The 56,507-nt window shown below is 59.3% G+C and carries 49 protein-coding genes, 3 tRNA genes and 2 pseudogenes (1 of these 54 running past the window's edge); 30 read left to right on the top strand and 24 right to left on the bottom strand.

The genetic code is table 11. From position 1 onward, the window contains the following. Positions 1-270: 270 nt before the first annotated feature. The 3 genes and pseudogenes from AC0L8G_RS05390 (at position 271) to AC0L8G_RS05380 (ending at position 3,784) form a co-directional block, all read left to right on the top strand. Positions 271-1,473: a type III PLP-dependent enzyme gene (locus tag AC0L8G_RS05390; protein ID WP_473387441.1), complete on the top strand. Its 1,203-nt coding sequence runs from the start codon at positions 271-273 to the stop codon at positions 1,471-1,473. Between the two features lie 140 nt (positions 1,474-1,613). After that, positions 1,614-2,665, top strand: a pseudogene (locus AC0L8G_RS05385) (1,9-bis(guanidino)-5-aza-nonane synthase). Positions 2,666-2,845: 180 nt separating this feature from the next. Further along, positions 2,846-3,784, top strand: coding sequence for an alpha/beta hydrolase fold domain-containing protein (locus AC0L8G_RS05380; protein ID WP_473387439.1), 939 nt, complete (start codon positions 2,846-2,848; stop codon positions 3,782-3,784). On the opposite strand, the gene AC0L8G_RS05375 is transcribed toward AC0L8G_RS05380, so the two are convergent. From AC0L8G_RS05375 to AC0L8G_RS05365, 3 genes are all read right to left on the bottom strand, one after another. Further along, the gene (locus AC0L8G_RS05375; protein WP_473387437.1) at positions 3,768-4,091 is read right to left on the bottom strand and encodes a hypothetical protein; all 324 of its coding nucleotides are present in this window, start codon (positions 4,089-4,091) and stop codon (positions 3,768-3,770) included. The genes AC0L8G_RS05380 and AC0L8G_RS05375 overlap by 17 nt on opposite strands. Before the next feature lie 89 nt (positions 4,092-4,180). Then, positions 4,181-4,495, bottom strand: a complete 315-nt coding sequence (locus tag AC0L8G_RS05370) for a hypothetical protein (RefSeq protein ID WP_473387436.1) — start codon at positions 4,493-4,495, stop codon at positions 4,181-4,183. Positions 4,496-4,716: 221 nt separating this feature from the next. Beyond that, positions 4,717-5,262 (bottom strand): helix-turn-helix domain-containing protein, encoded by a 546-nt coding sequence (locus tag AC0L8G_RS05365; protein WP_473387434.1) that lies wholly within the window; start codon positions 5,260-5,262, stop codon positions 4,717-4,719. Between the two features lie 151 nt (positions 5,263-5,413). On the opposite strand from AC0L8G_RS05365, the gene AC0L8G_RS05360 reads away from it, so the two are divergent. Continuing rightward, the gene (locus AC0L8G_RS05360; RefSeq protein WP_473387433.1) at positions 5,414-7,225 is read left to right on the top strand and encodes an ABC-F family ATP-binding cassette domain-containing protein; all 1,812 of its coding nucleotides are present in this window, start codon (positions 5,414-5,416) and stop codon (positions 7,223-7,225) included. A gap of 9 nt (positions 7,226-7,234) precedes the next feature. Here AC0L8G_RS05360 and AC0L8G_RS05355 read toward each other — a convergent pair whose 3' ends face one another. After that, positions 7,235-7,615 (bottom strand): VOC family protein, encoded by a 381-nt coding sequence (locus tag AC0L8G_RS05355; RefSeq protein ID WP_473387431.1) that lies wholly within the window; start codon positions 7,613-7,615, stop codon positions 7,235-7,237. 8 nt (positions 7,616-7,623) lie between these two features. Further along, complete coding sequence (locus tag AC0L8G_RS05350; RefSeq protein WP_473387429.1) at positions 7,624-8,406, bottom strand: acyl-CoA thioesterase; 783 nt, start codon at positions 8,404-8,406, stop codon at positions 7,624-7,626. A gap of 356 nt (positions 8,407-8,762) precedes the next feature. On the opposite strand from AC0L8G_RS05350, the gene AC0L8G_RS05345 reads away from it, so the two are divergent. Both AC0L8G_RS05345 and AC0L8G_RS05340 read left to right on the top strand, forming a co-directional pair. Further along, complete coding sequence (locus AC0L8G_RS05345) at positions 8,763-9,971, top strand: hypothetical protein (protein ID WP_473387427.1); 1,209 nt, start codon at positions 8,763-8,765, stop codon at positions 9,969-9,971. 311 nt (positions 9,972-10,282) lie between these two features. Beyond that, entirely contained in the window at positions 10,283-12,244 is a 1,962-nt protein-coding gene (locus AC0L8G_RS05340) for a ribonucleoside-diphosphate reductase subunit alpha (protein WP_473387426.1), read from the top strand. A 208-nt stretch (positions 12,245-12,452) separates the two neighbouring features. On the opposite strand, the gene AC0L8G_RS05335 is transcribed toward AC0L8G_RS05340, so the two are convergent. After that, a complete protein-coding gene (locus AC0L8G_RS05335; protein ID WP_473387425.1) occupies positions 12,453-12,893 on the bottom strand; it encodes a hypothetical protein in 441 nt (146 codons plus the stop codon). Positions 12,894-13,590: 697 nt separating this feature from the next. On the opposite strand from AC0L8G_RS05335, the gene AC0L8G_RS05330 reads away from it, so the two are divergent. Both AC0L8G_RS05330 and AC0L8G_RS05325 read left to right on the top strand, forming a co-directional pair. Further along, positions 13,591-14,025, top strand: a complete 435-nt coding sequence (locus AC0L8G_RS05330) for a hypothetical protein (protein WP_473387424.1) — start codon at positions 13,591-13,593, stop codon at positions 14,023-14,025. 408 nt (positions 14,026-14,433) lie between these two features. Continuing rightward, positions 14,434-14,808: a hypothetical protein gene (locus AC0L8G_RS05325; RefSeq protein ID WP_473387423.1), complete on the top strand. Its 375-nt coding sequence runs from the start codon at positions 14,434-14,436 to the stop codon at positions 14,806-14,808. A 22-nt stretch (positions 14,809-14,830) separates the two neighbouring features. Here the strand turns inward: AC0L8G_RS05325 and AC0L8G_RS05320 are convergent, their stop codons facing one another. From AC0L8G_RS05320 to AC0L8G_RS05305, 4 genes are all read right to left on the bottom strand, one after another. Next, positions 14,831-16,132 (bottom strand): phosphoribosylglycinamide synthetase C domain-containing protein, encoded by a 1,302-nt coding sequence (locus AC0L8G_RS05320; RefSeq protein WP_473387422.1) that lies wholly within the window; start codon positions 16,130-16,132, stop codon positions 14,831-14,833. A gap of 285 nt (positions 16,133-16,417) precedes the next feature. Then, complete coding sequence (locus AC0L8G_RS05315) at positions 16,418-16,855, bottom strand: FKBP-type peptidyl-prolyl cis-trans isomerase (protein ID WP_473387420.1); 438 nt, start codon at positions 16,853-16,855, stop codon at positions 16,418-16,420. Positions 16,856-17,112: 257 nt separating this feature from the next. Next, the gene (locus tag AC0L8G_RS05310; RefSeq protein WP_473387418.1) at positions 17,113-17,580 is read right to left on the bottom strand and encodes a hypothetical protein; all 468 of its coding nucleotides are present in this window, start codon (positions 17,578-17,580) and stop codon (positions 17,113-17,115) included. Positions 17,581-17,698: 118 nt separating this feature from the next. Beyond that, positions 17,699-18,562 (bottom strand): glycosyltransferase family A protein, encoded by an 864-nt coding sequence (locus tag AC0L8G_RS05305; protein WP_473387416.1) that lies wholly within the window; start codon positions 18,560-18,562, stop codon positions 17,699-17,701. Between the two features lie 114 nt (positions 18,563-18,676). Between AC0L8G_RS05305 and AC0L8G_RS05300 the strand changes: the two genes are divergently transcribed. Next, entirely contained in the window at positions 18,677-19,630 is a 954-nt protein-coding gene (locus AC0L8G_RS05300; RefSeq protein WP_473387414.1) for a DUF2199 domain-containing protein, read from the top strand. Positions 19,631-19,864: 234 nt separating this feature from the next. Here AC0L8G_RS05300 and AC0L8G_RS05295 read toward each other — a convergent pair whose 3' ends face one another. The 4 genes from AC0L8G_RS05295 to AC0L8G_RS05280 form a co-directional block, all read right to left on the bottom strand. Beyond that, complete coding sequence (locus AC0L8G_RS05295; protein ID WP_473387413.1) at positions 19,865-20,257, bottom strand: hypothetical protein; 393 nt, start codon at positions 20,255-20,257, stop codon at positions 19,865-19,867. 161 nt (positions 20,258-20,418) lie between these two features. Continuing rightward, complete coding sequence (locus AC0L8G_RS05290; RefSeq protein WP_473387411.1) at positions 20,419-23,157, bottom strand: TonB-dependent receptor; 2,739 nt, start codon at positions 23,155-23,157, stop codon at positions 20,419-20,421. Positions 23,158-23,569: 412 nt separating this feature from the next. Continuing rightward, positions 23,570-23,644 (bottom strand) — tRNA-Val (locus AC0L8G_RS05285). 67 nt (positions 23,645-23,711) lie between these two features. Then, positions 23,712-24,935: an ATP-binding response regulator gene (locus tag AC0L8G_RS05280; protein ID WP_473387410.1), complete on the bottom strand. Its 1,224-nt coding sequence runs from the start codon at positions 24,933-24,935 to the stop codon at positions 23,712-23,714. A 180-nt stretch (positions 24,936-25,115) separates the two neighbouring features. On the opposite strand from AC0L8G_RS05280, the gene AC0L8G_RS05275 reads away from it, so the two are divergent. Next, on the top strand, positions 25,116-27,872 hold the full coding sequence (locus AC0L8G_RS05275) for an ATP-binding protein (protein ID WP_473387409.1): 2,757 nt from the start codon (positions 25,116-25,118) through the stop codon (positions 27,870-27,872). Between the two features lie 4 nt (positions 27,873-27,876). Here AC0L8G_RS05275 and AC0L8G_RS05270 read toward each other — a convergent pair whose 3' ends face one another. The 3 genes from AC0L8G_RS05270 to AC0L8G_RS05260 all read right to left on the bottom strand — a co-directional run bounded on the left by AC0L8G_RS05270 (position 27,877) and on the right by AC0L8G_RS05260 (position 29,670). Further along, positions 27,877-28,551 carry a helix-turn-helix domain-containing protein gene (locus AC0L8G_RS05270; protein ID WP_473387407.1) on the bottom strand — a complete coding sequence of 225 codons (675 nt, stop codon included), beginning with the start codon at positions 28,549-28,551 and terminating at the stop codon, positions 27,877-27,879. 144 nt (positions 28,552-28,695) lie between these two features. Next, positions 28,696-28,932, bottom strand: a complete 237-nt coding sequence (locus AC0L8G_RS05265; RefSeq protein ID WP_473387406.1) for a hypothetical protein — start codon at positions 28,930-28,932, stop codon at positions 28,696-28,698. A 42-nt stretch (positions 28,933-28,974) separates the two neighbouring features. Further along, positions 28,975-29,670 carry an HAD-IA family hydrolase gene (locus AC0L8G_RS05260; protein WP_473387405.1) on the bottom strand — a complete coding sequence of 232 codons (696 nt, stop codon included), beginning with the start codon at positions 29,668-29,670 and terminating at the stop codon, positions 28,975-28,977. Positions 29,671-29,790: 120 nt separating this feature from the next. Between AC0L8G_RS05260 and glmU the strand changes: the two genes are divergently transcribed. The 4 genes from glmU to gor all read left to right on the top strand — a co-directional run bounded on the left by glmU (position 29,791) and on the right by gor (position 33,835). Beyond that, complete coding sequence (gene glmU / locus AC0L8G_RS05255) at positions 29,791-31,140, top strand: bifunctional UDP-N-acetylglucosamine diphosphorylase/glucosamine-1-phosphate N-acetyltransferase GlmU (RefSeq protein ID WP_473387404.1); 1,350 nt, start codon at positions 29,791-29,793, stop codon at positions 31,138-31,140. Positions 31,141-31,150: 10 nt separating this feature from the next. Next, positions 31,151-31,846, top strand: a complete 696-nt coding sequence (rpiA, locus tag AC0L8G_RS05250) for a ribose-5-phosphate isomerase RpiA (protein ID WP_473387403.1) — start codon at positions 31,151-31,153, stop codon at positions 31,844-31,846. Between the two features lie 79 nt (positions 31,847-31,925). Next, on the top strand, positions 31,926-32,441 hold the full coding sequence (locus AC0L8G_RS05245; RefSeq protein WP_473387401.1) for a hypothetical protein: 516 nt from the start codon (positions 31,926-31,928) through the stop codon (positions 32,439-32,441). 8 nt (positions 32,442-32,449) lie between these two features. Continuing rightward, complete coding sequence (gene gor / locus AC0L8G_RS05240; RefSeq protein ID WP_473387399.1) at positions 32,450-33,835, top strand: glutathione-disulfide reductase; 1,386 nt, start codon at positions 32,450-32,452, stop codon at positions 33,833-33,835. Between the two features lie 14 nt (positions 33,836-33,849). Here gor and AC0L8G_RS05235 read toward each other — a convergent pair whose 3' ends face one another. After that, a complete protein-coding gene (locus tag AC0L8G_RS05235) occupies positions 33,850-34,371 on the bottom strand; it encodes an invasion associated locus B family protein (RefSeq protein WP_473387396.1) in 522 nt (173 codons plus the stop codon). Positions 34,372-34,556: 185 nt separating this feature from the next. Between AC0L8G_RS05235 and acnA the strand changes: the two genes are divergently transcribed. After that, complete coding sequence (acnA, locus tag AC0L8G_RS05230; protein ID WP_473387394.1) at positions 34,557-37,232, top strand: aconitate hydratase AcnA; 2,676 nt, start codon at positions 34,557-34,559, stop codon at positions 37,230-37,232. Positions 37,233-37,286: 54 nt separating this feature from the next. Here the strand turns inward: acnA and AC0L8G_RS05225 are convergent, their stop codons facing one another. Further along, positions 37,287-37,982: a hypothetical protein gene (locus AC0L8G_RS05225; protein WP_473387393.1), complete on the bottom strand. Its 696-nt coding sequence runs from the start codon at positions 37,980-37,982 to the stop codon at positions 37,287-37,289. A 284-nt stretch (positions 37,983-38,266) separates the two neighbouring features. On the opposite strand from AC0L8G_RS05225, the gene AC0L8G_RS05220 reads away from it, so the two are divergent. From AC0L8G_RS05220 to AC0L8G_RS05205, 4 genes are read left to right on the top strand one after another with little or no spacing between them, the layout of a single operon-like run. Beyond that, a complete protein-coding gene (locus AC0L8G_RS05220) occupies positions 38,267-39,085 on the top strand; it encodes a hypothetical protein (protein WP_473387390.1) in 819 nt (272 codons plus the stop codon). Then, a complete protein-coding gene (locus AC0L8G_RS05215) occupies positions 39,082-40,665 on the top strand; it encodes a glycosyltransferase family 2 protein (protein ID WP_473387388.1) in 1,584 nt (527 codons plus the stop codon). The genes AC0L8G_RS05220 and AC0L8G_RS05215 overlap by 4 nt, the downstream gene beginning before the upstream one ends. 25 nt (positions 40,666-40,690) lie before the next feature. Further along, a complete protein-coding gene (gene dapF / locus AC0L8G_RS05210) occupies positions 40,691-41,587 on the top strand; it encodes a diaminopimelate epimerase (protein WP_473387387.1) in 897 nt (298 codons plus the stop codon). A 2-nt stretch (positions 41,588-41,589) separates the two neighbouring features. Beyond that, entirely contained in the window at positions 41,590-42,168 is a 579-nt protein-coding gene (locus tag AC0L8G_RS05205) for a thymidine kinase (RefSeq protein ID WP_473387385.1), read from the top strand. On the opposite strand, the gene AC0L8G_RS05200 is transcribed toward AC0L8G_RS05205, so the two are convergent. Further along, positions 42,165-44,966, bottom strand: a complete 2,802-nt coding sequence (locus tag AC0L8G_RS05200) for a phosphoenolpyruvate carboxylase (RefSeq protein WP_473387383.1) — start codon at positions 44,964-44,966, stop codon at positions 42,165-42,167. The two genes, AC0L8G_RS05205 and AC0L8G_RS05200, sit on opposite strands and share 4 nt — an antisense overlap. Positions 44,967-45,154: 188 nt before the next feature. Here AC0L8G_RS05200 and AC0L8G_RS05195 point away from each other — a divergent pair. After that, positions 45,155-45,244: transfer RNA gene (locus tag AC0L8G_RS05195), tRNA-Ser, on the top strand. A 93-nt stretch (positions 45,245-45,337) separates the two neighbouring features. On the opposite strand, the gene AC0L8G_RS05190 is transcribed toward AC0L8G_RS05195, so the two are convergent. Further along, the gene (locus AC0L8G_RS05190; protein ID WP_473387381.1) at positions 45,338-45,709 is read right to left on the bottom strand and encodes a winged helix-turn-helix transcriptional regulator; all 372 of its coding nucleotides are present in this window, start codon (positions 45,707-45,709) and stop codon (positions 45,338-45,340) included. Positions 45,710-45,793: 84 nt separating this feature from the next. Here AC0L8G_RS05190 and AC0L8G_RS05185 point away from each other — a divergent pair. The 6 genes and pseudogenes from AC0L8G_RS05185 to AC0L8G_RS05160 all read left to right on the top strand — a co-directional run bounded on the left by AC0L8G_RS05185 (position 45,794) and on the right by AC0L8G_RS05160 (position 50,980). Beyond that, a pseudogene (locus AC0L8G_RS05185) lies at positions 45,794-46,544 on the top strand (SDR family NAD(P)-dependent oxidoreductase). 276 nt (positions 46,545-46,820) lie between these two features. Continuing rightward, positions 46,821-47,408: a 50S ribosomal protein L21 gene (rplU, locus tag AC0L8G_RS05180; protein ID WP_473387379.1), complete on the top strand. Its 588-nt coding sequence runs from the start codon at positions 46,821-46,823 to the stop codon at positions 47,406-47,408. 9 nt (positions 47,409-47,417) lie between these two features. Continuing rightward, entirely contained in the window at positions 47,418-47,684 is a 267-nt protein-coding gene (gene rpmA / locus AC0L8G_RS05175) for a 50S ribosomal protein L27 (protein WP_473387377.1), read from the top strand. Positions 47,685-47,781: 97 nt separating this feature from the next. After that, the gene (locus AC0L8G_RS05170; protein WP_473387375.1) at positions 47,782-48,333 is read left to right on the top strand and encodes a GNAT family N-acetyltransferase; all 552 of its coding nucleotides are present in this window, start codon (positions 47,782-47,784) and stop codon (positions 48,331-48,333) included. A 369-nt stretch (positions 48,334-48,702) separates the two neighbouring features. Continuing rightward, complete coding sequence (locus tag AC0L8G_RS05165) at positions 48,703-49,785, top strand: DUF2855 family protein (RefSeq protein ID WP_473387374.1); 1,083 nt, start codon at positions 48,703-48,705, stop codon at positions 49,783-49,785. A 154-nt stretch (positions 49,786-49,939) separates the two neighbouring features. Next, complete coding sequence (locus tag AC0L8G_RS05160) at positions 49,940-50,980, top strand: patatin-like phospholipase family protein (protein WP_473387373.1); 1,041 nt, start codon at positions 49,940-49,942, stop codon at positions 50,978-50,980. A 21-nt stretch (positions 50,981-51,001) separates the two neighbouring features. On the opposite strand, the gene AC0L8G_RS05155 is transcribed toward AC0L8G_RS05160, so the two are convergent. Further along, on the bottom strand, positions 51,002-52,567 hold the full coding sequence (locus AC0L8G_RS05155; protein WP_473387371.1) for a bifunctional GNAT family N-acetyltransferase/carbon-nitrogen hydrolase family protein: 1,566 nt from the start codon (positions 52,565-52,567) through the stop codon (positions 51,002-51,004). 183 nt (positions 52,568-52,750) lie between these two features. Between AC0L8G_RS05155 and AC0L8G_RS05150 the strand changes: the two genes are divergently transcribed. From AC0L8G_RS05150 to AC0L8G_RS05140, 3 genes are all read left to right on the top strand, one after another. Next, positions 52,751-53,416 carry a DsbA family oxidoreductase gene (locus AC0L8G_RS05150; protein ID WP_473387369.1) on the top strand — a complete coding sequence of 222 codons (666 nt, stop codon included), beginning with the start codon at positions 52,751-52,753 and terminating at the stop codon, positions 53,414-53,416. Between the two features lie 27 nt (positions 53,417-53,443). After that, the gene (locus tag AC0L8G_RS05145) at positions 53,444-54,349 is read left to right on the top strand and encodes a right-handed parallel beta-helix repeat-containing protein (protein ID WP_473387368.1); all 906 of its coding nucleotides are present in this window, start codon (positions 53,444-53,446) and stop codon (positions 54,347-54,349) included. Positions 54,350-54,596: 247 nt separating this feature from the next. Continuing rightward, on the top strand, positions 54,597-54,800 hold the full coding sequence (locus AC0L8G_RS05140; protein ID WP_473387367.1) for a cold-shock protein: 204 nt from the start codon (positions 54,597-54,599) through the stop codon (positions 54,798-54,800). Positions 54,801-55,048: 248 nt separating this feature from the next. Here the strand turns inward: AC0L8G_RS05140 and AC0L8G_RS05135 are convergent. Continuing rightward, positions 55,049-55,125: transfer RNA gene (locus AC0L8G_RS05135), tRNA-Arg, on the bottom strand. Between the two features lie 208 nt (positions 55,126-55,333). On the opposite strand from AC0L8G_RS05135, the gene AC0L8G_RS05130 reads away from it, so the two are divergent. Continuing rightward, on the top strand, positions 55,334-56,299 hold the full coding sequence (locus AC0L8G_RS05130) for a TraB/GumN family protein (protein WP_473388802.1): 966 nt from the start codon (positions 55,334-55,336) through the stop codon (positions 56,297-56,299). A gap of 24 nt (positions 56,300-56,323) precedes the next feature. On the opposite strand, the gene gyrB is transcribed toward AC0L8G_RS05130, so the two are convergent. Then, positions 56,324-56,507, bottom strand: partial view of a DNA topoisomerase (ATP-hydrolyzing) subunit B gene (gene gyrB / locus AC0L8G_RS05125; RefSeq protein ID WP_473387364.1) — the final stretch only. It continues 2,228 nt past the right edge of the window; 184 of the gene's 2,412 nt are visible here — the last part of the coding sequence; its start codon lies off the right edge, out of view; its stop codon occupies positions 56,324-56,326.

The following is a 56,507-nucleotide window of genomic DNA, read 5'->3' as shown; positions in this document are numbered from 1 at the left end:
AACATTGCAACAGCGCCATAGTCGGCCTTGGAAATTACAGTTTTACAAGCTTGACAGGCCCGTCTGAATCAAAAATTTTTACGTATTTTCAATATGTTAGCAGCCAGATCCCGGCAGTGCTGACAGGCCCGGCCAAATAATCGACCCCATGCGCATTTTTTATCTTTACATGACCCGCCGCGGTTCTTATTTGGCGCTTTCGTCATTCCCATGGGACCTCTCCGCAAGAATGGCGCTTTGGTTGTAGCTGCCGTTGCGAGGTTCCATGAGATGGAAAGACACAAATCTGCGCTTGCGCTGGTCCTAGCGGACCGTCCGGACCTTCCTGTCCATTGCATTCGGCCTGATGCGGCGAGTAAAGCCGCCGACTGGTTCGTGCGCCGTTTTCCCGGCGACGTTCTGTATGCGGTGAAAGCCAACCCACATCCGGCTGTGCTCGACGCGGTTTACGCCGCCGGCGTGCGCTGGTTCGATGTCGCCTCCCTGCCGGAAATCGAACTGGTTGCGAAGCGGTTTGACGATGTCACGCTGGCTTACATGCATCCGGTGAAGGCCCGTTCTGCGATCCGTCGCGCCTATTTCGATTATGGCGTGCGGATTTTCGTGCTCGATTCCCGCGAAGAACTAACCAAGATCGTCGAAGAAACCGGCGGCGCAAAAGACCTGCATCTGATCGTGCGTCTCGCCGTGTGCTCCGACTACGCCCAACACAAGCTCGGCGGCAAATTCGGCGCAACCGGCATGGAAGCCGTGTCGCTTTTGCGCGAGACCCGCGCGATTGCGGCGGAGCTTGGCGTTTCTTTCCATGTAGGCTCGCAATGCATGCGCCCGGAAGCCTGGCGCGTCGCCATGGAAGCGGTCAGCGAAATCATACGCGACGCCACCGTGACGATCGACATTGTCGATGTGGGCGGCGGCTTTCCGGTCGCCTATCCGGGCCTCACCCCGCCGCCGCTGGAAGACTATATGACGGAGATCGAGGCGGCGTTTGAAAAGATGCCGGTGCTCGAAAACGCTGATCTATGGTGCGAACCCGGCCGCGCGCTTTGCGCCGAGGCAGGCAGCCATGTGGTCCGCGTGGAGCTTCGCAAAGGCGATGCGCTGTACCTCAATGACGGTTCTTATGGGGCGCTGTTCGACGCGGCCCATGACGGGCTGGTCTATCCGGTCAAGCTGTTGCGCGAAAAGGGCGGTCCGCGCCGGCCCTTGCGGCCGTTCAAATTTTACGGCCCGACCTGCGATTCCATCGACGCGATGGAAGGCCCGTTCCTGTTGCCCGCCGATATCAGCGAAGGCGATTATATCGAAGTCGGCATGACCGGCGCCTATGGCGCCGCGCTGGCGACAAAATTCAACGGCTTTGGCGAATATGTCGAAGCCATCGCGGAGGACGCGCCGATGATGAGCGTCTTCACCGAGACGAGCTCCGTCGTCAAAATGCCGAAACCAGTCGCGGTTGTCGGCGAGTTTTAAGATTTCAGCCTTGCCGCTGGATATTGCAGCGCTCATCGGTTAGATGAGCGCTGCACATAACGGCCCTCCGCGCGTCGCCACGACCAGACGCGGTCCGGATCCGGATTCTTCAATCCCGGTTACCAGAAAGGACCGACTTCATGACCCAACCACAAGACAACCGTAAAGCCGAATTGCTCGCCACGCCGGTCGAACATATCGACATCACCAAATTCGACGCGCGCCCGATCATCGACGCCTGGGGCAAGATGAGCTTCACCAGCCGCGATTCCGCGCGCGCTGCACAGATCCTCAACATGGCGTTGGAAGACGAGAAATGCTCGACCTGGCTGATCATGGCTGGCTCGACCGGCGCTGGCGGCTGCCTGCATGTCTGGCGCGACATGGTTGAGTACAATATGGCCGATGCGATCGTCGCCACCGGCGCCTGCATCATCGATATGGATTTCCTCGAAGCCCTCGGCTTCAAGCACTATCAGGCCAATGAAATCCCTGACGACAACACGCTGCGTTCGCTTTATATCGACCGCATTTACGACACCTATATCGACGAAGAAGAACTGCAGAATGTGGATCACACGATCTATGCAATCTGCGAACAACTGGAGCCGCGCCCCTACACCTCGCGCGAATTCATATATGAAATCGGCAAATGGCTCGCCGCCGGCAACGCCAAGAAAAAGACTCGCTGATCCAGCGCGCCTACGAAAAAAATGTGCCGATTTTCGTGCCGGCCTTTTCCGACTGCTCTGCAGGGTTCGGCATCGTCAAGCATCAGGTCGAGCGCCGCAAGGCCGGCAAACCATTCGTCACTATCGACTCTGCGGGCGACTTCCGCGAACTCACCGAGATCAAGCTCGCAGCCGGCACAACGGCTCTGTTTATGATCGGCGGCGGCGTGCCGAAGAACTTCGCGCAGGACACCGTCGTTTGCGCCGAAATTCTCGGCCATGACGACGTTCAAGTGCATAAATACGCCGTGCAGATCACCGTCGCCGATGTGCGTGACGGCGCCTGCTCGTCCTCCACACTGCAGGAAGCGGCAAGCTGGGGCAAAGTCTCCACGGTGCACGAACAGATGGTCTTCGCCGAAGCGACATCCGTTGCGCCCTTGATTGTCTCCGACGCCTGGCATCGCGGCGGCTGGAAAAAGCGCCAGCCCCGCGAATGGTCGAAACTTTTTGGCGGTTAGGCCACGAACCCTAAAATTCGTTCATGATTGTTACCAAAATGACGCCGGCGCACGGAAATGCGCCGGCGTTTTTGGTTTTACACGCATACTTATGGTTGCAATTAACCTGATGTTTTCCGCGCATTGTGAAAATCAGGTTTCCCGCGCGACTTGCGCATTTATTTAGATATAGGTCTTGGAATGGCGTTGACGTCGCGGCGACTTGGCAAAGCGATGAGCGAACATGCGCGCAAGCGCATTCCGAATTTGCGCGCCTATCCCGCAATCGAAACCTGGATGAATCCGCTCACGCGCGGCGTCGCCCGCCACTTCGCCCATCAGGACTGGGCGAAAGCGCAGGAGGAACTCGATTTCACTTACCGCATGAGCGATGTGGATATCGCCGGGGTCAACTGCGTTCAATATGAAACAGAAAAGACCCGAACCAGCGACCGGCTTATTTTGTATATTCATGGCGGCGGCGGGGTCAGCGGCTCGCCGCGCGTCAACGCGTCGATGATTTTGCCGGTTTGTCAGCTAACCGGCATTGAGGCGTTGGGAGCGGACTACACGCTAGTGCCGGAAGCGCGGTTTCCTGTACAGATCGAAGAGATCGACCGGGTCTACAAAACCCTGCTTGCTGAACAACCGGAAAAGCGCGTTGTGCTGTTTTCAGACTCCATGGGCTGCGCATTCGCCCTTGCTGCAGCACTGAAATGGCGTGACGAAGGCGCAAAACTTCCTGAAGGCATGGTGTTTGTATCGCCGGCCCTTGATGGCGACGGCGCATCGGACACACACACGACGCTGGACGGTCACGATCCATTGATCCGGTCTTATGGCGGCCGCAATGCGCGCCGGCTTTTCGCGTATTACGCCCCGGGAGAAAAACTAAAAGACCCGCGCGTGTCGCCGATTTACGGCGACTTTCGAGGCTTGCCGCCTATCCTTGTGCATGTCGCCAGCCGGGAAGTCCTGCTCGGCGACGCCGCGCGATTCGCGGAAGGCGCGCGCCGCGCCGGCGTCAACTCAACCTTGCGACTGTTTGACGGCCTTTATCACTTGTTTCATATGAATTGGGGTCTGCCAGAATCGAAAGCCGCGCATAGTGATATCGCAGACTTTATTCTGGGGCTTTAACGCCGGGCCGCCGCATCGCTGTGATCCGGTATAATCCGCAACCGGCGACATAGAATATTTCAATCTCGAAAATCCGGTTCAACGCCAACACGATCCAATAATTGTTGGGGTCCAGAAACGCCGTATACAGATTGTAAAGAGCCAGAAACGCATGCAGAAAAACCAGCGGCGCCGGGAACCACTGACGCTGCGACATCCGATAAAGCGCCAGTGCGGTGGCTGCATCCACTGATGCATAGGAGACCGCAAGCACCACGCCATCGGCAACCATCCATAACTGTAGCGTATAGGCCCAATTGAGCGACACAAGTCGCGAAGCCGCCGCGATTTGCGGCGACCTCGCTTGAAATCCGATAAAAAGCATGACGCCGATAAGACCGGCGTAAAGACTGATAGTTATCCAATCCCCAGAATTAATTTCACACTCTCGTCGACATCGTGCTTGGGCCGTCCGCCGCCAGCGGCTTCAAGCAGATGCGCGCCAACTTCCATCGCCTTTAGGCCCAGCGCGTCATGCGCTTGTCCGGTGACGGCTGCGAGATTGACCAGCGCTGATTGTATCTGCGCATAGGCTTCCGCCCCCTGGGTTGCATGAAACTTGCCATCCACGCCCTTAGCGATCACCGCCCCCGCGGCAAGAGTCGCTGCGAGGCCCGTAATTTGCTTCTCAAAACGCAACAACGCTAACTGTTCTTTTCGGAGATCCTTCATTTCTTATCCTCGTAAGTAAAAAATGTGGTACTCAGACAACTGCACAACCTTAGCGCGAATAAAGGTGAAATCCAGACAAAAATACAACCTATGAGAGATTTCTGACTTGAGCACGGATGAGGATAATTACGCCGCCCGCATCGGCCGCACGATGTGGCGGGTTGCGAAAAGGCGGGCCGAAGAGGTCAAGCGCTATGGAGCGGGGCTGGAACGCGCCAGCCTCAGCTATGCTGAAGCGCGCGGTCCTGAAAATACAGATCAGCCGCCATTTCCGCCCCTCGATCCAGCGCAGACGCCGCAGGAACGGTCCCTGACTCTTTCAGAATTTCTTCGAGAACTGGCCGCAGAGCTTGGGCGAGACGAGCCGGACCCTGACGGGTCGTTAGACGGCTGAGCGCCGCATAGGTGCTGGCCGCAGCCTCCGCCGCAATGTCCAGCAACGCCGCCGCCGCCGGCGGCGCATGCGCCGGACGCAGATGATTAATCACCACCGCCATGGCGAGTTTCAACCGGGCCGCATCCAATTGCGCTTCGTCATTTGCGACGGGCAGGGCGATAATCTCAGCGCCGCCCTTTACCCCGCCATAAAGCATGGCGAGGGTGACCGCGCCGCCGGTCGCTTCAACAATCCTTCGCGCAAGGAGCGGTTTGGGCGCCTGGGCGCCGGAAATGATCCGATACAGCGTTTGACGCGAGACGCCGACCCGCTGGGCGAAATCCTGCACGCGTTCGTCAACGTCGTGGAGATATCGTTTTAGCGGGTGCATAAGCGGCAAACCGTGTCTCGCAACCCTTGCGGGAAGAAAAGCATTGTCACGAGACTCGCAACAATCAGTTAAGAATTGCTGCGGCGCAGAAGACTCCCTATGAGACGCCCTGCCCTGCTGCTAACCGATAGAAAAGTTTCCCGCATTCATCATGAGCACCCTTCTGTTAACCCTTTCGGGACTGAACCTGTCGATTGGCGGCGAGCCACTGTTCGAAAATGCGTCACTCAATGTTTGTGAGCGCGCGCGTATCGCACTGGTGGGCCGTAACGGCTCCGGCAAATCGACCCTGATGAAAATCGCGGCCGGACTGGTTGAGGCTGATAGCGGCGAACGCTTTCTCCATCCCGGCGCCACTGTGCGCTATTTGCAGCAAGAGCCAGATGCATCCGGTTTCGCCACGATCGGCGACTACGCCAATGCGGGCCTTGATGAAACCGGCAAGACCCATGAGGTGGAAATGCTGCTGGCGGAGTTGGGTCTTGATCCGTCGCTGCCGCCCGCCAATCTTTCCGGCGGCGAATTGCGGCGCGCAGCGATTGCGCAGGCGCTCGCGGCCGCCCCGGATATTCTTCTTCTCGACGAGCCGACCAACCATCTCGACCTGCCCGCCATTGCCTGGCTTGAGGAAAAGCTGCGCGCCCTGCCCTCCGCCATCATGTTGATCAGCCATGACCGGCGTTTTCTCGAAGCGGTCACCAACGACACGGTTTGGATCGATCGCGGCGCCACGCGCGCGACGGGACAAGGTTTCAAAACGTTCGAGGCCTGGCGCGACAAATTTCTGGAGGAAGAAGAGGCCGCCCTGCACAAGCTCGGGCGCAAGATCGCGGCGGAAGAACACTGGATGCGCTACGGGGTTACGGCCCGGCGCAAACGCAATATGCGCCGGGTGGGCGAACTCAAGGATATGCGCAAGGATTTGCGCGAAGCGCGCCGGGTTGAGGGCGGCCCCGCCTTTACCTTGCAGGCGGGCGCGAAATCCGGCAAACGCGCCATCGTCGCCGAACATATCTCCAAATCCTTCAGTGAACGGAAGATCATCGACGATTTTTCCATTGAAATCGCCCGCGGCGACCGCATCGGCCTTGTCGGCCCGAATGGCGCGGGCAAAACCACGCTGGTCAACATGCTGACCGGCATTCTTGCACCCGACGACGGCAAGGTGACGCTCGGGACCAATCTGGAAATCGTCTCCCTCGACCAGCGCCGGGCCCGGCTGGAACCCCATATGCGCGTCGCCGACGCGATCAATGACGGCACTGGTGACTGGGTGACCATCAATGGCGAAAAGCGCCATGTGGCGACCTATCTTAAAGACTTCCTGTTCGGGCCGGAACAATGGCGCCAACCCGTCAACGCGCTTTCCGGCGGGGAAAGAGGCCGACTTGCGCTCGCCGCAGCGCTGGCCCGTCCGTCAAACCTGTTGCTGCTCGACGAGCCGACCAACGACCTCGATCTTGAAACGCTGGAGATGCTCGAAGAACAGCTCTCCGCCTATCAGGGCACTTTGCTGCTGATCAGCCATGACCGGGCGTTTCTCGACAATCTCGTTTCCAGCGTCGTCACTACCGATCCGGAAAAGCCGGGCCGCTGGATTCGTTATGCGGGCGGTTATGACGATATGGTTGCGCAGCGCGGATCCCCGCCCGGTCTTGAAGGCGCCGCGCCGAAACAAAAAGCAAAGACATCCGCCCCCGCCGGGAAATCGAAACCGGCGGCAAAGGCCAAACTATCCTACAAAGAACAATTCGCGCTTGAAAAACTGCCGGGCGAGATCGACGCCTTGCAAAAAGACATCGCGGCGCTGAAAGCAAAACTGGAAGACCCGAACCTGTTCGCGCGCGACGCGGCGTTGTTCGACAAGACGGCAAAAGCGCTCTCGGCGGCGGAAGAAACCCTCGCGACTAAAGAAGAAGAGTGGCTGACGCTGGAGATGAAGCGGGAAGAAATCGAAGGCTGACCGCGTCTGTTAGCGCGGCCCGATCAAGTCCCATTTATTGCCGTACTGGTCGCGAAACACGACAACACGGCCATAGGCTTCATCTCTTGGCGATTCGAGAAACTCAACGCCGGCGTTTTTCAGACGCTGATAGTCGCCGTCGAAATCATCCGTATGCAGAAACAGGAAGACGCGCCCGCCGGTTTGGTTGCCGATAGCACCGACCTGCTTTTCGTCCGCCGCCTTTGCCAGCAATAAATCAGCGCCGCCCTCACCCGGCGACACGACCACCCAGCGCTTTTGAGCAGAAAGCCTTACATCTTCCTTCAGTGTAAAGCCCAGCACGCCGCAATAATAGGCGATCGCCTCCTCATAATCGCGAACCACCAATGTCAGTTGCGCAAGCCGCATCGTGTCCCCTAGGCGAATATCGCGACGGACTGACGGCCCGCAATGACCAGATCGCCATCACGATTCCACACCAGCATATCCTGACTGGAATAGCCGTCGCTCGCATGCTCGGCGCGCGATTCGAGCAGCCACCAGCCATCGCGCGTTTGCGGCGCGTCACACAACATATTCACCATCCATGTCATGGAGCTGATCGGTGCGAATTCTGTGAACATCGGCATCAGCGCCGGCGGCGGCATATCGGCGAGCGCCAGCAGCGCGACAATGCCGCTCGCGCTTTCATCGCGATGACGCACCCAAATGAAGTGATCATGGTCTTTCGATCCAGTGCCGGGCCGTCCGCCTTTGGCGAGGCGGGAATCAAAGTGGCGGGAGAAAGGCGGACCGAACCCTTCCGGAATAAACGGATCGCATTCCTCCGGCGCGGGCATGTGGGGCGTCGGCGTGAAGGTGCGATTCCAGACCGACTCGCGCGCGCCGCCAAATGCAAAAGCGCAGCGCGTTGCAATGCCTTTCTCGCCGGAGACATCCGCCTCGACAAAAGTTACGGATTTGCCCTGACGCAAGAGCTTGGCGCGTCCCTCAATCGGACCGCCAGCCGGACCAATGAAAGACACCAGCGCCGAGCGCAATGGCGGCGCATCGGGAAAAGCGCGCCGCGCGGTTTCGAGACACAATGCTGCTGACAACCCGCCATAGGTCGTGCGCCCCTGCATCCATTCATCGGGGATGGTTTGCGACAGCGTTCCATCGCGGTAATCCGCATTCGCCATCAAATCGGTGAAAGACATGCTCATCGGCTCGTCATGGCCGAGATCATCACCAGGACGCAAGCGCCAGCGACAGCAATCGGAGCCTGCGATTCGCCCCGGCGTAATCCCAATCCACCGCTCAAAGGATTAACGCGGCGGGGTTTTTCCTTTACCATAAGCTTTCGTGGGAAAATCCGCCGTTTTCAGCGGATTTCAGAGGGGATGGACGCCAATGAGCGCTATTGGCAAGGGATTTGGGGGCAAGGCGTCCGACATGCTGAGCGCGATGCGCGCCAGCGCTGACAGCGCCCTGCGGCGGCTATCCGGGGCGCCGCAAAAACAAGACGCGCCCGCCCGACAACACTTTACGCCGCTCGATCCGAACTCACGCCTTTTTGCCCGGGGACAATGCGGCGGAGGAGCGTGAGACTTCTGTTCCGCTGGCCACCCTGCTGGAAGACTCCGCCCATGCCATGGTCCGCCGCAATGATGAGTTGCGCGGTCTCGCATATGGCCTCGCCGCCCGGATTGAAGACCGCCGCAATGGCGAGATCACCATGGCCGCGCAGGCGGTGCGCGTGGTGATCGGGCTCGGCTGGCTCGGCGTGGCGATCTGGCTTTACAACGCGGTCCTGACCGCCCGCGCCGATGGGCTGATGACAATTCCCGGCGGCGCGCCGCTCGCTGACGCCTCCGTGTTGATGCAGACATTTCTGATTGTCGCCGGCGCCGGGCTTGGCGTCGCCTTTGGCGTTGCGGCGCTCGCCCGGGCGCTAGGCAATGCGGACAATGCCAGAGTCTGCCGCGAGGCGGAGAAGCTGGGCGGCGCCTTCGCCGACGCGGCGGGCGAATTCGATAAAACGCTGTCCGCCCTGCGCGGCGCCATGGACCGGCGCGGTCATCCGGCCGATGCGGTGAACGATCTTTCCCGGGCGCATCTGACCGCGCTTGAAGCCCATGCTTTCTTTCGTGAAATCAGCTTCCTGACCGGTGCGGAAGACGCGCAGGCGCTGCGCCAGTTCCGCGGTTTCCTCGGGCGCGCGGGCGGCGGCGGGGCCGGCGGCGACCTGCTGGCGACCGTTATCGCATTCCTCACCGGCGGCGCGCTGGGCGGGCTTGGCGTCTACATCGCCGCCGTGCCGCGCCCGGAAGTGATCGAGGCCGCGCCGCAGGCGGCGCTCGCCATCATGCAATATCCATGGGCGGCGCAAATGCTGATTTTCGGCGGCGCGCTCTATGCCTGTATCGGCGCATTCCTGTCGATCTTCACCGGGCCGCTGACCGAAGGCGTGGCGGCGAAAGCCCGCGCCGATGCGTTGACCGCGCTGCGCAGCGGATTCGCCGCCGAGAGCGCCTTGCATCCCGCCGACATCACCCGGCGCATCAAGGATGCGGTCGACGTCTTCCGCGCGCGGATCGGCGGCGGCGGAGCCGTCGGGGGCGGGCGCAATCAGCGCGCAGAAACGAGATCACGCAGGCTCATTTTCCACCGAAGAAGAGATTCCCGAATGGCGCCGGCGCGATTCGTCGGTGAAATTCGTCGATGCAGGCTTCTCTGCGGCGCCGACAAGCTGGCGCACGGATGCTTTTGCGAAAAAATTTGACGCCTCCAAGGGCCGGGATACGGGGTCGAAACGAGGCGGCGAAGACCTCAAAAACCGCTCTGGCGATTAACCCTTTAGGCGCACTCAGAGCGCCGCGTTAAGACCTCCTTAACCAAAAACTTTTGCCCATCGACTAACTTCATATTGACGATCGGGCGGGCCTCCATCACTATATCTTGTGTCAGCGGATGATGCTGGCGATTCACAGCAGATTTGGAAAGCCGCTCCGGATGCGGTCCCTTTTGGGCAATCCGGAGCATAGGTTTTTGCGCGCCTTTTCGGGGGCGAAAAGATTTAAGGACGGGGCAAGCATGTCGTTTTCAGAAGCCGCCAAGGACATGGAAAACACTCGGGAAAGCACACAGGACAACGCGGAAGCGGCGATTGCCGCGCCGCAGAAAAAGCCTGCGCCGGACGCTCCGAAGGATGCCAAGAAGCCCGCCCTGAAAGTGGTCCGCGACATCGTCGTCGATCGCTCCCGCGACGCCCTGCTCACCGATTTCGGCAAGACCACCATGGAGGACCGCTATCTCCTCCCCGGCGAGTCCTTTCAGGACATGTTCGCGCGGGTCGCGCGCACCTATGGCGACGACGCCGACCACGCCCAGCGCATCTATGACTATATCTCCAAGCTCTGGTTCATGCCGGCGACGCCGATCCTGTCCAATGGCGGCGCCAATCGCGGCCTGCCGATTTCCTGCTTCCTCAACGGCGTCAACGACTCGCTCGACGACATCGTCTCCACCTGGAACGAGAATGTGGCGCTGGCCTCCAATGGCGGCGGCATCGGCACCTATTGGGGCGGCGTGCGCTCCATCGGCGAGAAGGTGAAACATGCGGGCGCGACGTCGGGCATCATCCCGTTCATCCGCGTCATGGATTCGCTGACCCTCGCGATCTCCCAGGGCTCCCTGCGCCGCGGCTCGGCCGCCTGCTATCTCGACGTGCATCACCCGGAAATCGAGGAGTTCCTCGAAATCCGCAAACCGTCGGGCGATTTCAACCGCAAGTCGCTGAACCTGCATCACGGCGTCAACATCACCGACGCCTTCATGGAGGCGGTGGCCAATGACGAAGAGTTCGGCCTGAAATCGCCGAAGACCGGCGAAGTGCTGCGCACCGTCTCCGCGCGCAAGCTGTGGCAGAAGATCCTCGATGTGCGCCTCGCGACCGGCGAGCCCTATCTCTTGTTCTCCGACACGGTGAACCAGCAGATGGCCAAGCATCAGCGCGATCTCGGCCTTAAAGTCTCAACCTCCAATCTCTGCTCGGAGATCATGCTCCACACCGGCAAGGACCATCTTGGCGAAGAGCGCACCGCCGTGTGCTGCCTCTCCTCGATCAACGCCGAGAAATACACCGAGTGGAAGGACGAGCCGCAATTCATCGAAGACGTCATGCGCTTCCTCGACAATGTGCTGCAGGACTTTATCGACCGCGCCCCGCCGGCGATGGCGAAGGCGGTTTACTCCGCCCAGCGCGAACGCTCGGTCGGTCTTGGCCTGATGGGCTTCCACTCCTTCCTGCAGTCGATGAACATTCCGTTTGAAAGCGCCATGGCGAAGTCATGGAACACACGCCTGTTCAAACATATCCGCATGGGTGCGGATGCCGCCTCGGTGGCGCTGGCTGAAGAACGCGGCGCCTGCCCCGATGCGGAAGAGCGCGGTGTGAAGCAGCGTTTCAGCCACAAAATGGCGATCGCGCCGACCGCATCGATCTCGATCATTTGCGGCGGCTGTAGCCCTTGCATCGAGCCGATCCCGGCCAACGTCTTCACCCACAAAACCCTGTCGGGCTCCTTCACGGTGAAAAACGTGGCGCTGAAAGCCCTGCTCGAAGCCAAAGGTCAGGACACGGATGAAGTCTGGAACTCGATCCTCGAACATGAAGGCTCGGTCCAGCATCTTGATTGCCTGACCTCGGACGAGAAGGACGTGTTCAAGACCGCCTTCGAACTCGACCAGCGCTGGGTCATCGAGCTTGCCGCCGACCGCACGCCCTATATTTGCCAGGGCCAGTCGGTGAATGTCTTCCTGCCCGGCGATATCGACAAATGGGACCTCCACATGCTGCATTGGATGGCGTGGGAGAAGGGCTGCAAGTCGCTTTACTATTGCCGCTCGAAATCAATCCAGCGCGCCGGCTTCGCCAATGGCGAAAAAGCCGCCAATGATGCGGCCGCCGCTGACGCCGCCGCCGCCGACCCGATGGCCGCGATGATGAACGCCGCCGCGAAGACCGATTATGATGAGTGTTTGGCTTGTCAGTGAGGTAGAATGCAATCGACGCTTGATATGCTGGCTTCTATCTTGAACTTTGTCACGGCAATTATTGCCGTGAGCACCATTACGATTTTAAAAAAATCAAAATTTAGTCGACTAGGAATAACTCGCAATTGCAAAGTATTCAGCCTGAGTGTCGATGAGCGATAATTATCGCTCCTCTAAAGATTGAACTTATATTCAATAAAATACCGACTTAAATTCGCGCCATTGGGCGGAAATATGCCGACACAGCCCTATCCTTAAGGCGCAAAAAATTTGGATCAGGCGTTTTTATATCCGGATGGGTTCGTCCAAACATTCGATACTCTTTTTCACCCCCATAACGTGACTTATCTTTGCTAAAAGAACCCTGAGTATTCAAACTCTCCAAGTCGCTGAACCTATCAACATATGTAACGTAATCAGCCTGAATTAAAAATTTTACGTTATCACTGGCCAAAAGCTGCTTTCTCGCACGCTTAAGCATCTCTTTTTTAATCGACTTTCGAAGTTGCTTTAAAAAACCCTCAACATCCTCAACCATAAGGCAAAGATCATAGCCATCATCATTTTTCCATTTCTCATGAGCAGCCTCATTGTATTCGGTAGAAAGAGAAAATATAAATCCGTCAGGTTGCCTGAGTTCAAACTTCACCCCCTAGCCATCTTGAACTCCGCCCCTGGACAATTAACAAACCCAGCAGACAGCAAATTAGCTTGCAAAAAAGGGTTTTCCCAAAATTCGTGATGGGTGAGCTCTCTACGAGCAGAAAAAGTCTTCATGCCTTCGTAATCATCACCAAACCCATTCCCCTCCTCGTATGCCCGCCGGTAATACGACGCCCTTCCTAATTGCAAGCGCCCTTTTGAAACGTACTTCTCATAGATATCAAAACTACAGTATTTATAGAGGCGAGTTGGAAGGGTTTCTCGGCGAATGATTAATCTCTCTGTCATATTGTGATTATAGCAAGTAGGGCGGGTTGAGCGAAGCGATGCCCGCCATATTTTGTCGCCAGACGAAGCGGCGGGTTACGCTGCGCTAACCCGCCCCACAGGGTACCTCACCTAAAAATACTCTCCGCGATTGGCGCCGTCATAACGGCCAGAGCGCAAACAACACTTCTTGAAATCTGCGCCCGGCGCCTAAACTATCAAACACTATCTCCTCACCGCCTCCCCACGCTTTACGCGTGGGGCCCAGCTCCTGCTCTTTCACCATATTGCAACGGCGCGCAGGCTGACGGGCCTGGTGATAGACCCCACGGGCAAGCCGTGGGGAGGCGCATGTGGATCGGCACCGACATCCCCTCCCCGTTCTTCCCCGCGAAGGCGGGGACCCAGCTAAAGACATGACGCCGGGCGAAGCCCGGCTTTATTTGGGTTACTGGATCCCGGATCAAGTCCGGGATGAGGGGATGGAGACGCCGCATATACCCCCAAGCAATCAGGAGGATAAGCGTATATCGCCCAACGGCAAAAATCCTGCGCAGGCCTTCAACAGCCCACCGCCGATAGCCGCGCCCCCGGCGGAAAGAACAAGCCCGATGACAAGAAACAAGGGGACCGCCGCCAGCGCTTCCGCAGTACTGGTCGCTTCCTCGCCATTCACCGAAATGGTGTTTGGCGCAACAATCGCGGCCAGCAGCGTTAAAATACATATTGCGCACCACATGCATACGCCCGCCCAAAAGATGATTTTAAAAGTCGTACCGAAACTGAGTTTCGACACCGGTATTATCTGCTGTTCACTCACGTCGCCCTCCCGAATGCTGATGAAGGTCTAACGTAAGTGACGCACCCGTTGCTGACAATACTGCCCCCGCTTGACAACCATCCTTGCACGCCCTATCCCGCGCACCCTTGAAACCATCAGGAGACTGAACATGAGAGAACAGATGTTCTTTGCACCTCCGCCCTTCCGGCAGGAGCTCTGCCGATAGGCGGAGCGACCGGAAGGAAAGCCCGCAATGGCGGGCAATCCTTTCATCACCATCAAGATCAATCACGACGGATGAATTGCGTCCGGCGGCGGGATCGCCGTGCGCGTTTCTCGTCCCGCTCACCCCGGCGCAAGCCGGGGCCCAACTAAAAAAATTTATGTCGGGCAAAGCCCGGCTCTTTGTTTGACTGGATCCCGGCTTTCGCCGGGATGAGCGGCGGGGTTTATCCGTCATCGGATGAAAGCATGAGCCATGTATATCCGTTTCGTCACGCCACAGCGCGCGGACGATGCGCGGGGCGTTCCGGCCGGCCTCTTCCGTGCGGACTACCCCCGCGCGCCGTGGTGGATCGACCGCGCCATCCGCGCGGAATATCGCTGGTTCAACGACAATCTTCGCGTTCCGAACCGCTTCGGCGTCGTCACGCGGAAGTCGAACCGGCGCTATGACGGCGTTTGCTGGTTCCGCGACGATGCGCGGGACTGCATCCGCCACGCCTATGCCTTGTCGGCCTTGCTGAACGAGGCGGGCGTTCCGGTGACGCGGCTCATCACCGACGCGCCGGGTGATATCGTCTATCGCGACGCGCATCAGATCGTCGCCATGCCGTCTCGCCGCCTGCATTGACCGCAGGCGGCGGGCGGCGCCCTCAACTCTCGCGCAGATAGCCCCATGTGTGGAGCCGGTCGGAATCCTCATACCAGCGGTCGCCAATATCGTCGCGGAAATACATATTGGGGATGAGGATGCTCTGGATGCGGCCATAAGCCTGTTTTTGCGCCTCGCGCATGGTCGAACCGATCCCGGAGACCACAAGCGCGAGACCGGCGCCGCCGGTCACCAGCCATTCATCATTGACGCGCTTGACGTCATGAATATGCACGCCCTCGCTCAACGGTTTTTTGAACACGATCGCCGCGTTTTTCGAATAGCTCTCAAAGGTTTCCTTGTCCTTGAACGGATAAGGCGGCACGACAAGGCGCACCCCGACCTGAAAGCCTTTCTTCGCCTTGAATTTCGGATCGCCGCCGGAGGCCATCTGGTAGAAAAAATCCGCCAGCGGGATGCCGAGCCCGTCGGACTGGATCTGAATTGTCGGATAGCCGAAACGCGACGTGAATTCGAGCGGGTAAATCCCCTGCCCGTTCACGATGCAGTTAATGTCGATATAACCCACATAACCTTCCTCGGCGAGGCGCGGCGCCATCTTGGCCAGGGTCTCGCGATAGAGCCGGTTGGGGCCGCTCCAGAACATGAAAGTGCCCATCTCGCCGGTGGCAGGGCCGACATTGCCGGGCAGGAGTTTCTTGTGTTCGAAATTGATGTTGATCGGGTCCATGAATTCGCGGCCGTTGAAAAAGCCGCCAACCGCGACCTCAACCCCGGTCACCCGGTTCTGAAGCTGGAAAATCTTGATCGTGTCCGCCCAGACGCGCTTATAGGCTTCGAGCACGCGGACCACGTCCGATCCGTCCTCCTCCACGCCGACAAACAACAGGCGCTTGATGTTCTGCGCCTCGCCGGAAGGCTTGATCACATAGCGGCGCGGATTCGATTTCACATGGGAGATCGCTTCGTCGAAATCGTTAAACTCCTTATAAGGAAGAATGCCGATGCCGGCTTTCTTCATCTCGTCCTGACCGAAGGAGCGGTCATCCTCGAGCCGGTCTGAATAGGCCGTGCCGCCGATCACCAGCTTGCCCTTGGCGCGCAGCGCGGCGGCCTTTTCGCCCTGGCCCAGCACATCGTCAAAAACGATGACGTCGGCCCAATCCACATGGGGCTCCCACGCATCGACCTTGGCCACGAAGCCGTCGCCAATATCGGCCTCGGCCTTGTTCTCGATGTAATAGCGCACCTCGTGACCTTCACGCGAGATGCGCCAGGCGCAATCCACATGCAAACCATCAAGGGAGATGAAGAGAAATTTATGTCGGACTGGAGTGTTCATGCGCGCCTTGTAAGGGGAGTTGGGGGGAATGTGTACGCTCCGCATGGCGCCTTCGGCGAAACCACAGCGGATGCGTCGCCCGGGCGGATCGCCAGCGAGCGGGTTCGATTATACACCCAAATCACCGGGCGAGAATGAAATTTTATGTGAGAATTTTATTCCGGTCCCGCTTGTCCGTCATTTTGTCGAAAGCGGTCCGAACAAGGAGGAACGGCGCGACGGTCGCGCACCAACCTCAGCGCGCGCGGCCCGCCGGGCCGCGGCGCAAAGGCGTATGAACGAGGGCTATGCGGCCTCTTTGATCTCGACGAGGGTCAGGCCGAAATGCAGGTCTTCGCCGGCGAGCGGATGATTGCCGTCAGCGGTGACCGCCGCCTCGCCCACTTCAACGATGACCAGATTGACGGTCGAGCCGTCCTGGGCGCGCGCGGACAAAGACATGCCCGGCTGCGGCGCCTGCTCTGCGGGGAGTTGCTCAAGCGGGATCTGCACCACCATTTCCTGGCGGCGCGGGCCGAAGGCCTTGTCGGAAGGAATGGTGATCGCCTGCTCGGCGCCGACTTCCATGCCGTCAAGCGCGGCTTCGATTTCCGGGAAAATTTCCGCCTTGCCGATAGTCAGGGTCTGCGGGCCGGCTTGCTCGGTGCCGCCGACAACCCGGCCGTCGCCGGTGCGAACTGTGTATGCGATGGCGACGAGGTCGCCTTTCTTTGCGGTCGCCATGGTGTGTTCCTTTTATCTTGCCGGGCCTTATCGCCGGAATTGGGCGCCCGTTCATCGCGCCGCCGTCACGCCGCGCGCCGCCAGTAATGGCGGCAAGGGCACGAGGTGAAAAGCGCGTCCATAACCGGCGCATCTCGCCGGTCCAACCGCTGACAGACCTCGCAAACCCGGCCCGCCCCGTCAACCGCTGGGGGCCGCCCGGCGTAAAAACCGCCGCTGCGTCGGGCGCAGCGGCGACGATGGCTCAACTGGCAGACTTAGTATGAGGTTCCCTCCTCGGTCTTCCATGTCGCTTCCCGTCCGGCGATCTTGCCGCGCTTGGGCTGGGCGCAGTCGCTGCCGGTTTCGCCGCTGCGCAGATTTGTCCAGTCCTTGCAGCGATAGGACACCTCGACCCGGCGATCCTCACCGGTTGGCCGGATCTGCGCGTCATAAAGGGTGTAGCGCACGCCGCCATCCTCGATCTCGAAAGCTTCGAAGGACCGGCCCCGCGCGGGTTTTGTGGACCGGGCGGCTTCCCGCGCCGCTTGCACCGCAGGCAGCAACAGGCCCACAGCCTCCGGCTCGTCCTCGGTGGTGAGATAAAGCGTCCGGTCACCGCTCCATTCGGCGGATTTCGCCTCGCCATCGACGCCGTCGAATTTGATATAGGCGGCGGCGTTGGCGGATGCAGCGAAGCTTATGGCGACAGCGATGGCGCCCAGGCAGATGGTTAGTTTCTTCATTGGGTCTCTCCCCTTTTTCTCGGCGCCCCCAGCGCCTCGTGTGGGAGAGATAACCCGGCCAGCGCCCCGCGCCCTATGACGTGCGTCACAGGGAGGCGGCTTTTCCGGGCCGCACAATCTAGGCTTTCTTCAGCACATAGGTCTTGAGGAAATGCTTGGCCCAATAGGCGGGGAGTTCCGTTACGGCAGCGGTCATCCATTTCACTGAATTCATCTCTACCGGCAGCCCAAAGTCTTCTATCTCAGCGTCCGAGACGATCCGGGGCAAGCGATTGAACTTGATGGTGGAGTGACTTTCCCCGCTATCCGTCAACCAGACGGCCGCGCGAAATGGCAAGGGCGCCAAGGGCTGGCCGCGCTTTTCGAAGAACTCGACAACAGGCCGGTGCGACCCAAGGATAAACGTCAGAAACTCCTCATCGGTCTTGTCGAAAATTTCCGACTCCGAAGAGCGGGGCGTAAGCGACGGATCGATAAAAGGTTCGATCAGCTTCATATTGAGGATGACACTGGTGCCGCAAAAAGAGTTGAAGTCGTCGAGATCGCCGATGACCGCCCCCCCATCGCGATACATCAACCCCTTATCCACATACCAGCCATTGCAGCCGCTGTTTTCGCTGCAAAAAGCGACAAGGTCACGATGCACAAAATCATCAGCATCGGCGATCATGATATACTCAGCGCCATATTCGCGGGCCTTCATGATGCCCGCGAGAATCTTCACGCCCTTGTCGCGCCGCACGGCTTCGATTGACACGCTTCCAGCCCGTCCCTCGCCGGGCGGCGGGAAGTCGACGACGTGATACTCTACATTTGGATGGCTTTCGCAATTTTGCGGCGCCTGGCAGCACACGACAATATAACGGTATTGATCGCTCGTCGAATTCGTAACGGACGCCGCCGTATGCTTCAGCAACTCCTCGACTCGCGAATAAGAATGAGCGTTGTTGGGGTGTCTTACCGGCGAAACAAAGACGAACATTGTTGCTAGAACCCATCTGGCTATTGCCTGTGCGCGGCGAACCTGTTTCATTTTTCTAGCCCGGTCAAGGAACTGGCGGAATCAGCGCAGCGTTAACAATACTCAGGAGCTCCCATGAATCGTTTGACCCTCGCCGCTGGCCTTGCCGGATTTCTCGCCGTCGCACTCGGCGCCTTTGGCGCGCACGGACTGGAAGCGATACTAACTGGCGAAGCAAAAGCATGGTGGGAGACCGCCACCCTTTACGCGCTGACCCATGCGGTCGCCGCGCTGGCCCTGTCAGTGTCGGGGCAGACCCGATTCATCCGTGGAGGTTGGGCGTTCATTGTCGGCGCTGCGTTGTTCTCTGGGTCGCTATACGCCATGGCGCTCGGCGCGCCGCGCATGCTCGGCATGGTAACCCCGCTTGGCGGACTTGGGTTTCTGTGCGGCTGGGCGTTGATCATCATCGCTGCAATCAAGAGTCCGCAAAAGGAAGCTGAGATGGCGCGTCTGTTCGGATTGGGCCGCAACCCAAGAACCTTTGAGTTCAAATGCGACTGCTGCGGCGAGATTCATCGCGGCAGTCCGTCTTTCGCTTATCACAAGCCAGTCTATTATTTTGACGTGCCGGAAGAGGAACACGGCGCACAGATCACCATTACTGATGATTTATTCCGCTTTCAGCCCGCCGAAGCCGAAAGCGAGCCAATCTACGCCATCCGGTGCATTCTGGAGATTCCGATTCATGGCGCGACAGAACCATTCTTGTGGGGCGTGTGGGCGACCCAGTCACAAGAAAATTTTGAGCGTTACCGCGAGACCTTTCATGAAGATCAATCCGGCATGGGCAGCTTCGGCTGGCTGGCGGTCACCATGCCTGCCTACTCGCGCACTCCGCCTGGCGAGCCCTTTGAACATCTGAAATGCGACGTCCGCTGGCAGGGCCTAAAGAACGGCAAGACCCAGCGGCCGCTGCTCGTTCTTCATAAGAGTGATCATGCGCTCTATGCTGATCAACAGAACGGTATTTCATGGGACCGTGCGATAAAAATCGCCCGGGATTTTATGCACCCGGACCAGCCCTAACGGCGCGATTTCAGGAACAGGCTCGACGCGCCCAAAATGGACGTCAGGGCAATAAACCCGAACAAGATAATCTCAATAATTCCCATCGTTCTCTCTCCCCAGACAAATCGATGCCTGTCTAGTGGGGTCCCGTATTGCGGTGGAAATAGGGCGTCGGGGCGCCAAGACAAGGGAGTTTCGCCTCACAAGCGATCACACGACCGTGCGATGCGGCAAGCCGCCTGTCCGGCGGCGCTATTTTGTGCCGGGCTCCATGGCCTTGATGATCACGCGGCCGAGATCTGCAAAGATGAGGACAATGCCGCAAGCCGCGCCGCGATGGATGGTTGCGGTCATTTCGTAGCCGCTCCAGATGAACAGCCCCAGCCCGGCCATGATGGCGAACCGGGCGATTATCGTGGCGGTGAAATTGATGGTTTTCACCGTCAGGCGCTTTTTGCGCTGATCCGGCGTTTCCTCGATGCCGCGCGGCCGGATGCGGGAAAGATCGGGCGCCACCATTCGGCGCGGCTCTGAAGCGACCGTGTCTTCAACAGCCTCAACGGCGCCGACCCCGCCGCCGGCGATGGCGGCAAGACGCTCCGCGCTTATTCTCGGCGCCGGCGCTTGTTTCTTTGCGAAGGCCATCGGTCTCTCCCCGGCAGGGCGGCAAGCGATGAGTGTCGCCGCGCACGGTTGAGAGCCCCTAAAAGCGGGACGGACAATTTTACGAACTTGCAGGACGCCTCCAAAAGAAAACGGGCGGCCCGAAGGCCGCCCGCTTCCATGTCGTTTCAACGCGTCCGGCGTTAGAAAGATTTTTTGACCGAAACGCCATAGGTGCGCGGCGCCACAACGTAACCAGAAAAGCTGCCCGTTTGCGCAACAGTCGGAAACGCCGTGATCAGCGCATCATCATCATTGAGGTTACGGCCCCAAATATTGACGCTAAAGCCGCTTTCAAGTTCGAAAATAAGGTTTGCATTGAGGGTGCTGACCTTGCGTACCGGCGAAAGGTCGTTGCCGAAATCGAAGAGCTTGGTTTCGCTTTCGTAGAGATATTCTACCCGTCCTGTCAGCGTGTTACCGTTGCCCATTTCATGGGTGTAGGACGCGGCCGTGGTCACGCTGACCGGATGAATGCCCGAAGGCCGGGACCCGGAAGCGTCAAAGCTGTTCACACCCGCAGGGGCGCAGGCAGCGATAATGTCTGCCTCGATAAGCGGTGCCACGCCTGCAGAGGGGCAAGGGGCGCCGATATAGGATTTATATTCCGGGTCCAGATAGGTTAGACCAAGAGTAATATTGAGCGGATCGACAGGTGAGAAAGACGCATCGACCTCAAAGCCGCGGACCGTCTGTTCACCCGCATTCGCCAGAACAAAACCCGTGCCGACAAATGTGTTGGACTGGAAACCTTGAACCGACTGATCAAACAGCGCGAGGTTGATGAAGCCGCGGTCAAAATTGGCCTTCAGGCCGACTTCAAAAAGCCGAACGCTCTCTGGGCCGGCAAAACGACCGCCATATTGCCCATTCGTGCCGAGAACCGGCGGTTGTCCATCCTGCGAAAGATTGATGGCGCTGGCTTTGAAGCCAGTGCTGTAGCTGAAATACGTGTTCAGCGTATCATTCAGCTCATATGCGAGCCGCGCTGTGAAGTTGAAGTCATCATCGACCGAGAACCCGTCATCGCTTCCAGTGATGCCTGAATCACGAATCGCGCCCATTTGCGGGAACGGCGTTTGCACAGGGACGAACTGAAGCGGCGCGAGAGCTAGGAACCCCAGCAAGGGGTTCAGCGTTGGGTCCCCTGCCAGCGCGCCCTGGGCGCCAGCCACTGCGCCAGAGCGAAGAGCCGCGAAAGTCATCGGGTCTGACCCTGCAAGTGTCGCCGCTGCAGTCAAAAACGGCGTCGGATTCGCGGGATCAAACGGCGTCCCAATCAGCCCGCCGAAAATATTCGCCGCAACAAAGGCGCCGCCGGAGGTCTGGAATTGCGTGAGATCGAAATTCTCAAACGGCTCTGTCAGCACTGTATTGCCAACACCGATTTTACGGTCGTTTACGTAGGACACGCCGCCAGTCAGGGTCAGGCGGTCCGTAATTTCCCAATCCGTCTGGAAAAACAGCGAATAGGAGCGGTTGTCGAGTGAGTAATCGCCCGTGAACCCGGTGCCCTCAGCGAAGGAACTGCCGAAGGCGAGCGCATCCGCGCCGCCAACCGGCATGAATTCAGGAAACAGCGCCGTCGGCCCTGTCGTTAACCCCTGAGCGAGTTGCGACGTACCTTCAACAGTAAGAAAGTTTATGCCCGCAAGACCGCCCAGCAATGCGTCGCCAAAATCGCGGAACTCAGAATTGAATGTGGTCTGCTGGAAAAACGACACATCCTCTTGAAAGAGGAATCCGCCGGCCAGCCAGTTAAATCGGCCGATCCCGGTTTCCGTCGATCCGGCAAGACGCAATTCCTGCGTGAAGGTCTGCAAGCTCAATGTCTGCGGCTGCTGCGCGATATCGGCTGTCGTAAAATCAACGTCAGTCTGGTTAGCATCATCTTGTTCGCGGTAGCTGGTGATTGACGTCAGGACGCCAAAGCCCAAATCCCAGTCGCCCTGAAGCGAAATGCCCTTGCCTTCCAGTTCGTTGTAAGGATCGGTATTGACGGCGACGAGGCGCGCATCCGGATCGCCGGCAGGGGCGATTGTTCTCCCTAGACCACCCAGCGACACCGGCGCGAAAATCGCAGCGGATCCGGAGTTATCAAGCTGAACGGCACCGCAGCAGACTTCGTCGATCCGGTTGAAGTCAGCAATAGCGCGGAAAGAGAGATTCTCGGCCGGCTCCCACAGGAGTTGGCCGCGAATCGCCCAGCGGTCGCGCTCGTTCAGATTGTCATTGCCGTTTGCGAGGTTGGTGTATGAGCCGTCGCGATTGTTTGTGCTGCCGGAAATTCGAAAAGCCAGCGTTTCGGAAAGCGGGCCTGAAAGAGTGCCCCTGAAGCGAACAGCGCCTAGATTGCCAGCGGTCGCCTCGACGGAGCCTTCCCAATCATAGCTCGGCGCTTTCGTAGTCAGGCTAATGGCGCCGACGGACACGTTTTTGCCAAACAGAGTCGATTGCGGGCCACGCAGAACTTCAACGCGCTCAAGCGTCGGCAAATCCAAAAGCGCAGATGCCGAACGAGAGCGAAAAACGCCATCGACGAAAACGCCAACAGAAGATTCAATACCGGGGTTGTTAGCGCCGTTGCCGAAACCGCGAATAACAAAATTCGTTTGCGACGCATTTTGCTGCTGCGTAACGCGCAACGATGAAACAGAAGACTGAAGGTCAATCAAGTCCTGTATCTGTGCATCTTCGATGATCTTCGCATCGACAACAGTTACAGCTAACGGCACTTCCTGAAGCGTTTGCGGTCTTTTGGTCGCGGTCACGACAATTTGGTCAGACTGCGCCGCGGCGCCGCCTACGGCGACGGCGGCAAGTGCGACACCCGTCAAGAGGCGCGCAGCATACACTTGTAGCGTGGAATCTTTATTCATCATCCTAACCCCTAATCATGCCCCTCCCTGTAAAAGGGGCGTTTTTTGGTCCCGGCTGTTTACGCCCGCCGAGCCTGAAGTTATTTGTCACTCACCGTCATGACGGCGTCCAGTAGCCGATGTAGCGCCCAACTGCGCTACGTTCGATGGCGTTACAAATTTACAACAAACACTTGCAGCGCCATGTTGCATCGCAACACAGATATCTGTCCGAGAATAAAGGTGCCCCCAAACTCTCAACAAAGCCTTAAGTATGTTTGCGCGCGCAATGCGTCCGCCGCCGGGCAAAACAAAACCAGCTTGTGGTCAGTTCCAAATGCCGGGTTTTTTCACAACGAACGGCGGCGGCCGGCGCGGCCGCTCCGTTTGCAGGCGCCTTTACGGGCGCCTCGACAACGCCGAAATCAAGAAAGAATGGTGGGCGCGACTGGGATTGAACCAGTGACCCCTACGGTGTGAACGTAGTGCTCTCCCGCTGAGCTACGCGCCCTTACGCCACGATCCGAAAGCTCCGGATGCGACGGGGAGCGCCGTTCATAGCCAATCGCGCGGCGCCGTCAAGCGACCCGTTTGCGGGTTTTCGGGGCGGGCGCCGATTTTTCCTCGCCAGCGGGCTGGTCTTCAATCGGCGTCTGGCCCTGCGCCTTTGGCGCGGGCGCTGTCTGGAGGCGGGCGGCGGGAAGCACAAAGATCGCGCGCGTGCCCTCGCCCAGCCTGGAATCGATCCGGAAAGAGCCGCCATGGGCGTCAGCGATAACTTTTACCAATGGCAGGCCGAGACCAAGCCCTTCGCGCGAGCGCCGCATGGACATGTCCAGCAGCGCGAAGGGCGCGGTAAGGTCGTTCAGGCTTTCCGCCTTCACGCCGGGCCCATTGTCTTTAACCATGATGGCGAGATCGCCTTTGCCGGTGACCGCCGCGCCAATCGTGATTTCAACGCCGCGCGGCGAGAACTTCACCGCATTGTCAATCAGTTTGCGGATGGCGCGAGAGACCAGCGCGCGGTCGCAACAAATTTCGAAATCCCGTGAACAGATTTTCAGGACGGTTCTCGCCTCGGCGAGCTGCAGCGGCTTTTCCACGCCGGTAATCGCATCATCCACCAGCACGCCCAGCGTCACATCGGCCTCATTGAGGGTGATTGGCCCCGAGCGGGCGTCTGAGGCCAGCAACATGTCTGATACGGAGTTCAGGAGACGCCTTCCGCCATCGACAATATAATCGGCGTATTCACGATGGAGATTGTCGTTCTCTTTGGAAAACTGGTCGGCGATAATCTGTCCGAAGCCGATAATCGCATTTAACGGCGTTCTCAGCTCATGACTCATCACGGACATCAGGCTGTCCTTGAACTTCGCGCCGGCTTCCGCCTGGTCGCGCGCAATGCGCAGCTCCCTGCGGTCATCATGGGCGCGCAGGACGAATTTCACCGCATGATGAAATAACGACCAGTTCATCGGCTTTGCGAGGAATGATGTGGCGCCCGCCGCAAAGGCGCGGTCCACCGCATCGCCGCGATCGCTCGCGGTGATCACCATGACCGGCGTGTCGCCGAGCTTGGCGTCCCGGCGGATCGCCTCGGTGAGTTCGAAACCGCTCATCACCGGCATGTCGAGATCGGAGATGACAAGGTCAGCGCCGCTCTTTTTCAGGATGGTCAGCGCCTCAGCGCCATTGCCGGCCGTATAGACGCGATAGCCCGCCTCAAGCAGCTTTGCGCTTGCGAGCTCGCGCATGATCGCGTCATCATCTGCGAGTATGACTGTCCTAACGGCGTCCACGACTGTCCGGCTCTCCCTATGCCGATTTTACCGCCCGGCCCATAGGGCGCGGTCGGCGCGGCAATTTACGCAAAATTATCTTAACAGGCGATTGCCGGACAAAATCTCCGGCAGAAATTAATTTTCAAACAATTGAGCGGAAGATCGCCCTTCCCGCATGCCGCGGGACGCAGGCTGGGCATGTCAAAACGCACGCAAACCTTACGAGGACGGTTAACATCGCTGGTCATCGTCGCCATTTTCGGCGCGGTGGTGATCGCCACCGCGTCCTCCGTCTGGCGCGAGACGGCGCAGTTCGGCGCGGGCAAGCGCACCGAACTTTACGCTTCGGCGCATGTGCTCGCCAGCGCGGTCTCTGAACCTGTTTCCTTGAAGGACAAAGCCGCGACGCTGAATGCGCTGCGTGCTGTTTCCTATCTGCCAAGCATCGAACATGTTCGCATCGATGCGGAAAACGGCGCGATGTTCGTCGAGCTCGGCAGCACCGACGAATTCAACTCGCCCGCCACCAGCCTGTTTCAGGAGAATTCGCCGCTTTCCATGCTGGCGTCCGGCAGCGTGTCTGCAAGCGTCCCGATCTTGCATGATGGCGAGCCGATCGCATCGCTGACCTTGCACGCCAGTACCGGCTCGCTTTGGGAGCGCATCGGCACCCTCGTCTATGACGCCCTGGTCGCTGCAGTTTTCGCCGGCGGCATCGGCATGCTGATCGCGATGAAAATGCAGCGCGCGATCACCGACCCAATTCAAAGCCTCGGCCGCGCCATGGGCCGGGTGCGTGAATCCGGTGACTTCAGCGTGCGCGCCGAACCGGTGGAAGATGAAGAGATCAATCAACTTGTCGACACGTTCAATACAATGCTGGACCATATTCAGGAGCGTGACAGCAAGCTGAAAACTCATCAGCGTAATCTTGAAAAAACCGTCGAGCTCAGGACCCGCGAAATGCGCGCCGCCAAGGACGCCGCGGAAGCTGCAAATATTGCGAAAACAGATTTCCTCGCCACGATGAGCCATGAAATCCGCACGCCGATGAACGGCATGCTGGCGATGGCGGATCTATTAAGCAAAGCGCGACTGGCGCCGCGCCACAAGCGCTACGCAGAGGTGATCGCCAAATCCGGACAAAGCCTGCTCGCCATTATCAACGACATTCTCGACTTTTCAAAAATCGAAGCCGGCAAGCTGGAGCTTGAAAAAATACCGGTGCGGCCGGCTGATATTATCGACGACGTGGTCAGCCTGTTCTGGGAACGCGCGGCGTCAAAGCATATCGACCTCGCGGCCTATGTCGCGGCGAACACGCCGGAAGAAATTGAAGGCGATCCCGTGCGGATCAGCCAGATCCTGTCCAACTTGGTCAACAACGCGTTGAAATTCACCGACCACGGCCATGTGGTTGTCGGCGTGTCTTTAAAATCCGGCGGCGAGGAAGGTGAAGACTGCACGCTCGAATTTTCGGTTTCCGACACCGGCGTCGGCATTGAAAAAGACAAGCAGGCGGCGATCTTCGAAGCGTTCTCACAAGCAGACCAGACCACCACACGCAGATATGGCGGCACCGGGCTTGGCCTTGCGATTTCCCGCAGGCTGGTCGAGGCGATGCATGGGGAAATCGGCCTGAAAAGCCGCCCCGGCAAAGGGTCACGGTTTTTCTTCAATACAAAATCGAAACTGCTCGCGCGCACAAAACCCATTCTACAGGTCAAGGAAGAAAAGCGCGCGGTCATCGCGATCGAAGGCGATGCAACGCCGAAAATGCTGGCGCTGTATTTGCGCGAAACCGGCATCATCCCGCATATTGTGGAACAGGGCGGGTCGCTTGGCGCGCATATCGCCTATGCGGACATGATCTTCGCCTCGCCCGCCTTTTATCAGGTCTATCAGAAAACAATCAGCGCAGATCAGTCACAATGGGTGCCTGCGCGCATTTGCATTTGCGAACTTGGCGATGCGGCGCCGGACGCCCTGGTCGAAAGCGGCGTTGTCGAAGATATTCTTCTCGCGCCGCTTTCCCGCCGCGAAGTCGTGGACCAGGTCAGCCGCATTCTCGACGGCAAACTCCGCGGCAAGGCGGCGTTGGTGACGACAGAATCCGCAACAGCCAATCGGGTTTTCTTCCGCGGCCAGCGCGTCCTCGCCGCCGATGACAGCGCCGTTAATCGCGAAGTGGTGAAAGAAGCACTGGCGCGCCTCGACTTGACCGCGACGCTCGCCAATGACGGCCGCGAGGCCTTGGCGCTGGTGAAGAGCGAGCAATTCGACCTGATCTTGATGGATTGCTCCATGCCGGAAATGGACGGCTTTGAAGCGACGCAGGCTATCCGCGCGCTGGAGGCTCGGACCGGTCGCCCGCGGGTTCCCGTCATCGCGCTGACCGCGCATGTGGCCGGCGACGAAGAAACCTGGCGCAGCGCCGGCATGGATGACTATCTGACCAAACCCTACACATTGGACAGCCTGTCTGCGGTCATCGCCAAATATCTTCCGGCGGAGAAAGGCCCGCGCGCGCAATCCGGTGTCACGGCGGACAACCTGGCGGAACAGGTCACAAGCGACGCCGACGAAAACAGCGTATTCGACCGCCAGGTGCTCGAGCAAATTGCGGCCATGCAAAGCGGCGACGGGAACCTTCCCCTGCGCGCGCTTTCAATGTTTGAAGAGCACTCGCGCACCGCCATACGAACGCTTGCCGGCACATTGAAGAAAGGCGATCAAAAAGAAATCGCCAGCGCCGCCCACGCGCTAAAATCCATGAGCGTCAATGTCGGCGCCCGCCGCCTTGGCGCGGCGTGTTCCGCTATTGAGGCGGAAGCCCGCTCGGGCGCAAGCAAAGCGACGCTCAGCGCTCTATGCAAACAGGCGGCGACCGAATTCCGCGAAGCGCATGCAGCGCTTCCCGCCATCATGCAGGATTTCCGTAGAACGGCGGCGTGATTTGTTAATGCACGCGGATCGACACCCGCACGCAGCCAATAACCGTCACCGCCGGCGTGACAGCGTAAGATGGGTGGCCGCTTTCACTTGAATAAGGTTCCAGACGCACGGCGCCGCTGTCGCGCGCCGGGTTGGCGCGCCAGCGCCGCAGCAACAGGGAATCATCCACCAAAGCAAGACAGAAATCGCCATCGTCTGGCGCGCGGTCCTCGTAATCGACGATGACAAGCGTGTCCGGCAGGAAAGCGAGATTCACTGCCGGATCGCTGATGAAGACCGCGAATAATTTCGCAGGACCGAGCGTCACCGGAATATAATCTTCCGCCATGACATGCGGGTCAGCGCGCGCGTCACGAGAGAACAGGGCCGCTGCGCGAAGAGAGATCACCGGCACATGGCGCACCGGGCGGCGGATATAGGCGGCGGCGGCGTGCTTGTCGCTTTCCGCCGATGAGCGGTCGCCAGCAGCCAGCCAGTCAAGCGGCGCCTCCAGCGCGTCAGCGAGCTTGGCGAGGGTGAGCCGCCTCGGATCATGAACGCCGCTTTCCCAATTGGCGATCGCCGGCTGACTGACGCCAATGCGCCTGGCGAGGTCAGTCTGACTGAGGCCGCGAGTTTTTCGTGCTTGCTTGATGCGCTCGCCGATGGAGCGAGCGGCCGCTGTTTGCGTGACTTCCATATGCCCTCGGTGTTTATAAGTTACCCTTATATTATTTGTCCTATTTGCGCCATATAATTTCGCAGCTCAGGCAGAAAACGCATAAAATTCGCCTTAAGTCGTGAAAAACTCACATTTTCTTGAAAATCAGAGCGGGTACAAAAATTACCACGAAGGCTTGAAAAAATCAGCTTCTCTTATATATTTCGCTTGTGGAAACGTCCCAGCATAGATCGGGGTAAAATAATGAATGAAATGTGCGATCGCGACGGCGCTGGCCGTCTCGCAGCGAAAATTCAAGATTTCTGGAACAAGCGCGGCTTCGATGTCGTGGTTGAAATGAAGGACGAAGGATTCTGTTTCAACCATGCGTTCCGCGCGCACCGATGTTCGTTCGAACATGGTCAACGGCATGCCGACAAAGATGGCAGGCGCCGAAGCCAGCTAATCAATCAGCGTTTTTTCGATCAGCGGCGCAACTTCACGGTAGCTTGAAAAGACCGCCGCCTGATCGGAAAGCGTTATTGGCCCATAGCCAAAATCAGCAATAAAGCAGGGAAGATTCGCGGCCCGCGCCGCGCGTATGTCCGTGTCGCTGTCGCCGAAAAACACCGCGCGCGCAGCGCCGGTTTTTTCCAGGCATAGTCTTACGGGCGCAGGATCAGGCTTGGCCGCAATGGTCGTGTCAGCGCCGACAATCACATCAAACAGCTCAGAATACCCCAGCGTCTCAATCAGCAGGCGGGCCATGGCCTCGCGCTTGTTGGTGCAGATCGCCGCCCGTGCGCCGCGCGCCAAAAACCCTTCTATCATCTCAATCACATGATCGAAGGGCCGCGAATGCGCCGCAATGTTGTCCGCATAATAATCGAGGAAAGCGACCATCGCTTCATCCAGCTCGGCCTCATTCGCCTCACGGCCCGCGCTGAGAAGGAAGCCGCGCATCAGCATGCGCCGCGCGCCGTGCCCGACCAGATGGCGCACCTCACTGACGGGCACAGCCTCAAGCCCAGCGGCGGCGAGGGCGTGATTCATGGATGCGGCAAGGTCGTCGACCGTGTCCACCAATGTCCCGTCAAGATCGAAAATCAGCGCCGATCCGCGCAAATCCTCCGCCATAACCCTGCCTGTTTTGCTCACTACGCCATTCCGGCGCAGAATCGCGCCAATTCCTTAAGCTCGGGGCATAGGCCGCTTCGCCCTCAATGTGATAGACGAACCGCGCAGATAAGCCCGCTTTTGGAAATTGAAAGCCCGATCATGACAGACCACAAGACCGCCGCCGTGATTCTCGCAGCCGGCCAGGGCACGCGCATGAAATCCGCGCTCCCCAAGGTCATGCATGAAATCGGCGGCCGGGCCATGATCGCCCATGTGATCGATGCGGCGGCGGCGCTCTCTCCAGAGCGGATGGCGGTGGTCATCGGCGAACACTCGCCGCAGGCGGGTGATTTCGCGAAATCTCTTCGTCCCGATATCAAGATCGCCATTCAGGCGCCGCCGCAAGGCACCGCCCATGCAGTGTTGCAGGCCCTGCCCGCGCTGGATGGATTTTCCGGCGCCGTTCTCGTGCTCTATGCCGATACGCCGCTGGTGACGCCGCAAACCTTGACCGCGCTCGCCGGCGAGATCGCCAATGGCGCCGCTGTCGCTGTCCTCGGCTTTACGCCAGGCGAGCCCGGCGCTTATGGCCGGTTGAAACTCGACAAAAAAGGCGCGCTCGCCGCTATTGTCGAAGCGAAGGACGCCTCGCCTGAGGAACTGGAAATTACGCTCTGCAATTCCGGCGTCATGGCGATTGATTGCGGCTTCCTTCAGGCGCGCCTGAAAGACATCGACAACAAAAACGCGAAGAATGAATATTACCTCACCGACATTGTCGCGCTGGCCCGCGCCGACGGCAAAAGCTGCGCGGTCATCGAGGCCGGCGCCGATGAGGTGCTGGGCGTGAACTCACGCATCGAATTGGCGGAAGCCGAAGCCGTATTCCAGAACCGCATGCGCAAAGCTGCAATGGAAAACGGCGCTACGCTCGCCGACCCTTCGACGGTCTATTTTTCTTACGACACCAAACTCGGCAAGGATGTCACGATTGGCCAGCATGTGGTGTTCGGGCCGGGCGTCGGGGTCGCTGATAATGCCGAGATCAAGCCATTTTCTCATCTTGAAGGCGCGTCGGTCGCCAGCGGCGCGAGCGCGGGGCCGTTCGCCCGGTTGCGTCCGGGCGCGGAATTGAAGACCGGCGCAAAAGTCGGGAATTTCGTCGAGATCAAAAAAGCCGTACTCGGCGACGGCGCGAAGGTAAGCCACCTGACCTATATTGGCGACGCGGATGTCGGCGCCGGCGCGAATATCGGCGCGGGAACCATCACCTGCAATTATGACGGATACGGAAAATTCAAGACCGTCATCGGCAAGGGCGCCTTTATCGGGTCAAACTCGTCGCTCGTCGCGCCGGTGAAAATCGGCGCCGGCGCCTATGTGGGTTCCGGCTCAGTTGTCACCAGCGATGTGGCCGCGGGCGACCTCGCCGTCGCGCGCGCGCGCCAGACCGCCATCAAAGGATGGGCGGCGAGATTTCACGCCAGCCATCAAAGCAAGAAAAACTAGGAAGTCACACATGGACAAGGAAGCCGGCAAGCGTCTCGCCGCCGAAGAAGCCGCCAAACATATCGAGCGCGGCATGACACTGGGGCTTGGCACCGGGTCCACCGCCGCCCATTTCGTCGATATTGTCGGCCGCCTGGTTTCTGAAGGCTGGGACCTGCGCGGCGTGCCCACTTCCGAAGCGACGCGCGCGCAGGCCGAACGGCTCGGCGTGGAAATCATCGAACCTGATGAAACCACGATCATCGACCTCGCGGTCGACGGCGCCGACGAAGCGGACCCGGCTTTCAACCTGATCAAGGGCGGCGGCGCGGCGCTGTTGCGCGAGAAAGTCATCGCCTATGCGGCCAGGAAATTCATCGTCATCGCCGACAAATCAAAACGCGTCGCCGCGCTTGGCGCGTTCCCATTGCCGGTTGAAATTTCACCTTTCAGTTGGGCGCTCACCGTCGCCGCCATGCGACGGACGCTCGCCGATCATGGATACGCCAATCCGGCATTGGAAGTGCGCGCCCGCGACGGCGACGCCGTGAAAACCGATGGCGGCAATCTGATCATCGATTGCAGGCTCGGCCGCATCGAGAACCCGGCAGAGCTCGAGGCAGCTTTCGCCGCCATTCCCGGCGTGCTGGAAAGCGGGTTATTCTGCGGCATGACCGATTTGGTGATCTATGGCGATGAAGATGGCGTCAGCATTGAAGGCGCGTGAGCGCGGGTTTGACTTCCTCGTCGCCTTTGCCTCCGCCATCCCGCCACGCTACCGTTCCGCGCGTTAAACCGGATTGATCATGGACAAGACCCGCTTTGAAAAACTGCAGGACGCCATAAAAGCGTATGGCGCGGCGGCCTTTGAAAATCTCCTGCGCTGCAAAGGGTTTGGCGAAGCGGTGATTACCGGCCTGCCGGACTATCTCGGCTGCAACGCCGAAAGCGTGACCGCCGTGCCGCCCGAAGGGCCCTTCGATCCACGCAAGGATTATGGCGAGGAAGCGTTCAGCTATCGCCGCCGCGTAGTGATTGCGCTTGAACCGGTGCATTTCGGCCTGGCGCTGACCGTTCATAATTTTGAAGATTCAGGATCGCTTTGGCTGCGCACCGCCCTGTCGGTGGAAGTCACCGGCGACAGCTTTGACGTCTTTGTCGCGCAACAGCCGATCATTCGCATCCCGCTCGACTATGAGGGCAAGCTCGAGCCGGTATTTGAAGCGATATATCGCGAATTTTTGAACACGTTTCAGCTCGAAGTGCTGGAATTCAATGATAAGCGTTTTGAAACCCGCATTGGCTTCATTCCAGAGAAGTAAGGCTTTCCATGTCCAACTATGATTATGACCTGTTCACCATCGGCGCCGGTTCCGGCGGCGTGCGCGCCTCGCGGCTGGCGGCCAGCTATGGCGCCAAGGTCGGCGTGGCGGAGGAATTTCGCGTCGGCGGCACTTGCGTCATTCGCGGCTGCGTGCCGAAAAAATATCTCGTTTACGCAAGCGAGTATGGTCACGACTTTCAAAACGCCAAAGGCTATGGCTGGACGGCTGACAATGTTTCCTTCGACTGGTCGACGCTGATCGCCAATAAGGACGCCGAGATTGATCGCCTCAATGGAATCTATATCCGCAATCTGAAAAACGCAGGCGCCGATATTTTCCAGTCGCGCGCGACCATCAAAGACGCCCACACGATCCATCTAGAAGCAGAAGGCCGCGACGTCACCGCCGAACGCATTCTGGTCGCTGTCGGCGGCGCGCCCTGGGTCGATGAAAAAGTGCCGGGACATGAACTAGGCATCACCTCCAACGAAGCATTCCATCTGGAGACATTGCCGAAGCACGTCGTCGTCGCCGGCGGCGGCTATATCGCCATCGAATTCGCCTGCATCTTTAAAGGCCTCGGCGCCGATGTCTGCCTCGTCTATCGCGGCGAAGACATCCTTCGCTATTTCGACGCCGATGTGTCGACGCAGGTTCACAAGGAACTGCAACGCCAGGGCATCCGCGTCATCACGCAAGCGGTGTTCGACAAAATCGAAAAACTGGATGGCGACCAGAAGCGGGTCCACTTGTCGACGGGTGTCCATATCGACACTGATTGCGTGTTCTGGGCCGTGGGCCGCAAGCCGGTGACAACGGGATTGGGCCTTGAAAACGCCGGCGTTGAAACCGACAAGAACGGCGCCATCAAAGTCAACGAGCAGTCTCAGTCCACCGCCCCAAGCATTTTTGCTGTCGGCGACGTGACAGACCGCGTGAACCTTACGCCGGTCGCCATCCGCGAAGGCGCCGCTTTTGCGGAAACATTCTACAACAACAATCCGACATCCACTGATTACCGGTTCATTCCAAAAGCCGTGTTCTCACAGCCGCCGGTGGGTTCCGTCGGCTATGCCGAACATGAAGCCCGTCACGAGTTCAAGAATATCGACATCTACAAAACCGAGTTCCGGTCGATGAAACATATTCTGACCGAGTCGGGCGAACGGGTGTTGATGAAGCTCGTTGTCGACGGTGACACGGACCGCGTGCTTGGCTGTCATATTGTCGGCGAGGAAGCGGCGGAAATGATTCAGTGCGTCGCGATCGCGGTGAAGGCGGGCCTCACCAAGAAGGACTTTGACGATACGGTTGCGCTGCATCCGACTATCGCCGAGGAACTGGTGACGTTGAAAACGAAATACGTGCCGACAACCTCAGACGCGCCTTAACGGCCCGCCCGCGCCTAGCGGCATTCCGCCTTGGCGCGGTCAAGCGCGGCCGACACGCCGCGCAGGGAAATCACATAGCTGGTCGCCGTGCCGCGCTGGGAGACGGCGCTGATCCGCATATCGGCGCCCTGGCGCATGGCGCGGATGAGGCGCTGTTCTTCCGACCCGGATTCGATGAAGGCCTCGTTTTCCGAGGTGTACATGTCCCACTTGTCTGAGCCGATCCGGAGCGTCGGCTCCGGCTTGGTGTTCATGGCGTAGCCCGTCATCAGGCTGGGCTGCTCCTTCGCGGCGCCGGATTTCCAGCTGGCGATGAGGAAAAACACGTCCCCATGATTGACCGATTTCGGCGATTTGTCGGACGCCTCGGTCGCCGCAAAGCAGATTTTATCCCCATCCACTTCCCGCACGAAAACGGACCAGTCCCGGAAGGTCGCCTTGGCTTCAGGCTGCTGCGCGGCCGCGCCAAGCGGGGCCAGGCAGGCGACGAGGCCGGAAATGGCGGCGAGAACAACGGATAAGGACGGACGAGGCATGAAAACGAAGCTCCCTGAAGCGGACTGGAACGGGTTCAATAACGGGTTTTCAGTGCTGATAACATAGTTCGAAATTTGTCGCGACTATGGCGGCGGCCCAAAACGCATCGCCGCATTGCAAGGGCGCAGACCTTGCGCCATAACGGCGCGGAATTTCTCAGCTTTTTTCTAACCGGAGGGACTTTATGATACCCGGACGCGATTCCTTGAAGACGAAAAAGACGCTTTCCGCGGGCGGCGCCACTTACGCCTATTACAGCCTCAACGAAGCGGCGAAGCATATCGGCGATATTTCCCGCCTTCCCTTTTCGTTGAAGGTCCTTCTGGAAAATCTCCTGCGCTTTGAAGATGACCGCTCGGTGACGGCGGACGACATCAAGGCCTTCGCCGACTGGCTCAAAAACGGCAAGTCAACGCGAGAGATCGCCTATCGCCCGGCGCGCGTGCTGATGCAGGACTTCACCGGCGTGCCCGCCGTGGTCGACCTCGCCGCCATGCGCGACGCGATGAAAAAGCTCGGCGAAGACCCGGAGAAAATTAATCCGCTGGCGCCGGTCGATCTCGTCATTGATCACTCGGTGATGGTCGATTATTTCGGCGGACCGGACGCGTTCAAGAAAAACGTCGACCGCGAATATGAGCGCAACTCTGAGCGCTACCAGTTCCTGAAATGGGGACAGGGCGCGTTTGACAATTTCCGCGTCGTACCGCCCGGCACCGGGATCTGCCATCAGGTCAATCTCGAATATCTCGCGCAAACGGTCTGGACCGCAGACTACAAGGGCGAAACCTACGCCTATCCGGACACGCTGGTCGGCACCGACAGCCACACCACCATGGTCAACGGCCTGTCCGTTCTTGGTTGGGGCGTCGGCGGCATCGAAGCGGAAGCGGCGATGCTTGGCCAGCCGGTCTCCATGCTGATCCCCGAAGTGATCGGCTTCAAGCTCACCGGCAAATTGCCGGAAGGCGCGACCGCGACGGACCTTGTGCTGGTGATCGTGGAAATGCTGCGCAAGAAAGGCGTTGTCGGCAAGTTCGTCGAATTTTACGGGCCCGGCCTTGATCACCTCGCGCTCGAAGATCAGGCGACGATCGCCAACATGGCGCCGGAATATGGCGCCACTTGCGGCTTCTTCCCGGTTGACGATGAAACCCTGCGCTATCTCAAAGCCACCGGCCGCACAGACGAGCGCGTCGCGCTGGTTGAAGCCTATGCGAAAGAGCAAGGCATGTGGCGCGCCAAGGACACGCCGGACCCGGTCTTCACCGACACGCTGGCGCTCGACCTCGCTTCCGTGAAACCGTCACTCGCCGGACCGAAACGTCCGCAAGATCGCGTCGATCTTTCCTCCGCGCCGCAAAGCTTCGCGGTTTCGCTCGACAAGGAATATGGCAAGGCGGGCGAAGCGAATAAACGCGTCGCCGTCGCAGGCGAAAAATTCGACCTCGGTCATGGCGACGTCACCATCGCCGCCATCACCTCCTGCACCAACACATCCAACCCGTCGGTGCTGATCGCCGCCGGTCTTGTCGCGCGCAATGCGCACGCCAAAGGCCTGACTGTGAAGCCATGGGTAAAAACCTCGCTGGCGCCGGGCAGCCAGGTCGTGACGGATTATCTCGACGCCGCAGGCCTGACCGACGATCTCGACGCGCTCGGCTTCAACCTTGTCGGTTATGGCTGCACGACCTGCATCGGCAATTCCGGTCCGCTGCCCCCTGCGATTTCCAAAGCAGTGAATGAGAATGACCTCGCGGTCGCCTCGGTTCTTTCCGGCAACCGCAACTTCGAAGGCCGCGTCTCACAGGATGTGCGGGCGAACTATCTCGCCTCACCGCCGCTGGTGGTCGCCTATGCGATCGCCGGATCGATGAATGTCAATCTGACCACGGATTCGCTCGGCAAAGACAAGGACGGCAATGATGTGTTCCTGAAGGACATCTGGCCGTCCAACAAAGAGATCGCGGAAGTCGTGCGCAAGCATGTGACGGCGAAGATGTTCGCAGAGCGCTATGCGGACGTCTTCAAAGGCGACGAGAAATGGCAGGCGATCGACGCCGGCGACGGCCAGACCTATCGCTGGCCGGCGTCCACCTATGTGGCCAACCCGCCTTACTTCGAGGGCATGACCAAAGAGCCGAAGCCGGTGCAGCCGATCAACGGCGCCCGCGTCCTCGCGCTGTTCAGCGACTCGATCACCACCGACCACATCTCGCCCGCCGGATCGATCAAGGCGAGCGGGCCTGCCGGGGAATATCTCAAATCCCACCAGGTGCCGGTTGAGGAGTTCAACTCCTATGGTTCGCGGCGCGGCAATCATGAAGTGATGATGCGCGGCACCTTCGCCAATATCCGCATCAAAAACCAAATGGTGCCGGGCACTGAAGGCGGCGTGACGAAATATGTGCCGACCGGCGAAACCATGCCGATCTACGATGCGGCGATGAAATACAAAGCCGACAACGCGCCGAGCGTCGTGTTCGCGGGCAAGGAATATGGCACTGGCTCGTCGCGCGACTGGGCGGCGAAAGGCACGATCCTGCTTGGCGTGCGGGCGGTCATCGCGGAAAGCTTTGAGCGTATTCACCGCTCGAACCTGATCGGCATGGGCGTGCTGCCGCTGCAGTTCAAGGAAGGCGAAAGCTGGACTTCGCTCGGCATCACTGGCGACGAACAGGTCACGATCGAGAATGTCGACAAGATCGAGCCGCGCGCCAATGTAAAAGTCGCGATCAAATTCGCCAATGGCGAAACGAAAAATGTGGAAATGCTGGTGCGCATCGATACGGCGGATGAGCTCGACTATTTCCGCAATGGCGGCATCCTGCATTACGTCATCCGCAAGCTTGCGGCCTAGACAAAAAAACGACGGCAATCGCCGTCGTTTTCTCCGACCTTCAAAAGGCCCGCCTTATTGGCGGGCTTTTTTCTTGCGCGCAGCAGCGAGAACGCCGCCGCCAAGCAGGAACAGGCCGAGGGCGCCCGGCAGAGGGACCTCAGAGACTTCTTCAACTTTCAAGCTGGTGAAATTAAAGTTGAGAGACTTTGCGACGCCCGGCTGGGAAGCCGGATCGAGCAGCGAAACAAACAGGGAAAGATTGGTCTGACCGGTGAAAATCGCCGGATCGAACGCGCCGGGCAAAGCCGCGCTGGAGAGCGCCGAAAACAACCCGCTCAAGCCAAGCGTGAACTGAAGACGGTTGATGCCATCGAACTCGCCCACAATCTCCGACGGAGACAGGTATATATTATTGAAGGAAAGCCGGTCGCTTCCTGCGGTGAATTGGTCCGACACCTGGATCGAGCCGAAATCGCCGCTGCGCTTTCCGGAAACGCCGCCGGTTGCAAAAGCGAATTCCTTGACGCCGCCGACATAGTTGATCGCTTCACGGCTTGAGTTCGAGACAAAAGGCGTCGGTGCGGTTTCGGTGTCGTAAATGACATAACCTGAAATCGCCGAAAGCCCGTTGCCGAGTGAATTGTTGTCAGGGGATGACGAAGATGAGTTTTGACCTTCAAAAGAAATCTTGATCAGGCTCGCCTGCGCCGACCCGGCGGCGACCACAAGAGCGAGCAGAGATGAGAAGACGAACTTACCAAAACGCATGTGATGTTCCTTTCAGGGCGGACCTCGCGTCCGCGCCAGCAGGAATTAAGTCTGCCAAATGACAATGGCGTCACAGTATTTTGACGGTTTCAAGTCGTCCGCCGCGGGCGCCCGGAATGGCGCACCGCACTCCTGACGGATGCCGGACAAGGATGAACAGAAAAAATAGGACAGCATTGCAAAAGATAAGCCTGCATCAATGCTGTGTTTTATTCTCTTCAGACTAGCCAGTCTTCGCCCTTTCTGAAATAGTTTCCCTCCCATAGAAGCCAGAAAGGCGGGGGATGGGAAACGGGGCGGCGCAACATTCCGGCATCGGAAGGCTTTCCTTTGCGCTATGCGCGGCGGTTGGCGCCGCTTGCCTTGCACAGGCCCCTGCACGCGCATCGCCCTGGGCGCGACCCGGCGGGGAATTGCTGGTCATCACCCGCGCAGAATATTTCCGCACGGACCTGTCTTCGGAAGACCCGAATGGCGGCGCCTTTGAAAGTCTCGACACCAACACCTATTTCGAATTCGGCCTCACCCCTGACATCACGATCGGCGGCAAGGCGATTTACGGAACCTCATGGCTGACAAACAGCACAGGATCATATTCAGATAGCGGGTTTTCAGAATTAGAGGGATACGCGCAATATCAGTTTTTGCGCAACAACAAGCATGCGGCGTCGGTCAGGCTGTCAGCGGGCAAACCCTCCGCCTTTCAAGCCAGCGCGCGCGACACGCTTGATAGCGGCGCAGATCTAGAGGTCGCCGCGCTTTACGGGCGCAATCTGACTTTCGGGCCGGTGCAGACTTTTACCGCCATGGAACTCGGCTACCGCAAGCGCTTCGGCGCCGCCGCCGATCTGTTGCGCGGACAGGCAACGCTCGGCGCCAAAGCGGGCGATCACTGGATGCTTCTGCTGGAAAGCTTTGCGACGGTTTCCATGCGTAACGAAGAACCGGGGGGCGCTGACTACGACATCATCAAAATTCAACCGTCGATCGTTTACCGCTTCAATCATCACTGGTCGCTGCAAGCCGGCATGAATGAAGAGATAGCGGGCCGCAATCTCGCTCGCGGCCGGACTTTCTTTCTCGGTCTGTGGAGTTCGTTTTGAGCAAGGCGCTGGAGCAAACCCGGCGCGAGAAGTGCGGCGCGCCCGCAGAAGCGAAACCCGCCAAAAGCCCGACTGGCGGCGAAAACATTTATCCGCTGCGCGCGCATCGCAATGCCAGCGTCCAACGCTTGCTGTTCGAGCGGTTTGGCGGCGACATCGATTTCGCTGCGATCAGCGGTCTGGCCTCTCTCTGGCCCGAAGAATCTGCAAAGCGCCTGCTTACCGCCGGGCAAATTGCGTCATTCGCCGTTTTTCTGATCGGCCTTGTGACGCTTGCCTGGCGATGGCCGCTCGCCACGCTGGCGGGGTTCAACATCGTCGTCACCGTCTACTTCATCAGCGCCATCGCCTTTCGTTTATGGTTGCTGGTGCTGGGCAGGCATACGCCGCTCAACACCCCTGCACCGCCCCGCATGAAAGATGAAGCGCTGCCGGTCATCACCATTCTCCTGCCGCTTTATCGCGACGGCGCCGCCTTGCCGATGCTCGCGCAAGCCATCGACCAGCTTGATTATCCGGCCCGCAAAAAAGACGTGAAGCTGCTGCTTGAGGAGGACGATCCGGAAACAATTGCCGAGGCGCGCCGTCTCGGCATTGACCGGCGCTTCGACACGATCATCCTGCCGGCCCGAAACCCGCGCACCAAACCGAAAGCCTGCAATTACGGACTTTACCTCGCGCAAGGCGAGCTCATTGTCATTTATGATGCGGAAGATTTGCCGGAGCCGGATCAGCTCAGAAAAGCCGCGTCGTCTTTCGCCGCGGGCGACGCGCAACTCGCCTGCGTCCAGGCCCGGCTCAACTATTACAATCGATCGGACAACTGGCTGACCAAGCTTTTCACGCTTGAATATTCGCTGTGGTTTGACTGGCTCCTCCCCGCTCTGCAGCGTATGGGCGCGCCGATACCTCTTGGCGGAACATCGAACTTCTTCCGCACCGATGTGCTTGCTGATATTGGCGGCTGGGACCCCTATAATGTCACCGAAGACGCCGACCTTGGCCTGCGCCTGGCGCGGCTGGGGTTCCGTGTGGAAGTCATGAACTCGACCACGTTTGAGGAGGCCAATTGCCGGGTCAATAACTGGATGCGCCAGCGCTCGCGCTGGCTGAAGGGGTATCTTCAAACTTGGCTGGTGCATATGCGCCAGCCGCAAAGGATCATTGCGACGACCGGATGGCGCGGCTTTCTCGCCGTACAACTCTTCGTGGCCGGGAATGTGTTCAGCGCGGTGATCAACCCGGTCATGTGGACCTGTTTTCTGATCTGGGTGACCGTGCGCCCGCCAATCCTTGAACAGCTATTTCCGGCGCCGGTGCTCTATCTCAATCTGTTCGCGCTGATTTTCGGCAATTTGTTTTTTATCCTGTTGATGATGCTTGGGCCGCTAAAGCGGGGGTGGCGGCGCCTTTCCATCTATGGATTGACTGCGCCCGCCTACTGGTTGCTAAGCTCCGCCGCCGCCTATAAAGCATTGTGGCAGGCGGTCTTTCGCCCGCATTACTGGGAAAAGACCGACCACGTCATCAGCAAGGCCGCGCAGGAAAAACGCGAGGCTGCGCTAAAGGCGCATTTTTAAAACGGACTTAGTAGACGGACATCTCATGACGACCGACGCCGCTGCTCGCACCGCCACTATGCTCGCCGGACGGCCCTATCTGAAAATGAACGGCCTCGGAAACGAGTTCATCATCCTTGATTTGCGCGACGATCCGGCGGCGCTTGACGAAGACGCGATCCGCAAAGCCGCCGCGCCAAAGACCGGCCCCGGCTGCGATCAGTTCATCACCATTGAGCGCCGCAAAGGTTATGACGGCGTCTTTATGGGCGTTTATAACGCCGACGGCTCGGAAGTGGGCGCTTGCGGAAACGCCGCGCGCTGCGTCGGCTGGCTGTTGATGGAGGAAAGCGGGACCAACGAAGTCGAGTTCTCCACGCTCGGCGCGCCGCTTCACGCAAAGCGCGTCGGCGACAACAAAAGTGGAAACGGGCGCATCGCCGTCGATATGGGCGAGCCGAAATTCGGCTGGCGGGAAATTCCGCTCGCCGAACAGATGGATGACACCCGCTTTGTGGATGTCAAACTCGGCCCGATAGACAAGCCGGTGCTGTGGGGACCGTCGGCGGTGAATGTCGGCAATCCGCATTGCATCTTTTTCGTCGACGACGCGGAGACGCAAGCGCTCGACCGTTTCGGACCGCTGATCGAAAACCATCCGCTGTTTCCCGAGCGCGTTAATGTCTCCGTCGCGCAGGTGCTGAGCAAACATGCGATCCGCCTGCGGGTTTGGGAACGCGGCGTCGGCATCACCAAGGCTTGCGGCACCGCCGCCTGCGCCGCCGCCGTCGCCGCCCACCGCCGCCGCCTCACCGCGCGCAAGGCGACCGTCACGCTGGATGGCGGCGACCTCGCCATTGAGTGGCGCGAGGAGGATAATCACATCATCATGACCGGGCCGATCACGCTTGAAGGCGAAGGCCGCTTCAGCGAAGATTTCTGACCATGGCGAAACTCTATTTCAATTACGCCGCCATGAACGCCGGCAAATCGACAACATTGCTGCAGGCGAGTTTCAACTATCGCGAACGCGGCATGCAGACGATTGAGTTTACTGCGCGCATTGATGACCGCGTCGGAACCGGGGTGATCGCCTCACGCATCGGCCTGAAAAAAGACGCCCATATGTTCGATGCGCAAACGGATATCTTCGCCATCGTCCAGGCGGAAAGCGCGACCATGACCGCCGCCTGCGTGTTTCTGGATGAAGCGCAGTTTCTTTCCGTCGCACAGGTCATGCAACTTGCGCGGATTGTCGATGAAATCAACATTCCCGTCATCTGCTACGGATTGCGCACGGATTTCATGGGCGAATTGTTTGAAGGCAGCGCGCGCCTGCTCGCCATCGCCGATGAAATTCGCGAACTCAGAACCATCTGCAAATGCGGACGGAAAGCGACGATGAATTTACGCATCGACGCCAGCGGCAAAGCCGTCACCAGCGGCGAAAAGATCGAAATCGGCGGCAATGACCGCTACATCCCGCTTTGCCGCAAACATTTCTACGACGCGTTCAATACTTAGCCGAACGCCCCGTAAAAATTGGCGATGCCTTGCGACAAGGTGCGCGAGACCACCGAAATCTCACGCAACGGACCGATAATATCGCGGTGAATTTCAGGATAGGCGCCGCCTTCAAAGGCGTGATCTTCGACTTTTTCTTCCAGCCCCTCAAAGGCGCCGTTGGCGACGCCGCGCGCCGGGAAGATTTCGCCCAACAGTTCAATCGCCTCATCAAGGCGCCATTCAAGCACCATCGCAATCAGGTCCTGATGGGCGATGTCGTGGCGGCGGGAAAAGGGCGGCGCGCTCGCGATCAGCGACACCGCTTTCGCCATCAGCGCCTGACGAATCGCATGCAATGCTGACTGGCGATCGCGATGGGCGCCGTCCGGGTCAATATCCTGCGCTTCCAATATCGCGTCGAAACGGCGCAAATCCTGCGACAGGAAATCAGTCAGGCGGTGAAACGCATCCGATGTCTCGCCCGCGCCCAAGGCCTCCTGCGCCGCCTCATAGGCGTCCGCGCGTTTGCTCGAGCCCGCAGCGACCGCAAGCGACGACCAGTAATGCGGCGCATAAAGGGTTGCATAAGCGCGCAATACAGAAAGGTCAGTGCCGGCTCGCGCTCTTGCTGCAAGCGCGGTGAGCGCACGCATGCGCGCAGAGCTGTTGATATGCTCCACCAAGCGGTCCGGTTCGCGGCCGGCGGCCATGCCGAAACCGCCCGACACATTGGCCGGCGCCCCCAATTGCTGCAGGATCGCATTATGGGGAATGGCGCGCAGCGCGCTCAGATCAAAACCGCCGCCCTTGCCGCGCTTGGCCTGGCGCGACCCGGTCTTGTACAGGAACCGCAGCGCAAAACCGGACAGCGCGTGACGGTAATCCGACCGCTGGAAGAGCTGTTCCTGCCAGGTTTTCAGGCCGCGATAGAAATCCCAGGAATAGTTTATATCCGTATAGAAGCGGTCTTTTTCGCCAGCACCATCTTCGCTGATGATTCCGCTCCACACCAGATTGATGGTCTGCTCGGAAAGCGCCGGTGTCTGAAAATGCAGATAGCCCTCGCCGCCCTGAAAGCTGCATTCCTCAGCAAGCGGAATACCCGCCTTCGCGAAACGGCTTCTGACCCATGGGGTCGCAAGGTGGTTCAACCGGTCGGCAAAAGAATCCGGATGCGCGCCGCGACCCATGGATTCGCCGTGCGTGTTGAAGACCAATGCTTCGAGATGGGTCATCTTCGCGTCGGCAAGCGCGCGGGCGAACAAGACCTGCAAGCGCTCCACCGCGAGGCCCGCCGCGCATTGTCCCATGAAACGGCCGCTATCAGAAAAACCGAGCTGGATCGACATGCGGCCGCGACCCGACACATAGTCGAGATATTCCGGCTCGCGCAAAAGGCGCTCAAGAAACCGCCCGCCGCTTTCCAGCGCCTGCGGGGTTTCAAACAGCGGCGAAATGTCGAGCTTCTTTTCAACGCCATACAGACGCGCCAGATACACCGCGCCCATCACAGTCGCCGGCGCTTCGCATTCGGCGATCAGGAAGCGGATCGGCGTGTCGGCGTCGATATGTTTGAGAATTTCAGCGCAGAGCATGAACTGGCGCCGCGCCGTCATTTTTTCGAGAAACACCGATCCGAAATTCACCGCGCGCTCACGCGCCAGCATTGTCTTTTTCGCCGCAATATCGAGCGCTGAGCGGCCGAGGAAACCGGTATCCGGATCAAGCCCGAGATCGGCGCGCAATGCTGACCGCACTTGCGCGGCGTTCACCCGCAAATGAATGCGCGCGAGACCCAGCCCGCAGGTTTCCATTTCCGCGCGCAGCAAAATCAGCGCGGATTTTGCATCCGCATCCTCTACGGATTCAATCGCGGCGGTGATGAACTCTATCGCCGGCGCCAGCGAAATCAGCCGGCCCTCCTCCTTCCCGGTAAGGAGGTTTGCCGCGCCCACAACCACATCGGGATCATTCAGATCGCCCGCAAAAGCTTCCGCCTGACGCTCCGCCAGCGCCGCCGCCTTCGCCATCTCATCGCGCAGCGCATCAAGGCTTCCATCCGGCGCGAGCCCGGATATCTCGGAAAGCGCCGCCTCATAACGGCGCAATTGCGTCGCCTTTTCATAAATCCGTATGCGAATGGATTCGCCCCAGTGGATGTCGCTGCGGCCATCGAGGTCGTAACCCACCCAGCTTGCGATGCTGACCGGGGCGGGGCGCAAAGACGCCCATTTGCGCGGAAAGGTTTTCCGCGCCGTCTCGATGATCGCCGTGTTGAGCTTGCGCAATGCAGCTTGTGCGTTCTCAATCGCCTTGCGCGCTTCTTCATGTTCATAGCGCAAAGTGATGTCGTCTTTTTCCGCATTGGCGAGCGCCGCCAATTCCTTGCGCCAGGCTTGCAGACCGGCCTCATCATTACCGGGAAACCGCGCGATGAGTTCGCGTTTGGCGCCGCCAAGCGCGAATGTGGGATGCGCGGTGAAGACGATGCCCGCCCGCGCACGCTCCACCGTATCGCGAAACGCATCAAATCCTTTTTCAGCGAGGCTTGTCAGCGCATCGGTCAAATCGCGGCCGCCGCTGCGGCGGCGATGGAATTCCCGCGCGCGGTCTTCAAAGGCGTCATCGCCAAGCGCGCCCGCCGCCGACGCCAGATCTGCAATCGTCGCCGAGCCGTCTTCCAGCGTCAAAAACAACTCCGATGCAAGCCGCGCCACAGGGTTGATATGAGGGTCCTCGGTGGCCGCTTCCTTGTGGCGGCCGAGCTCCGCCAGCAGAGATTGAGCACTGGGTGCGTTTTTATTATGTTTTGTCATGCCCTGGTATTCCTGATGCTTGTCTTGTCGCAGCGCAGCATAGGCAAGTCCGCCCCCGGGTAAATAGGCGCGCGCCCGAACGACAGATCCTGCCAATCTCGCTCACAACCCGGTTGCGCCCGCCAAAATGAGGCGCTAGAGACCACGCTCCCTGCATGGGACGGGCTGTATATGACCGGCAGCCTTGTGGAGAGGTGCCAGAGTGGTCGATTGGGGCGGTCTCGAAAACCGTTGTGCCTTTGCGGGTACCGTGGGTTCGAATCCCACCCTCTCCGCCAGTTTCGTGCTCGCGGACAATCGTTTCGCGACGCCTTCCGCAGGGGCCTCCTGCCCGACCGGACCCCGTCGCGGCATTGGCTTTAGCGTTCAACCTACCCCGCCGCCGCCTTCTCCTGTTTGGCGATCGCCGCTGCGATCTTGTCGGCGTTTTTCTCACCCCAGCCGCAAAGCGGGACCATCGCTGCGGTGAGGCTGTGGCCAAGGGGCGTCAGCGTATAATCGACCCGGGGCGGCACCTCTTTGTAATCAGTACGCAGAACAACGCCATGCGCCTCTAACTCTTTGAGTTGCTGGATCAACACCTTGTCGCTGACGCCGCGCACGGAGCGCTTGAGCGCGCCATAGCGCATGGGCTCCTTCGCCAGGAAAAACAGGATGAGCGGCTTCCACTTGCCGGCGATCAGCCGAAGCGTCGCATCAAGACCGCAGATAAAGGGCGAGGGCGCGGGATTTTTTCTGGACATTATCTATACTTACCAAAAGGTGCATACTTGTGCAATGGAAAGCTTAGCATACCTTCTCGCCGTCCCAATCAAAGGAGATTTGTCATGGGCAAGCTTGAAGGAAAGATCGCCGTCATCACGGGCGGCGCCAGCGGCATCGGCCTGGCGACGGCGAAGCGTTTCATTGCAGACGGCGCTTTCGTCTACATTTTCGGGCGCCGGCAAAATGCGCTCGACGCGGCCTTGAAAGAGCTCGGGTCCAATGCGCGCGCGGTGCGCGGCGACATCACGGTCGCCGAAGATCTCGACCGTCTTTATCAAACGGTGAAGGCCGAAAAAGGCGGCCTGGACGTGTTGTTCGCCAATGCTGGCGTGGGCGAATTCTCCCCCTCGGTGAGATCACGCCGGAGCATTATGCGACCGCCTTCGACATCAATGTCAAAGGCACCTTGTTCACGGTCCAAAAAGCCCTGCCGCTGTTTAGAAAGGGCGCATCGATTATCCTGACCGGATCGACTGTCGGGGTGACCGGCACCCCGGCCATGAGCGTCTACAGCGCCTCGAAAGCCGCGGTGCGCAATTTCGCCCGCAGCTGGTCGCTTGATCTGAAAGGAAAAGGCGTGCGGGTGAACGTCCTCTCCCCCGGCCTGACCGAGACCGAAAGCGTCAAAGGCCTTTTCGCGGCCACCGGCATGGCGGATCACATCGAGGCAGGCTTCTTCGAAAACACGCCCTTGGGCCGGTTTGGCGACCCGTCTCGAGACCGCCGCTGTCGCGGCCTTTCTCGCCTCCGACGATCTCGAGCTTCATGACCGGCGGCGAGGTCTTCGTCGATGGCGGCTACGCCCAGGTCTGACCCTTGCGAGGCGCCCCGCCCGGCCTGAACCGGCGGGCGCGGGACGCCGCCTGACCTGACGGGGCCCGCGCCGGCCTTTCGCGCCATGCGGCCGGCCCCTATAATCCCCCGCCTGGGGCGCGCGAAAACGCCCGGATAGCGGCGTTTTCCGCCCATTTCCCGCTTGACGGGCCGGGGCCGCCGGGCTACAGACCCGCTTCTTTTAAACAACCGGGCGACAGAAACCGGGGCGAAAAAGGACACTGAGGCCGAAAGACGCGCCTCTCGGAGTCGAATATGTACGCAGTCGTGAAGACTGGCGGTAAACAATACCGCGTTTCCAAAGACGATATTTTGAAGGTTGAGCGCCTGCCCGGCGAGGCTGGCGACGTCATCACGCTGGACGACGTTCTGATGGTCGGCGAAGGCGCCGATGTGACCGTCGGCGCGCCGATGATCGACGGCGCTGCTGTGGCCGCCGAGATCCTTGAGCAAAAGCGCGACAAGAAGATCATCGTCTTCAAAAAGCGCCGGCGTCAGAATTACCGCCGTACCAAAGGCCACCGCCAGCACCTGACGGTTCTGCGCGTGACCGACATCCTGACAAACGGCGCCAAGCCGAAACCGGCGGCGAAAAAAGCCGCTAAAAAAGAAGAGCCGAAAGCAGCAGCTGCAGCTGCTGGCGCGGACGATCTGAAACTCCTCTCCGGCGTTGGTCCGGTGCTGGAGACAAAACTGCACGAAGCCGGCGTGACGTCTTTCGCGCAAATTGCAGCGTGGACGGCAAGCGATATTGAAGAATTCGACGAGAAACTCTCCTTCAAAGGCCGCATTGAGCGGGAAGGCTGGGTCGATCAGGCGAAAAAGCTCGCTAAGGGCGAATAGGAGTTAGAGATGGCGCATAAAAAAGCAGGCGGTTCCTCCCGCAACGGACGCGACTCAGCCGGACGCCGGCTGGGCGTGAAAAAATACGGCGGCGAAGCCGTGATCCCTGGCAACATCATCGTGCGTCAGCGCGGCACGAAATATCACCCTGGCGAGAATGTCGGCATGGGCAAAGACCACACGCTGTTCGCACTGACGGACGGCAAGGTTTCCTTTGCGCAAAAACGCGGCGGCAAGAATTACGTCTCCATTATTGGTGGTGGTACGGACAATTAATCGCGCCCATTTGCGGCGCTTCGGGCGCCGCTGAATGAGAGTTTCGAAAAGAAGGCGCCCCCCGGGGCGCCTTCTTTGTTTTCGGAACAGGTGATCCATGACTCTCCTTCAGACCAACCGCCTTTTGCTGCGCCCCATCGCGAAATCCGATGCGCCCGCCTTTGCCCGGCTTTGCAATGACGAACTCATCGCCCGCAATACCGCGCGCATTCCCCACCCCTACTCGCTCGACGACGCCGAAATCTTCACCGCGATCGCGGCGCACGCCTTCGCCAGCGGTAAGGAACACGCTTTCGCAGTCTGCGAGGGCGACGAGCTTGTCGGCTGTTGCGGCGTCATGCGCATCACGCTTGAAGTCTTTGAGCTCGGCTATTGGGTCGGCGCCCCGGCGCGCGGCAGAGGCGTGGCGACCGAAGCGGCGCACGCCGTTGCGCATTTCGCGTTCGAACGGCTCGGCGCGAAAAAACTGCTTTCCGGTCACTTCGCCGACAATCCGGCCTCGGGCCGCGTGCTTGACAAAATCGGCTTCCGCCCCAGCGGCGAGGAGCGGATGCAGTTTTCGCAAGGGCGCGGCTGTGAAGCGCCGTCTTTGCGCATGGCCCTTGAGCAAACGGCGTTCATCGCTCCCTCCGGCGTCGAATTCGCCTGAAGCGTGTGCGCCGAATAAATACGCGCAAGCGTGAAACAATTTGAAAAAACCCCCGCGCTTCGTTCCTCCAGCCAATTGTCTGGCGAAATTGCTGGGGTTTGCGCTTTGGCTTGCGTGAGTTTGGCGAAATTGTTCCACGCGATTTTCTGCTCCTTATCTAAAACCCGCATACACGGCGCTGGATGCGCGGCGCAGCACGGCGTTTTCCATCACTCAGCATTCTACGCCCGTCCTGAAAGACGGGGATAACTACGCACCGAATGCGGGATTCAGCGTGATTTTCGCCTCGCAGGATATGTTTCTGCCATTGCCGCTCAACCTTTGCGTGCCGGAGTGTTAGCCTGCGGGCAGCAAGGAAAGAGATCCGCCATGACCACGATCAGCGAATTCATCGTTCAAAAGGACAAGCTTTCCGAAGCGCGCGTGGAGACCCGCGACGCGCCGGCATTGAAGGAAGGCGAAGTGCTCGCGAAAATCGATCGCTTCGCGCTGACCGCCAATAATGTCACCTATGGCGTGGTCGGCGAGCGCATCGGCTATTGGAAATTCTTTCCCGTGGCGAAAGCGGGCGAAGGCATCATTCCGGTCTGGGGTTTCGCCGACATCATCGAATCGAAACATCCCGATGTTCCCGTCGGCGACCGGATTTACGGCTATTTCCCGATGGCGAGCCATCTCGTCATGGCGCCGGTGAAAGTCAGTGAAACACGCCTGTTTGACGGCGCCGCGCATCGCGCCGAACTGCCGCCCGTCTATAATTCCTATGCGCGCGTCAAGGCCGAGCCGGGCTATGACAGCGATATGGATGATGACCGTGCGGTGCTGTTTCCGCTCTACGCCACCTCTTACTGTCTCTATGACTTCATGAAGGACAATGGCTGGTACGGTGCGGAGCAAATCATCATCCCGAGCGCGTCATCGAAAACCGCCATCGGCACGGCATACGCCATCACCGAAGACAGCGCCGCGCCAAAGCTTATCGGCCTTACCTCCGCGCGCAACAAAAAGGCGGTCGAAAAACTTAAGCTGTATGCGGATGTTTTGACCTATGAAGATCTTGAAAAGGTCGACGCATCGGTTCCGTCGCTGATTATCGACATGTCCGGCAATGGCGATGTCTTAAACCGGCTGCATAAACATCTCGGCGAAAATATGCGGTACACGTCGAATGTCGGCGTCACCCATTATGAAGCGAACGCCATGGGCCCGGATTTCATCAGCGAACGCAGTCAGATGTTTTTCGCCCCCGGCCATATCCAAAAGCGAACGCAGGAATGGGGACCGGGCGCCTTTGAAAAACAGGCTTACGGTTTCTGGAAAGCCGCCGCCCTTAAATCCCGCGACTGGCTGATCATCCGGCGTGAAAATGGCGCCGGGGCGATCGCGCGCGCCTGGGCCGAACTCTATGCGGGCAAGACCCCGGCCGACGCTGCATGGATGGTGGGGTTTTAGGATTTTCCCATTAAATCCAGCATCTTAAGGGGTTTTGGCGGGCGTCTGGAATGCGCGCGCGCCGCACCCCTTACGAATTCATTGTGCAGCGCACAATAAACTGTAAACATTTCCAGCGATAATCACGGCTCATCCCCAGCGGAGCATGACGCCCATGAGTTTGCGCAACGCCGTCAACGACTGGCTTCAACAATCCCCGCAGGCGCGCCGCCTTCGGCTCGCTTATTTGCGCGCGGCGCGCGAGCTGGACCGGCGCGCGGCCAAGGCGACGACCTTGAACCTGGCGCTGCAAGGCGGCGGCGTGCTCGGCGCTTTCACCTGGGGCATACTCGACCGCCTCAGTCATGAGCGTTCGCTGGAAATCAAAGCGGTGACCGGCGCCTCTGCGGGCGCGCTGAACGGCGCCTTGTTCATTTCCGGATTGATGACCGGCGGCGGCGCGGGCGCGCGCCATACAATGAAATCCTTCTGGCGCGATATCGCCAGCGCCTCGACGCTCACCAGTTTCCTGCCAACGCCGATGGCGCTTAATGCGCAAGCCGATCTTTGGCGCCAGATGTTCACCAATCCCGGCGCGCTTTCCGCCAATCCGTTGCGCGGCGCGCTGGAAAAACATGTGGACATCGACGCCTTGCGCGCGCCCGAAGCGCCGGCGTTGTTTGTCTCGGCGACCCATGTGCAAACCGCAAAGGCGCGCATCTTCACCAAGGCGGACATCTCCATCGACGCGCTTTTGGCGTCGGCCTGCCTGCCGAATATACATCCGACTGTATGGATTGACGGCGAGCCCTATTGGGATGGCGGCTTCTCCGCCAATCCGCCGCTGGTGCCGCTGACCGATATGGGCGCGGACACAACCTTGCTGGCGCGGTTGATCCGGTCCGGTTCATTGGACCTGCCGAAAAGCGGCGCCGATGTCGACGCCTATATGAAGAACCTTTTGTTCAATCAGTCGCTCGACGATGAGCTGGCGCATTTGGCCGGCGCAAATCCGGGCTTGAACAATCTCGAGATCATTTTGCTCAGCGATTATGAAACCAGGGCGCAGATTTCCACCCGCCCGACGCCGGCGCTGATCGACGCCCTGCATGAAAAGGGACGCGTCGCGGCGGAGGATTATCTGGAGAAGTCTAGGCCCGGCGCGCAAGGGCGCAGCGATAGCGAGCCGAAAAACCGGCCCGCCGCAATCGCCTGAACGAAAGCGCCGCCGTAAAACCTATCCCTTGGCGGGCGACGTCCACCGGACGCTGTAAAGATCGTATCGGCGGTCTTTGAGGTTTTGCACCGACCCGTTTTGCCGGGCCGTCAGCAAATCCTTCAGGCTGAGATCCGCGACCGCCACGGTCTCGGTCCCGGCCGGCGTATCGGCGGCGATGCCGTCGCGCGCAAACGGAAAGTCCGACGGCGTCATCACGCAGCTTTCCGCATAGTGAATGCCCATATTCTCCACATTGGGCAGATTTCCGACAATCCCGGAAAGCACCATGTAGCACTGGTTTTCAACGGCGCGCGCCTGACAGCAATATCGAACGCGCAAATATCCGCGCCGCTCATCGGTGCAGAAAGGCACGAATAAAATAAGCGCGCCCTGATCCACAAGATGACGGCCAATTTCCGGAAACTCGCTGTCGTAACAGATCATCACGCCGATCGGACCGCAATCGGTGTTGATCACCGACGCGCCGTCGCCGCCCTTGATGTTCCACCAGGTCGCTTCTGTCGGCGTCGGATGCAGCTTTTCCTGCAGATAGACCGATCCGTCGCGCAAAAAGACGTAGCAGACATTTCTGATCTCGCCATCGGCCATCCGGGTCGGATGGGTGCCGCCGATAATGTTGATGTTGTAGGAGACTGCGAGCTTTTCCATGAAAGCGCAGAACCGGTCCTTGTATTCCGCGACCCTGGCGATGGCGATTGTCGGCGCGAGATCTTTTTCATCGAGCGACAACAGCGCCAGCGTGAACATCTCCGGAAAGGCGACAAAGTCGGCGCCGTAATCGGCGGCGGTGTCGACGAAGAATTCAACCTGTTCCTCAAAATCTTCGAGGCTGGTGATGCGCCGCATTCTGAACTGCACCGTCGCCACGCGCACCGTATCGGGGAGCCGCGCATCGGGCCGCGTCGCCTTCACCGCGTCCGGCCCCGGCGCGACTGGATTGCGCCAGACCATCAGCGCCGCATAGCCCTTCGAGTCGCGGTCATTCGCCTGGTAGTTCGGCAACACGCCTTCTATGGCGAAGCCCTGCGCGAGCTGGAAATTGACGACCTGGTCCTTGATCTTTTTCTCAACGACCGCGTTCAGATAGGCTTCCGGCGTTGCGTATTCTTTTTCGCGGCGCAGAAATCCGGGAAGCCGCCCGCCAAAGACAATGCCTTTCAATTCCCAATGCTGACACAGCTCGCGGCGCAGCTTGTAGAGCCGCTGCCCGATCCGCAGACGGCGGCGGTCGGGATCAACCGAAACCTCCATCCCGTAAAGGAAATCGCCATCGGGATCATGACGGGAGGCGAAGCCGCCGCCGGTGATCTCCATCCATGTATGCGGCTTGAAAGCGAGCGCTTCGGAAATGATGAAGGTCGAACAGAAGCCGACAATCGCGCCTTCATATTCTGCGATGAACTGGCCTTCGGGGAAGCGGTTGATCTGGCCGAGCAGCGCGTCTTCGGTCGATCCTTCCGCATCGCCATAGACCTTGCGCGAAAGCGCCGCGAGCGCGGGCGCGTCGGCGACGGCGGCGTTTCTTAAAACGAGTTTCGCCTTTGCGGCTGGCGTCCGGCTCATTTAATCTCTTTCCGTACTGGGCATGGGTTTACTGGACGGGGGTGTGCTGGACATGAATATCGCTGCGCCCTTCCCGCCGGCGGTGAATCTTGCACGGCGTCGAGGGCGCTTCGCCAGCCTGTCTCGCTGGCTCGAAGCGCCATAATACGCCTATAAAGACCGCGCGTCTCGAAAGGAATTTATATGACCAGCCCCGACCGGCCGCGCCTGCTTGTGGACATTGTCGCCGACCCGGTTTGCCCGTGGTGCTATGTGGGCCTCAAATCCTTTTTGCTGGCGAAGGAGCGCGTCAAGGATGAGTTCATCGTCCTGCCGCGCATCCGCGCCTACCAGCTCAATCCCGACACGCCCGAAGGCGGCGTCGACCGGCGCGAATATTACGCGCGGAAATTTCCCGACGAGGCGCAGCGCGCGCAAATGATCCACCAGCTCAAAGCTGCGGCGCTGGGCGCGGGCTTCGCCTTTGACCCGTCTTTGCCGACGCATCTTCCCAATACGCTGAAGGCGCATCAGATCATCCGCCTCGCCCATTTCGACGGGGCGCAGGAGCGGTTGGCGCTGGCGCTTTACGCGGCCTATTGGGACAAGGGCGCCGATATTGGCGACGCTGACGTGCTCGCCGCCATCGCCGAGGAAGCCGGTCTCGACCGGGAGAACGCGCAGCGCGATCTTGAAAATCCGAAAAGCGCAAGCGAGGTGAAAGCGGAAGCCGAAGCGTTCCGGCAGGCGGGCGTCACCGGCGTGCCCACCTATATCGCAAATGAACGCACCGGCTTTTCCGGCGCCTTGCCCCCGGCGCGCCTTGCGGACGCCTTGCGTCAGGCGGCGGCGGAAACACGCGCCCAATAGGGCGCCCCGGCGCAACAGCCGGACGGCATGAAAATCGCACCGCCAGCGCTCATGAAACGCATCACGCTCCTGATCGCCCTGCTTTGCGCCGCATTCGCCCCGGCCCATGCGGAGATGACGGTTAACAGCGCCCCCGCGCTGGAACAGGCCGTTCAAAAAGCGCGCAAGGGCGAAACCATTCGAATCACCGCCGGGCGCTATGACCTCACAGATTTGAAAATTCCCCGCGACGTCACCCTTATCGGCAATGGCGAAGTTATTTTTTATTCCACCCGACCGACGGAAAAAGGCATCCTGAACCCGCTTTGGGACGCCTCGCTCCGTGTCGAGAATATCCGCTTTGAAGGGGCCCGCGCACCTGACCTAAACGGCGCCGGAATACGACATGACGGGCTCAATCTGACCGTCGTAAATTGCAGTTTTGTCGGCAATGAGGATGGTATCCTGGCTACTGGCCAGGCGCGGGGCGTGATCACAATCACCGGCTCAGCCTTTATCGGCAATGGATATGGCGACGGCTATTCGCACGCGATTTACGCCGCCGACGGTTACAAGCTCGATATCAGCGCCAGTAAATTCATCGGCACGCGCATTGGCCACCACGTCAAATCGCTCGCCGCAATCACGCGCATCGTCAACTCCAGCTTCGATGATGCGGACGGCAAAACCAGCTATTCCATCGATGCGTCGCGCGGCGGCCATGTAAGGATAGAAGGTAATAGCTTTATTCACGCCGCTGACGGCGACAATTCTACATTGATCAATTACGACCAGACGCGGGGCGGAAATGCGGATGCTTTAGTGATCACAGGAAACCGCATTACCAACCGCAATCGCAATGGCCGCTTGTTGCGAAATGAAACAAGCGTAACACCAATAATCAGCGGCAATGATATCGTGAATGAGGCCGGCGGACGCCTCAATCTTAATTAGATTATAACATCTATATTTGGAAAAAGGCGCACAAAGCGCACTAAGGACAGCCTTGACGAGTTGCCGTCACTGTATTCTAAATCTTTCCTGCGACTTTGTTTTGACTGACCTTCACGACCCCGCCCACCTCTCGGGAAGAATGGCCGTAAGTTAAGATCCCAAGACATGGTTGCCGACCCAAGACCCCTTGCCGATCTGCAGTCGCGAATTTGCACAGGGGACGACGCCATGAATAGGAGATCGAAGAATGGCCACAGGCGATGTCAAATGGTTCAACGCCACTAAAGGATACGGTTTTATCGCTCCCGATGACGGCGGTAATGACGTGTTCGTTCACATTTCCGCTGTGAAAGAAGCGGGCATGGCTGATCTGCAGGAAGGTCAAAAAGTTTCGTATGACCTTGTTGACCAGCGCGGCAAAACTTCCGCCGGAAACCTCAAGCCGGTTTAAATTTCGTTCGATGACTCGAACCGCCGCGCGCAGCCCATGTCGCGGCGGTTTTCTTTTGCGCATGCTATATATTCTGTATAGAAATTATTTTTTCGGCGCCGGGCGCGACCGGCGGGCGCTTGCAAGGCGCTTTTTGCGTCATGCCTTAAAGAGCGGCTGTCATTTCGTTCAAGCAACAGACTTGCAGCGGCGCAAACCCCGGGCAGCCGGCGGCGCCGACACAGGAAAAATTCGCGATTGAAAGAAACTGGCGGACCCGACAGGATTCGAACCTGTGGCCTCTGCCTTCGGAGGGCAGCGCTCTATCCAGCTGAGCTACGGGTCCAGCAACAGGGGACGGGGTGTACGCGATTGGGGCGCCCTCGGCAAGCCGCAGGAAATGCGCGCCGGGCGGCCGCACAGCCCCCATGTTAAAACCCGGACAGGCCCTGCAGCGCCCAGATTTCGCCCCCTTGATGCGCTATGAGGGAGGTGCGAGACAGGTGACGGCCCGGTCGGGGCCCGCTCAGTCAGCGCGAAAGGGCTCAATCTTGATGAAAACACTCCTCACCGCCGCATCCGCCTTGATCGCCAGCGCCCTTTCCGGCGCGGCCGCGCAAGCGCCGCAGCCAGCGCCAGAGCCCGCCGCCAGCCTTTCGGTCGCTTCGGCGGCGCCGGCCATGTGGCGCGTCACCGACGCCGATTCAGACTATGTCCTGTTCGGCACTTTTCACATACTCCCGCCCGGTCTCGACTGGCGCCGCGATGCGATGAACGCCGCTTTCGCCAATGCCGGGACGGTATATTTCGAGGTTGACGCCAACACACCGGAAGCCACGTCGAAAACGCTCAACACGGTGATGACGAAAGGCTTCAACAAGCCCGGCGTGATGCTGTCCAGCATGCTGGGCGCTGCGGATGCGCAAAAGCTGCGCGAGATTTCCGGTGAAGTGGGCCTGCCCTTTGCGGCGATCGATCCGATGCGGCCCTGGTATGCGTTTTTGACTTTGAGCGTTCAATTCATCGTCAATCAGGGCTTCGACCCCGGCGCAGGCGCCGACAGCATCCTGTCCAAGGAAGCGAAAGCCGCCGGCAAGGAGTTGCGCTTTTTCGAAACCATTGACGAGCAGCTCGCCTTTTTCACGACCCTGGCGCCCGAAATTGAAAAAGACCTGCTGGTGCTCACCATTCGCGACTGGGACAAGCAGGAAGCCGCCTTTGACGATCTGTTCCGGGCCTGGGCGGAGGCCGATCTCGGCCTTATCGATCAACAAATGAACCAGGACATGCGCGAGCAGGCGCCGGAGGTTTATGAAAGGCTGATCGTTGCGCGCAACGAAGCCTGGGCGGAGGAACTGGACGCCGTCCTTAAAGCAGAAAACGGCGCCGGGTTTGTCGCTGTCGGCGCGGCGCATCTGGTTGGCGAAAAGACCTCCCTGCCGGCGCTGCTCGCCGCCAAGGGCTATACGGTCACGCGCTATGGCGAAACGCCGGCCGCAGCGAATGACAACGACCAGTAGACGCGAACGCTTCGCCCGAACGGTTTAAACGTCGAGCGCCGCCGAAAGCGCGTTTTCCTGAATGAACTCCCGGCGCGGTTCAACGATGTCGCCCATCAGTCGCGAGAAGATGCTGTCGGCGGCGTCGGCTTCTTTCACCTTCACCTGCAGCAACACGCGCGCATTTTCATCAAGCGTCGTTTCCCAGAGCTGGTCCGGGTTCATCTCG

It is taken from the genome of Hyphococcus sp. D3-15 (assembly GCF_055809375.1).
This window is presented reverse-complemented; position numbering and strand designations above follow the sequence as displayed.

Coding starts and splice junctions, on each gene's coding strand:
- AC0L8G_RS05390 (WP_473387441.1), top strand. CDS start 271: ATGGAAAGACACAAATCTGCGCTTGCGCTGGTCCTAGCGGACCGTCCG.
- AC0L8G_RS05380 (WP_473387439.1), top strand. CDS start 2,846: ATGGCGTTGACGTCGCGGCGACTTGGCAAAGCGATGAGCGAACATGCG.
- AC0L8G_RS05370 (WP_473387436.1), bottom strand. CDS start 4,495: ATGAAGGATCTCCGAAAAGAACAGTTAGCGTTGTTGCGTTTTGAGAAG.
- AC0L8G_RS05365 (WP_473387434.1), bottom strand. CDS start 5,262: ATGCACCCGCTAAAACGATATCTCCACGACGTTGACGAACGCGTGCAG.
- AC0L8G_RS05360 (WP_473387433.1), top strand. CDS start 5,414: ATGAGCACCCTTCTGTTAACCCTTTCGGGACTGAACCTGTCGATTGGC.
- AC0L8G_RS05355 (WP_473387431.1), bottom strand. CDS start 7,615: ATGCGGCTTGCGCAACTGACATTGGTGGTTCGCGATTATGAGGAGGCG.
- AC0L8G_RS05350 (WP_473387429.1), bottom strand. CDS start 8,406: ATGTCTTTCACCGATTTGATGGCGAATGCGGATTACCGCGATGGAACG.
- AC0L8G_RS05340 (WP_473387426.1), top strand. CDS start 10,283: ATGTCGTTTTCAGAAGCCGCCAAGGACATGGAAAACACTCGGGAAAGC.
- AC0L8G_RS05330 (WP_473387424.1), top strand. CDS start 13,591: ATGACGCCGGGCGAAGCCCGGCTTTATTTGGGTTACTGGATCCCGGAT.
- AC0L8G_RS05325 (WP_473387423.1), top strand. CDS start 14,434: ATGTATATCCGTTTCGTCACGCCACAGCGCGCGGACGATGCGCGGGGC.
- AC0L8G_RS05320 (WP_473387422.1), bottom strand. CDS start 16,132: ATGAACACTCCAGTCCGACATAAATTTCTCTTCATCTCCCTTGATGGT.
- AC0L8G_RS05315 (WP_473387420.1), bottom strand. CDS start 16,855: ATGGCGACCGCAAAGAAAGGCGACCTCGTCGCCATCGCATACACAGTT.
- AC0L8G_RS05310 (WP_473387418.1), bottom strand. CDS start 17,580: ATGAAGAAACTAACCATCTGCCTGGGCGCCATCGCTGTCGCCATAAGC.
- AC0L8G_RS05305 (WP_473387416.1), bottom strand. CDS start 18,562: ATGTTCGTCTTTGTTTCGCCGGTAAGACACCCCAACAACGCTCATTCT.
- AC0L8G_RS05300 (WP_473387414.1), top strand. CDS start 18,677: ATGAATCGTTTGACCCTCGCCGCTGGCCTTGCCGGATTTCTCGCCGTC.
- AC0L8G_RS05295 (WP_473387413.1), bottom strand. CDS start 20,257: ATGGCCTTCGCAAAGAAACAAGCGCCGGCGCCGAGAATAAGCGCGGAG.
- AC0L8G_RS05290 (WP_473387411.1), bottom strand. CDS start 23,157: ATGATGAATAAAGATTCCACGCTACAAGTGTATGCTGCGCGCCTCTTG.
- AC0L8G_RS05275 (WP_473387409.1), top strand. CDS start 25,116: ATGTCAAAACGCACGCAAACCTTACGAGGACGGTTAACATCGCTGGTC.
- AC0L8G_RS05270 (WP_473387407.1), bottom strand. CDS start 28,551: ATGGAAGTCACGCAAACAGCGGCCGCTCGCTCCATCGGCGAGCGCATC.
- AC0L8G_RS05265 (WP_473387406.1), bottom strand. CDS start 28,932: ATGTTCGAACGAACATCGGTGCGCGCGGAACGCATGGTTGAAACAGAA.
- glmU (WP_473387404.1), top strand. CDS start 29,791: ATGACAGACCACAAGACCGCCGCCGTGATTCTCGCAGCCGGCCAGGGC.
- rpiA (WP_473387403.1), top strand. CDS start 31,151: ATGGACAAGGAAGCCGGCAAGCGTCTCGCCGCCGAAGAAGCCGCCAAA.
- AC0L8G_RS05245 (WP_473387401.1), top strand. CDS start 31,926: ATGGACAAGACCCGCTTTGAAAAACTGCAGGACGCCATAAAAGCGTAT.
- gor (WP_473387399.1), top strand. CDS start 32,450: ATGTCCAACTATGATTATGACCTGTTCACCATCGGCGCCGGTTCCGGC.
- AC0L8G_RS05235 (WP_473387396.1), bottom strand. CDS start 34,371: ATGCCTCGTCCGTCCTTATCCGTTGTTCTCGCCGCCATTTCCGGCCTC.
- acnA (WP_473387394.1), top strand. CDS start 34,557: ATGATACCCGGACGCGATTCCTTGAAGACGAAAAAGACGCTTTCCGCG.
- AC0L8G_RS05225 (WP_473387393.1), bottom strand. CDS start 37,982: ATGCGTTTTGGTAAGTTCGTCTTCTCATCTCTGCTCGCTCTTGTGGTC.
- AC0L8G_RS05220 (WP_473387390.1), top strand. CDS start 38,267: ATGGGAAACGGGGCGGCGCAACATTCCGGCATCGGAAGGCTTTCCTTT.
- dapF (WP_473387387.1), top strand. CDS start 40,691: ATGACGACCGACGCCGCTGCTCGCACCGCCACTATGCTCGCCGGACGG.
- AC0L8G_RS05205 (WP_473387385.1), top strand. CDS start 41,590: ATGGCGAAACTCTATTTCAATTACGCCGCCATGAACGCCGGCAAATCG.
- AC0L8G_RS05200 (WP_473387383.1), bottom strand. CDS start 44,966: ATGACAAAACATAATAAAAACGCACCCAGTGCTCAATCTCTGCTGGCG.
- AC0L8G_RS05190 (WP_473387381.1), bottom strand. CDS start 45,709: ATGTCCAGAAAAAATCCCGCGCCCTCGCCCTTTATCTGCGGTCTTGAT.
- rplU (WP_473387379.1), top strand. CDS start 46,821: ATGTACGCAGTCGTGAAGACTGGCGGTAAACAATACCGCGTTTCCAAA.
- rpmA (WP_473387377.1), top strand. CDS start 47,418: ATGGCGCATAAAAAAGCAGGCGGTTCCTCCCGCAACGGACGCGACTCA.
- AC0L8G_RS05170 (WP_473387375.1), top strand. CDS start 47,782: ATGACTCTCCTTCAGACCAACCGCCTTTTGCTGCGCCCCATCGCGAAA.
- AC0L8G_RS05165 (WP_473387374.1), top strand. CDS start 48,703: ATGACCACGATCAGCGAATTCATCGTTCAAAAGGACAAGCTTTCCGAA.
- AC0L8G_RS05160 (WP_473387373.1), top strand. CDS start 49,940: ATGAGTTTGCGCAACGCCGTCAACGACTGGCTTCAACAATCCCCGCAG.
- AC0L8G_RS05155 (WP_473387371.1), bottom strand. CDS start 52,567: ATGAGCCGGACGCCAGCCGCAAAGGCGAAACTCGTTTTAAGAAACGCC.
- AC0L8G_RS05150 (WP_473387369.1), top strand. CDS start 52,751: ATGACCAGCCCCGACCGGCCGCGCCTGCTTGTGGACATTGTCGCCGAC.
- AC0L8G_RS05145 (WP_473387368.1), top strand. CDS start 53,444: ATGAAAATCGCACCGCCAGCGCTCATGAAACGCATCACGCTCCTGATC.
- AC0L8G_RS05140 (WP_473387367.1), top strand. CDS start 54,597: ATGGCCACAGGCGATGTCAAATGGTTCAACGCCACTAAAGGATACGGT.
- AC0L8G_RS05130 (WP_473388802.1), top strand. CDS start 55,334: ATGAAAACACTCCTCACCGCCGCATCCGCCTTGATCGCCAGCGCCCTT.